Origin of the sequence: Clostridium paraputrificum AGR2156, from assembly GCF_000424025.1 — a bacterium.
GTDB lineage: Bacteria > Bacillota > Clostridia > Clostridiales > Clostridiaceae > Clostridium > Clostridium paraputrificum.
This window is the reverse complement of record NZ_AUJC01000001.1, coordinates 230,685-288,355: the sequence shown is the minus strand read 5'-3', so window position 1 is coordinate 288,355 and position 57,671 is coordinate 230,685. Positions and strand designations below refer to the sequence as shown.

The following is a 57,671-nucleotide window of genomic DNA, read 5'->3' as shown; positions in this document are numbered from 1 at the left end:
TTATAGATAGATTAAATGAAAAATCAGCTTCAGGAATTAAGTTTATGACAGCAACTCAAATTCCACCAACTGAGCCAAATGAGAAGAAGATGCCACAAGCTATGGCTATGATAGATGCTTGTAGATATACTATAAAGATAAACTATACAAGTGTTGAAGACCTTGAAGAGGAAGTTAAGGCTTTATTTGAAAAGAATGAATGGATTACTTTAAAGAAGAGTAAAAAGGCTGAAAAAGAAGTTAATATTAAAGAATTCATCTATGAATTTAAATTCTGGGTTAAGGATGAAGCTTTAGTTATAAATACTGTAGTTAAGTCAGGAAGTAGAGAACATTTATCAGCAGATTTATTAGCTAAATACATTAAAGAACATACCTCTAATGTAGATGAAGAGGCTTTTGTAGATATAAAGAGAGAAGAAATGTATTTTGAAAAGGGTAATAAGTTAGTACCACTATATAACTGTGTATAGGAAGTGTTAATTATATGAAAGAGATATTTATAGAAAGAAGAGAGAATATCCTAAGAATTGCCATTAGGCAAAATGGTAAATTACAAGAGTGTATTGTAGAAGAGGAAAATGGTGAACCAGTAATAGGTGAAATCTATAAGGGAAGAGTGAAAAATATAGTTTCTGCAACTAACTCCATATTTGTAGATTTAGGATTAAATAAGGAAGGGTATCTTTATTATAGTAATGAACTTAAAGCTAGAGGCATTAAGAAGGGTGAAGAAATCATAGTTGAAATTCTAAAGGAGCCTATTAATGATAAGGGTGCTAAAATAAGTGTAAAGTTTGGTATTCCATCAAAGTATTTAGTACTTGAAAGTGATGGATATGGAATAGAGTTCTCTAAAAGATTCAAGGATGAGGTTAAAAAAGAGCTTATCCTTGCTGAATTAGAGGAAATAGAAAATGGAAAGCTTATAGTTAGAACAGAAGCAGCTAATGTTAGTATTGAAGAACTTAAGCATGAAAGAAAAGTACTTCTTAATGAGTATGAAGATATACAAAGAAAAGCTAAGTATTCTTCTAATTTAGGTAAGCTTTATGGAGAAAATCTTTCTTTAATCAAGGTGCTAAGAGATAAAATTTCTGTGGATCCTGTTAAAGTTATCTTGGATAATAAAGAGGATTATGAATTTGCAAAGAATTATCTTAAAGATGATGAAAATGCAAAAATAGTATTGTATACAGATACTAGAGCCTTATTTGATGCATATGAGATTGAAAAAGAATTATTAAAGCTTAGGCATAATAAAGTTGTGCTTCCTTGTGGTGGATCAATTGTTATTGATAAAACTGAAGCTATGTATGTTATTGATGTTAACACTGGCAAAAATATTAAGGAAAGAAACTTTGAGAAGACTATATTAGAAACCAATGTGGAAGCAGCTAAAGAGATTGGTAGACAAATCTTACTTAGAAATTTAAGTGGAATAATAGTAATAGATTTTATAGATTTAAGAGATAAAGCTCATAAGTCTATAGTTATGAGAGAGCTTAAAGAAGCGCTTAAGGATGATGGTGGAAACGTAAAAATATTCCCATTTACTGAATTAAACCTGGTACAAATTGCTCGTAAGAGAATAGGTAAAAGCGTTTATGAGTATATGGAAGAATCATGTACTTTATGCAAAGGAAGTGGAAGATTATTAAAGCTATCATATCTTGAAGGATTAATTAGAAATGAGATTCTTAGATTTTACAGTGAAAATGGAATTAATGATTTCTTTATAGAGATTAATAAAACTTATGAGGATATGATAAAAGGAGATATGCTATCTTTCTTAAAAGAAATAGATGGGTTAGATAAAGGGATATATTTAAACTATATTGATGAAGTTGAAGGATACACTTTAGAACCATTAATATTTAAGAATCAGAAAGCTAACGTAAGTAAGTACCTTATTAAGAACTAACAGGATTAAGAAGAAGCTACCGTAAGGTGGTTTCTTTTTTATTTTTCGGGAAATTAAATTGTGTGTAACTTCAGGATTTGGATATTATTTGAAGTTGTTTTTTATAAAGAAAAAAATATGTGGTAAATATTGTAAAAGAATTTGTAATAGTTTACAATATATATGTAAATATAATTTATAATATGTGGGAGGTACTTTAATGAAGAAAAACTTTTTAAAAGTATTTGTGGCATCTGTAGCAGGTTTTACATTATTAGCTGGAAGTATGTTAGCTGTTCCAACTAAAGCTGCTACACAAGAAAAGGAATACAGGAATGTAGGGTATGTATTCCAGAGAAATTGTGACATTGATACATTGGATGTTACAAAGATTACTCACTTAAACTATTCCTTTGGTCTTATTTACAATAGGGAATATGAAGAACTTGGAGATGAAACTAACCCAGATGTAAAAGTTCCACATGAATTTGATGACAGTTTACTACACACAATTTATTTACCTGAAAAGGTAGCAAGTGACCTTTCAAGAATTGATGTCTTAAAAGGAAAAAATCCTGATTTAAAGGTTTTATTGTCTGTTGGTGGATGGGAATGTAGAGGTTTCTCAGATGCAGCAGCAACAGAGGAAGGAAGAAAGACTTTTGCTCAATCTTGTAAGAATGTTATTGATGAATATGGACTAGCTGGAATAGATCTAGATTGGGAATATCCTGTTAATGGTGGATGGGGAGTAATAAAATCTAGACCAGAAGATAAACAAAACTTTACTTTACTTTTAAAAGAAGTAAGAAATGCTATAGGTGATGATAAGCTATTAACAATAGCTGGTTCTGCAAATGTTAATTTTTCAAATGGTGGTTGGACAGAGTTCCAAGATGTAATTCCTTTGTTAGATTATATAAACATTATGACATATGACTTTAGATATGGTTCATGTTATTTTGATTCAGCTTTATATGCTTCAAAGACATGGAAAACTGAATTTGATTATGATGATTACAATACTGATATGGCAGTTAAATTATATTTAGAAAATGGATGTCCATCTGAAAAGATAAATATTGGATTATCCTTTAGTGCTGGCATACCACAATTGGTTAGTGATAAATTAGATGGCGAATTAAGTTTTATAAAAGATGCCCTTATAAGAGCTGGATTCCCAATGGATGAAACTGATCCAACACCAGTTCTATCAGCAGTTAAGAATTTAAAGGAATCAGATGGATTCTATAAACATTGGGATAATGATGCTAAAGCTATGTATGTAACATATAAGCATACAGATGGAAAAGAATATTTTGTTATGAGCTTTATTGAACCACAAGGGCTTTCTGCAAAAACTCAATATGTTAAAGATAATAATTTAGGTGGAACTATGTTCTGGGAATTTAGTGCTGACTATGATAATTCTTTAGTTGCACAAATAGCAAAGGAACTTAATATTAATGGCTTTGGAGAAGAAGTAGTACCTACAGAGCCAAAACCAGAAGTAAAACCTGAAACAAAGCCTGGTGAAGGTGAATTAGTTAAGACTGGAGATATGACTCCTATATTAAGTCTTATAGGTTTATCAGGAGCATCACTAGGTGTTGCAACTGTAATGTTTAGAAAAAGAAGAGCAAAATAAGATTATAGAAAGATCCCGTCATATAAATATGACGGGGATTTCTTTATATATTAAATTGCAATCCATAAAGCAGGTACATTGCTAGGTTCCCATCCATTTAGTGAAGTGTGAGGTTGAATACATTTATATTCTTTACCTGCATAAGTTACTATATCTCCAACCTTATAGGTTGTATAAGATTCCCAAGTAGGAGTCTCTACTTCATATTTTGGAACATTAACTGTTATTTCATTTGAGTTAATAGAGGAGTTTTCATAGTACAGCACTACATTATAGTTATAAGTTCCTTCAGGCTTGTTAGATATAGATTTAGTTATTATTTGAGTATTTTCATTTAAAGAAAGATTACCTGAAGCAATTTCAGTGTTATTTTCAAATAACTTATAAGAAGTAGCTAAGTTATTATCAGGAATTTCTATGGAAATTGTATAATTTCCATTTTTACATTCACTATTAGATATAGTGGCTGCTTTTAAAGCGGGTGGAGTTGGAGCTTTTACAGTAACTGTTACTTCGTTTGAATTTACAGAACTAGCAGAGTCTGATAATTCAATTTTATATTTATAAGTTCCATCAGCTTTATTTTTAACTTCATAATTTATAGAGGCTTCTTTGGATTGGCCAGCAACTAAAGTGCCAGATGATATTACCTTTGAATCTTCTAATATTTTATAGGATGTAGCAGTGTTGTAAGCAGGAACTTTAGCACTTAAAGTAAATCTACCATTTTGTACAGAACTAGCGGATAAAGTAGGCGCTTTAAGTGTATTTGTTTGTGGTGCTAAAGAATCAAAGTACTTTCGAAAATGATTTGACCATGAATAAGAAGCATATTTGTCCCAATTTATTGACCATGTCATAAGTCCCCTTAAGTTAGGATGAGCATTTTTTACAGTATAACTACCAACAGTACCACCATTCATCAATGTTGTAATTGCCTTTTCAACTTCACTATTTGAAACCCATCCATTACCTGCATAAGATGAAGTAGGTACCCCTATAACTACTTGATCCTCTCTTAAAGCAGGGAAGAAGTAATTAGGGTCTTTATTAACATTAAATCCTGTTAAAAGCATATCTGCTAATGAAACATAGAATTCAGCAGAGCCCATAGTTTGGGATTTATCATTTAAGTCGTTTATAGCACCTGAGTTATAGTATTGAACTTGAAGCCAGTCTAAAGAATCACGAAGTGCATAAATAACAGGTAGGTATGAACCAGCTCTAGAATCAACATAACTATTTAAACCACCATAGTAAGTATATCCTAATTGAACAAAGAAAGTTTCGGGAGCCATAGTAAGCATAAAGTTATCACCATATTTAGCTTTTAATTCTTTTAAAGCGCTAATTAGGTTTACAATAACTGGAGTAGTAGGATTTTTAAAGTCTTTGTCACCTGGGTCAAGATATAAAGAATGACCTTCAAAATCTATGTCTAATCCGTCTAATCCATAAGTGTCAATTATATTAGATACAGAACTTACAAATTTATCTCTTGCAGTAGCATCTTTTAATTGAACTTGGCCGTTTTGACCACCAATTGAAAGTAATACTTTCTTTCCTTTACTTTGTAGATATTTTACATCAGATTTAAATTCTTCTTCTGTAGCATTAAAAGGTTTAAATTGGATATCTCCAGAAGTTACAGATGTAGGTTCACCAAAGGATAAATTAATTACATCCCAGTTATCAGAAACATCTCTTAGTTTTATTGTACCTGAACCGTTTTCAAAGTTGTGCCAGTAACCAACTAATACATGTTTAGGAACAGAAGATGTTGAAGCAGAGGTAAGTGTAGCTGGAATTAGAGGTAAGAAAAGAGCAACTGAAAGAGTTATAGAAATAAGAAATTTCACATTTGAATTAAGAAATTTTTTAAACATAAAGCAACCCCTTATCTTTATATGATTATCAATAAAACATATTTAGTGATATCTAAAAATATTACTAAATATATATCTTTTATAAGTTCACAAAAAATCAATAATTGTAGAAGCATAAAAATCTAATTTATTTAGTACAAATATAGTGAATTGACTAGTGGGAATATTTAAAATAGCTAGCTAATACGAATAGCTGTCTTAGAATACATATTAAAAAAATATGAAAAATTAAAAAGGGAGAGGGTATATTATGACTAGAAAGTGTAAAAAACTAGTATCAATTTTTGCTGCTGTATTACTATTTGTATCAATTATTCCTATTAAGGCAGTTAGTGCAGCACAAAGCTTAGGAGAGAGGTTACTTGTGGGATATTGGCATAACTTTGATAATGGCACAGGAATTATTAACTTGAGGGATGTGTCAGATAAATGGGATGTTATAAACGTAGCTTTTGGAGAAACATATAGTGATAGAGCTGTAGTTGAATTTACACCTTGTTATGATGAAGAACAGTTTATTTCAGATGTTCAGTACATTAAGAGCAAAGGTAAAAAAGTTATTTTATCAATAGGTGGACAAAATGGTGTAGTATTACTACCAGATGCAACAGCTAAAGAAAAATTTGTTAAGTCAATATGTGGTTTAGTAGATAAATATGGCTTTGATGGTTTGGATATAGACTTAGAATCCGGTATATCATTACAAGCATCAGATACAGATTTCAAGAATCCTAAAACACCACAAATAGTTAATCTTATTTCAGGTGTAAGGGAAATATCTGATAAATATGGATCAAACTTTATTATAAGTATGGCTCCAGAAACAGCTTATGTTCAAGGTGGAATTACTGCTTATGGAAATATTTGGGGAGCTTATCTTCCAATAATATATGGATTAAGAGACAAATTAACTTATATACATGTACAACATTATAATGCTGGTGGTAATCAAGGATTAGATGGTGTCACATATACACAAGGAACAGCAGATTATGAAGTAGCAATGGCAGAAATGCTTTTATATGGATTTCCTATAGCAGGTAATAGTAATAATATGTTCCCAGCTTTAAGAGAAGACCAAGTTATGATTGGATTGCCAGCAACTCAGGCTGCTGCACCAAGTGGTGGATATATAAATCCAACAGAAATGAAGAAAGCATTAGATTATTTAATTAAAGGTGTATCATATGGTGGAAGTTATAAGTTAGCTAATGGTAAAGGATATCCAGGATTCAGAGGTTTAATGACATGGTCTATTAATTGGGATGCTAAAAATAATTTTGAGTTTTCTAATAATTATAGAGATTACTTTGATAAACTAACTCCAGTTCAAAATACATTAAAGGCTGCAACTCTTTCTGTTAGCAATATTAATAATGGAAGTTATACATTAACAGCTACAGTACCATCAAGAAATACTGCAACAAGTTATAAGATTCTAGAGGGGACAATGGAAATTTCTACAGGAACATTAACAGCAGGAAATTCTAAGGATACTATAATTACAAAGAGTTTAAGCAATAAAGAAAATGGACAATATGAATATACTATGGTTTTAAATGATGGCACTAATTCTGTAGCATCAAATAAGGTAGTAGTAAAGGTAGAACCTCAACCAGAACTTACATTAAAAGCTGCAACATTATCAGCTAGCGCTGTTAATAATGGAAATTATACTCTATCAGCTATAGTTCCTGAATATAATAAGGCAACAAGTTATAAAATTCTTGAAGGAAGTATAGAAGTAGCTTCAGGTACATTAAATGCTGGTAATAGTGAACAAGTAACTCTTACAAAAAAAATCACAAATAAAGAGATTGGTAGCTATAATTACACAGTTGTTCTTTATGAAGGAGCAAATTCTGTTATATCAAATAAAGTAACTGTTGTAGTAGAAAACTACACACCAGAGGTCCAAGCTTGGGCAGCTTATGTAGCATATAAAAATGGTGATATAGTAAGTTATAATGGAAGCAATTATGTTTGTAGACAGGCTCACACATCTTTACCAGGATGGGAGCCAACTAATGTAGCAGCATTATGGCAAAAACAATAGTTTGAATTTTAAACTCGTCATGTTTCATGGCGAGTTTTTTTGTTTTAAAAGAATGCAGGAACGTAAGAAGAAATAATTTTTTAAAGTGAAACTTTTTCTGAAATGCTTAGTCTAACCAAGTAAGAAGAAAAATGAGAGGGGCTTTAACGATGAAGAAATATAAGGTGAAAATAAAGGTTGGACATTTATGCATGATCTTAATTTCCATATTTATATTGTTTCCGTTTGTTCTATATTCGATAGCAAGTTGTTTAATTAATACAAGAAATGAGAGATATTATAACAAAAAGAGTTACTATGGGACAGCTATTATGGAATTGTATTCTAAAGTACCGAAAGTGACTTCAAATAATGGGAAGACATATTATGATATAGCAACTGGGTATTACAATATACTGGAAGATAATATTTATAAAGCAAGCTTTGGAATGTTTAATGGATTTATAGGTGATGAAAAAAGAGTGAATAAAGCTATAGAGAATTATAAGAGGGGGGTATCTAAAGGAGAAGAAGATGAATATTATTGTAAGAATTTAAGTATGCTTATAAACACATTAGTAATATTAAATAATACTAAAGAGGCGATGGAGTATATAAATTATGCTATAAATTCAGATAATATTGATGTTAGAAGAGTAGGATTAATTAATAAAGTAATAATTCTTGCAAAAAAATATAAAACAGATGAAGCTTTAGAACTGTGTAAAGAGAATTTTAATGACGATAATTTTCAAGTTTTATATTTGAATATTTTATATAATTATAAGAATGCTGAGATTTATAATGAGGAATATAGAAGAGTTTTTGGCGAAAATGATGATTTTAAAAATCATAGTCTAGATTATGATGAGAAGAATTTGGAACCGTTAAAATATATAGATTTTAAATGCTAGACTACATTTACAATAAGAGATGGGGGAGATAAAAAAATATCAGGAAGAATAATTAAGAATGGGAAAGGAGTTCCCTATCAAAGAATAGCTTTAGGGGTAGAAGATGTTTATAACTTAAATAGATATTATTCAAATCTTAGTGATGAAGCTATTCAAAGGGTATATACAGATGAAAATGGATATTATGAATTCATAGGTGTATCAAAAGGGGAACATGATGTTACTTTAACTATTCAGGGATATTTACTCCAAAATGCCCAACTTAATGAAATTAAAGAAGATATAAATAATGAAAGAGTTCATAATGTTACAACTACAAAAGTTGGGGATGAAGATGTTGTGGTTGACTATGAGATATTAGAATATATGGATATAAATAAAGAAGTTCTAGATATAAGTAAGGAATGGCTTACAATAAACTTACCAAAGGTAAAAAATGCAAAATATATAGATGTGTCTTGCGGAAATGGAGGCGTAGTCACTTATAAGAGTACTATAAATGGAGATTGGAAAGTAAGGCTTCCCTTAAGTAATGGTTGTTTCTTAATGAAAAATTTTGCATTAGGTGATGATGGTGGAGATTTTGGATTTGGGTATTTAGGAACCATAAAGAAAACAGATATTTATATATATCTAACTTATAAAGATGAAGCTGGAAGAGTGTTAGCTGAAACCTCATATGATGCTTTGAGGTATAAAAATCCTGAAAAGATATTAAATGAAGGAGACAAACTGTTAAAGAAAGGTAAATTAGAAGAGGGAATTAAATGGTATCAAGAAGAAATAGAAAAAGGAAATTGTAGTAGAGAATTTTTATATCCGATTATTAGGTACTATGGTGATTGGGCGTATATAAACTTAGACAAGGAAGAAAGTATAAAAAAGTATAATGAATACTATGATAAATTAAAAGATATAGGGATTGAGGATGTTGAAAAAAATTGGTTTGATAGTTGGAGAAGTAATTGGGATGATTAATGTTTCAAGGAAAGTATGATTAAGCAGTAGAATGGTACGATGAAAGGCTTAAAGAAGAGAGATAAGAGTGGGTTTATATGGTGGGGTAGTGATGCATATGAGTAGTTGTGATCAAATTAAAGGATTAACAGATAATATAAAACTTAATAAGGACAATGTGTTTGAAGATATAGTTGAAGAATACAGTAATTCGATTATAAGACTTTGCTATCTTCAAACAGGGGATCTGAATGAAAGTGAAGATTTGGCTCAAGAAGTATTTTTGAAGATATATAAAAATCTAGATAGATTTAAAGGGAATTCCTCTATTTATACTTGGATATATAAGATAACTATTAATACTTGTTTCTCTTACTTAAAGAAAAATGGAAAGATAGTTAAAGAAGAACTTAATAGAAACATTCCTAATGAAGAGCTTACTGAAGAAATAGTTTTAAATAAGTATTCTAGGGAAGAAATAAGAGGATGGTTATTTAATTCTCCTACAGACTATAGAGTTCCTTTATATATGTTTTATTTTGAAGATATGAAGATATCTCAGATTGCAGAGGTTCTTGAATGTAATGAGAATACTGTAAAAACTAGATTAAGACGTGGAAAGGAATTTATTAAAAAATGTGCTGGAGGTGAAGTGTTAAATGGATAGATTTGATGAAGAGTTTAAGAATTTTATGAAAGATGAATTTATAGAAATAAAGGCTACTCCTGAGTTTAAAAAAGAAGTTTTTAACAACATTCAAAATAAAAAGCCTAATATTATTTCAAGGGTTTGGAACTATGAGATAGAAATTGATATAAGGGCAGGAATTGCAGCTGCAATTTTAATAATACTACTTCCAAGCCTATACGTATTTAATAAGGTACATGAAATTAAAAAAAGTGAAAGTAAGGTATATACTGAAGAGAAGAGAATAGTAAAAGAGCAATAGAGTTGGATAATAGATATAAATGTTGATAAAAAAATTATACGTACTGTTATTATCTTAATTAACTTCATTATCCCAATTCACTTTGTTTTTTCAACTATTATAAACTTACTTTTTGCTTTACAATATTTTTAAATTATGATAGACTAGTACAGTAAACCGCACACGCACAGGTTTTTTATAAACAAAACATAATAGTTTTGTACCTATAGTGGCGAGACCGTTATGAGGAGGTGTTTTTAATGTACGCAGTAGTAAAGACAGGTGGAAAACAATACAGAGTTCAAGAAGGAGACGTTCTTTTCGTTGAAAAGCTAGACGTTGCTGTTGATTCAACAGTTGAATTAACTGAAGTACTTGCTGTTGGAGGAGAAACTTTAAAGGTTGGAGCTCCATTAGTAGAAGGTGCTAAGGTTGTTGCTAAAGTATTAGCTCAAGGTAAGGCTAAGAAGGTAACAGTTTTCAAGTATAAGAGAAAGAAAGACTACAGAAGAAAGAATGGTCATAGACAACCTTATACTAAGTTAGTAGTAGAAAAGATCGAAGCTTAATTCTTATGATAGAAATTAGGATTGAATCTAAAAACGAAAACATAATGTCCTTTAGAATTAATAATCATGCTCTAATTGGGAGAGAAGCTATTTTAGCTGGAGATGCTTACGATATGGTTTGTAACTCAGTTTCAGTTTTATCTCAAAGTGTGGTTATAGGTTTAGATGAAGTGTTAAAACTTAATGTAAACTATGAAATAAGGGATGGATATCTTGCCCTAGATCTTAATGGGTTCACCCAAGAAGAAATAGAGCAATCTCAAGTTCTTTTAAGAACCTTTGAGAAAAGCATTGAGAGTACAATCTTAAGCTTGGATGAAATGTTTGGTAGTAAGAAACGTAGAGAATATATTACTTTAATTAAAGAGGAGGTGTAATCCATGCTAAAAATGAACCTTCAATTATTTGCCCACAAAAAAGGGGTAGGTAGCTCAAAGAACGGAAGAGACTCAGAATCTAAGAGATTAGGTGTTAAGTCTGCTGACGGTGAATTCGTGCTTGCTGGAAATATACTAGTAAGACAAAGAGGAACTAAGATTCACCCAGGTCTAAACGTAGGTAAAGGTGGAGATGACACTTTATTTGCTAAGATCGATGGTGTTGTTAGATTCGAAAGAGTGGGAAGAGACAAGAAGAGAGCTTCTGTTTACCCAGTTGACGTTGAAGCAATAGCTGAATAATTTGTTAAATAAAGCACCCTGGTTCAGGGTGCTTTTTTTAAGTAATATGCACATAAAGATAATTTTGTAATATTTGTTTAATTTATTATATATATGTTCATGTTATAATAAGGTGATAAATAAGAAACAATAGATAAATAAAGAAGATTTTACATAAGGATAGGTGAGATTATGTTCATAGATAAAGCCAAGATATTTGTAAGGTCTGGTAAGGGTGGTAATGGTTCTGTTTCCTTCAGAAGAGAAAAGTATGTCCCATTAGGTGGACCAGATGGAGGAGATGGAGGAAAAGGTGGAAGTATTGTATTTAAAGTAGATACTGGAATCACTACTCTTCTTGATTTTAAATATAGAAAGAAGTTTATAGCAGAAGATGGAGAAGCGGGTTCAACATCAAAATGTTATGGTAAAAATGGAGAAGATCTTTATATAACTGTTCCAATGGGAACTATTATTAGAGAAGCTGAAACAAATAAGGTAATTGCTGACCTTTCACATAAGGATGATGTATTTGTTCTTTTAAGAGGTGGTAAGGGTGGAAAAGGAAACGCTAAGTTTGCTACGCCTACAAGACAGGCACCACACTTTGCTGAACCAGGAATGCCTGGAGAAGAAATGCAAATTGTATTAGAACTTAAACTTTTAGCTGACGTTGGGTTATTAGGTTTTCCTAATGTAGGTAAATCAACTTTCCTTTCAATGACTACAGCAGCTAAGCCGAAGATAGCAAACTATCACTTTACAACTTTAAAACCCAATTTAGGTGTTGTTGCAGCTGATGGAGTAGAACCATTTGTTATGGCAGATATTCCAGGTATTATAGAAGGTGCATCAGAAGGTGTTGGTTTAGGGTTAGAGTTCTTAAGACATATTGAAAGAACTAGATTATTAATACATGTGGTTGATATATCAGGAATAGAAGGTAGAGACCCATTTGAAGACTTTGTAAAGATTAATGAAGAACTTAAGAATTACTCAGTTAAGCTTTGGGATAGACCTCAAATTGTTGTAGCTAATAAGACTGACATGTTATATGACGAAGAAGTTTTTGAAAACTTCAAAAAGAAGGTACAAGAATTAGGCTTTGATAAGGTATTTAAAATGTCAGCAGCTACAAGAGATGGTGTTGATGATGTTATTAAGGAAGCAGCTAGAATGCTTAAGGAAATTCCAATAACTGAACTTGAAATAGCTGAAGATGAAAGATATATACCAGAAGAAAAGAAATTTACTTATGAAATTAGAGTTGAAGAAGGTGAAGAATACGATACTTATTATGTATTTGGAAGCTTCGTAGATAGATTATTAAGTGCAGTAAACGTACATGATGCAGACTCATTAAGATACTTCCATAAAGTATTAAAGAATAAGGGAGTACTTGATGAATTAAGAGAAATGGGTATTCAAGACGGAGATATGGTTAACTTAAATGACTTTGAATTTGAGTACTTAATGTAATTTAGGAGGAACATAAATGTTAACAGGAAAGCAAAGAGCTTATTTAAGAGGCTTAGCTAACGATATGCAACCTATATTTCAAATAGGTAAAAATGGAATTGAAGAAACTTTTTTAAAGCAAGTTGAAGAAGCTTTAGAAAAGAGAGAATTAATAAAAATAAAGGTTCTTGAAAACAGTGGACTTGAAACAAGAGAAGCTTCTGACTACATCTGTGAGAAGATTAAGGCAGAAGGAATTCAAGCAATTGGAAGTAAGATTGTTTTATATAAGAAATCTAAGAAAAATCCTAAAATTGAAATTCCAGTAGTAAAGAAGAAATAATATGTGTAGGGTGGGTATAATTGGAGGAACCTTTGATCCTATACATTTAGCCCATATCTATATAGCTGAGGAAGCAAAAAAGAAGTTAAACTTAGATAAAGTTATTTTTATGCCAGCGGGAATACAGCCTCTGAAAACCGATAAAAAGGTAACAGAGGCATCCTTAAGGCTAGAAATGGTACAAAAGGCTATAGAGGGTAAGATAGGTTTTGAGGTCTCTGACTATGAAATAAAAAAAGAAGGAAAAAGTTATACATATAAGACTTTAGAGCATTTCTATAAAGAGTATAAAGATTTATACTTTATAACAGGAGCAGACTGTCTTTTAGATATTGATAAGTGGAAAGAGATAGAGAAAATATTTTCACTATGCAAATTTGTTGTATTTACTAGACCAGGTTATAACAATAATGAGTTAGTAAATAAAAAGAGATTTGTAGAAGAGAAATATAATGGGGATATTATTCTTTTAGAAGTACCAGGAATTCATATTTCTTCTACAGAAATAAGAGAGAAAATAATTAATAATGAAAAGGTAGATGATATTTTACCTGCAGTTGTGTTAGATATAATAAAAGAAAAAGGTTTATATAGGGAGCATTAAAATGGTTTTTATGAATGAGGCTTATGATTATATTAAAGGTTGTCTTAATGAAAAAAGATTCATTCATACTTTAGGGGTGGTTTCTGTAGCTAAAAAGTTAGCAGTATTAAATGGGGTATCTGAAGAAAAGGCTGAGCTTGCAGCACTTTGTCATGATATAGCTAAATATACCCATAAAGATGAAATGGTAGAGCTTATGGAAGAAAACAACATAGTTCTTACAGAGGATGAAAAAGTTACTCTTGAATTGTGGCATAGTATAGTAGGGCCAATAGTAGCAAAAAAAGCTTTGGGTATAGAAGATGAAGATGTATTAAATGCTATACGATGGCATACTACTGGAAGAGAAAATATGTCAAAGTTAGAGAAAATAATTTATATAGCAGATATGATAGAACCTTCAAGGAATTTTCATGGAGTAGAGGAAATAAGAGAAGCAACATTGAAAGATTTAGATAATGGTGTCTTGTTAGGTCTTACGCATACAATAAAGTTTTTGCTATCTAAAGATTCTCCTATTGATATTAATACTGTAAAAGCAAGAAATTGCTTGATTATTAATAGGGGGTAGAGGGGGAGAAAAATGTCAAGAGATAGAAGGGAACCAGAGGCAATAAGAAGAAAGAAACAAAGAAGAAGAACTCCACAAGAAATAGAAGAACTGAGAAAAAGAAGAAAAAATGATGAAATGAGACAGCTTCAAGAATATGGAGAAGTTAAAATAAAAAAAAGAAGACCAATTGAAGATGATAAAGGACCAAGAAGCAAAAAGAAACGAAAGAAAACATCTAAAAAGAAGAAGGTTTTAATAGGAATTTTATCTGTATTTATTATTATACTAGCTATTGTGGTTATCTCTATAGGTAGTTTGTTGGGAAAAATAAAAGGTGGCAATATAGGTGAAGCTGTAACGCCTGCACCAGATGAAGCAGTTAATGTTCTTGTTCTTGGGCTTGATATAGGTGATCCAAATCAAACCAATAATTATGAGATTAAAAGAACTGATACTATAATGGTGGCACAGTATGATCCAAAGAAAAAGGATTTAGATTTGGTATCTATACCTAGAGATACGTTAATTACTGAAAATGGACGTAATTATAAGATAAATGCAGCATACCAAAAAGGTGAAACCAAGGTTAAAAGTTTGGTAGAAGATTTACTAGGCATACAAATAAATTATACTGTTAAGATAGACTATAATGCCTTTAGACAATTTATTGATGCTATAGGTGGAATTGAGATGGAGATAGAAAGAGACATGTATTATGATGATCCAAGTCAAGATCTTCATATAAGTTTTAAAGGTGGAACAGTAGAACATTTAGATGGTAAAAAAGCAGAAGAGTTTTTTAGATGGAGAAAGAATAATGACGGAACTGGATTAGCTACTGGTGATATAGGTAGAATAGAAAATCAACATAAATTTATACAAAAAGTAGTTGAAAAGTGTACAGGACCTTCAATAGTACTAAAAGTTCCAGATATAATTAATGCAATAGGATCAAATATTCAAACTAATATGCCAACAGGCAAGCTTTTATCTTATGCACTAGATGTTGTTAAAGTAGACCCATCTACAGTTAAGATGTGGACTGTAGAAGGAGATTTTAAGACTATAGGTGGACAGTCTTATGTAGTGTTCAATAAAAGCTATAATCAAGAGTTGTTAAAAGCCCTTCATAATACAGGTGACACAACTGTAGATAAAACTAAGTTAGGAGTACTTATATTAAATGGTACAAAGATTAATGGCTTAGCTGGTGAAGTAAAATCAAAGCTAGAGTTAACTGGATGGACTGTAGTTGATGTTGGAAATGGAAATCCTACAACTAAAAGTATAATAAATACTGATAATGAAGAACTTAAAAAAGCTCTTAATAAGGATTTGCCTACAATAACTAAGTCTGATAAGAAATTGGAAGATATAAAATACGAACAATATGATGCTGTTATCATACTTGGAGAGGATTATAAAAAACTAGGAGAGTAGAATGAGTACTTTAGAAAAAAAGGTTTCAAAAGAATATGAAGGGGCTACTATTAGAGAGTTTCTAAAGGAAGATTTGGGGTTGTCTAGTAGATTAATAAGAAGATCTGCTATAGAGAAAAGAATATTAGTTAATAAAAAAGAAGTAAGAATGAGATATATTGTTCACACTGGAGATTTAGTTCAAATAAATCTCCAAAGTGATGAAAGTCAAAATATAACTCCGGAAAAAATGGACTTAGATATAGTATATGAGGATGAGGATATTCTAGTTATTAATAAAAAGCCATATATGGTAGTTCATCCTACAAAAACTTATCAAAGTGGTACCTTAGCCAATGGTGTATTATTTTATTTTAAAGAAACTAATCAAAACTGTATTGTAAGATTAGTTAGTAGACTTGATATGAATACATCAGGATTAATAATAATTGCTAAGAATCAATTTGCTCATATGGCTTTATCTAAAGAAATGGAAGAAAATAATTTAGAAAAGAGATATCTTGCAATAGTTCACGGAAATCTTAAAGAAAAAGAAGGAACTATAGATGCACCTATATATAGACCTGATGGTGAAGAGTTTGGAACCATGAGAATAGTTGATGAAAGAGGGCAAAGAAGTATAACTCACTATAAGGTGATTGAAAGCTTTAAAGATGCTGACTTAGTAGAATGTTTACTTGAAACAGGTAGAACTCATCAAATAAGGGTTCATATGAAACATTTAGGGCATCCTATATATGGAGACACCCTTTACGGGTTTGAAGGAGATGAGGAGCTAATACCAAGGCAAGCTCTTCACGCTTATGGATTAGATTTTAAGTCTCCAAAGACTAAAGAAACATTATCTTTAAGAGCAAAATTACCAGATGATATGGAAAGCTTATTAAAAAAAGTGGGAAGGTAAATTACCTTCTCACTTTTTTCTATTTATAATTTTTTCCCATTTATTCATAAATTTTTTCTTTTTAGTTCTTCTTCTATGTACTGATATTAATAATATAATAAGAATTATCAAGGCTGTTCCTAAAGTTATTAACAATACTTTATTTTCATTTAAAAAATCTATTAAAGCTAATTTGTTAGTGTAATCTCTATCTATTCCACTAATTAAATCTATAGTTTTAAATGTCTTACCATCAATATTGACTTTTGCAGTAGTAATAACTCCTCCCTTTTTCAAGCTCATTTTAGTCAACTTGTTAGGAAGTGTATATTCGAGAGAAGAATTAAGCTTATCACTTGTACCGTTTTTAGTTGTATAATAAACATCTTCATTAGCTAAAACGGGAATAGAAGAATTGTTATCTAAGGCAACTTCAGTAATAACTTCTCCCTTTTTATAAACTTCATTTTTAGTGAAGTTATTATATCCATAATTAAATATTGTTTTTGCATCTGAATAAACTTTTTCTATACTTTCACCCTTTAAGAATGAAGCTATTAATCTATGTCCATCTTTTTCAGAAGCAATAATATTTGTAAATCTTGCATCAGATGTATATCCTCTTTTTGCAGATAGTGAATATTCATAAAAATACTTTGAATTTTTTAATAATATAGAATTATGATTATTTAACCATCTTTCATAGCCATCTAAGTTACTAGGTGGTAGTTGAAGCATTACTGTTCTAGTCATCTCAATAAACTTAGGATTTTTAATTGCCTCCCTCATAAAAAGGGCCAAGTCATTAGGTGTTGTATAATGATTTTCATCTGGTAAACCACTAGGATTTGTGAAGTGACTATTATTAGCTCCAATGGCTTTTGCAAAATCATTCATTTTTTTAGCAAAAGCTTCTTTAGAACCAGCATCAAACTCAGCTAATGCTTCTGCACAGTCATTACCAGATTCAAGTAAAAGTCCTAATAATAAATGTTCAAGAGTAATTTTCTCACCTTCTCTTAAACCTATGGAACTTCCATCAGCAAAGGGAGGATTTTTTCCAACAGTTACAACTGTGTCTAAATTGTCATATTCATTTAGTATAATTGTTGCAGTTATTATTTTTGTTGTCGATGCAGGATAGTATTTTTTATCACCATTTTTAGAAAATAGTATTTGTCCTGTATCAGCATCTAGCAAAGTTACACCTTCACTAGTTAAATATGGGCTACTTTCAGCGTAAACGATGTTACATGGTAAAAATAATAAACTGAATATAAGAATTATCATTAACATTGATAAAGATCTTTTTATATATGTAAATAAATTATTCATTTAGTACCTCTCAAAAAACAATAATATAATATATTCTAACAAAATTTTTAAATTAATTCTACAAAATTAATAAAAGTAGAATATATTAGGTTAAATATAGAGTTTTTGTTAATAATCATAAGAGAATATTAAAGGCATGAGGTGTTTTATGAAGAAAAAGTATACAGCTGTGGGGATTATAACTATCGTTGTTATGGTAAGTTTCTATGCTTTATTTACATATGTTAAATCTGGCAAAGATCAGTTGAAGAAGAATGAGACTGAAAGTATGTTTGTTGAAGAGGATGAAGGGGAGGCTATTGAACTGAAAAATAAGCAAATAGTAGTAGATGTAAAGGGAGGTGTTAAAAGGCCTAATATTTATAGATTAGATGAGGGGAGTATAGTAGAAGATGCAATTAAGATTGCTGGAGGTACTACAAGTGAGGCTGACTTGATTAAAATAAATAGAGCAGAAAAGTTGTCAGATAATCAAGAGGTTATAATCCCTATAAAGGGACAAGATGAAAGTGAGTCTTTTGTAAGTTCTGCTTCAAGCAGTAGCGGAAAAGTAAATATTAATACAGCTAATGAAACTGAATTAGATTCTTTACCAGGGATTGGACCTGCAAAAGCAGTAGAAATTATAAAATATAGAGAGGAAAATGGAAAATTTAAATCTATTGAGGAAATAAAAAACATAAAAGGCATAGGAGAAGCATCTTTTGAGAAATTAAAAGATAGTATAAAAGTATGATATTTGTTTTAAAATAGGTGTTTTAATGATATAATTAATCCGTATTAAGAGATCAAAAAATGTTTATATATAGGGGTTCATAGGAGGAGAAATAATGTCTAAAAAAATAATAGCTCTTATTTTAGGGACTATGATGACAGTATCATTAGTAGGGTGTAGTAATAGGGAGAGTAAAGAAGACAATACAAAAACATTTGCTATTGAAAATGATGAGAAATATTCAAATTTGGATGGAGAATGGTCTAAGGATATAACATTAAAAATTTTTGATGAGAAGTTTGATAAGCTTTTTGGTGAAGTAAGGGATAAGTGTAAAATGTACGGCTTAACTTTTAATGAAAAAGGTGAAGAAAGCGTAAAGCAAGAAAAGGGTAGAACTGTAAGTAAGAAGTACTTATATCTTGATAATGAAAAGCCAGAGAAAAATCGTCTTGAAAGCTTATATTTTGGAAGAAAGCTATTTGGGGATGATTTATCATCAGGTCAAATAACACTTAAGTTATCTTTAAATTTTGATGGAGAAGGTGCTTTAAGTGGTGAAAATAAATTTGATTTTGGAGATACATCTTTAGCATCTTATGCTGAGTTTATGACTGGAGAAAAAGATAGAGATTATTCTAAAATTAATGAAGAAATTATAAAGATATTAAAGAGTGATAGTGGTGAAGGGGTTTATCAAAACACTATAAATGGTTTATATGAAGAATATACTATAAATAAAGAATACTTAGTATATACTTTAGAAACTAAGGAACTGCAATTTGTAAAAGAAGGTTCAGAGGAAAATATAGATGCAGCAACTACTACTAATTAATGAATTTGAGGAGGAAAAGTTTTGTTAAAGAAGATTTTTGCAGGAGTTTTAGATGAAATGATAATCTTTGGTGTGTCAGCCTTAGGATTATTAGTAGTGGAAGGTGTTTTAAGAATATTTGGGTTCACAATGGTGACAACAGAGATTTTCTTAATAATTAACATGTTTGTAATTAATGCCTTATATTTCCCTTTATTAGAAGGTGGAAAGTATGGTACAACTATAGGAAAGAGAATACTTAAGTTAGATAATCATAATGAAGAAGTAAAAAATGATGATATTGTAGCTGATACTATAGAAGAAGTTGTTTCTGATGATGCTACAGAGGAAGTTGGAGAAGAAAACGAATAATAGGAGTTGAACATGAGAAAAGGCAGCGAAATACTAGTAAAAATAGATAAGACAGAATTTCCTTCTATAGGTATTGGAACTGAGGGAGATAGAAAGATTTATGTTAAGAATACATTCCCAGGTCAAGTGGTTAAGGGAAGAGTAAAGAAGAAAAAAGCTGATTATGCAGAAGTAAAAGCTTTAGAAGTTGTTGAAAGAGCTGAATATGAAATAGAGCCTAAATGTCCTCACTTTGGTATTTGTGGAGGGTGCTCATCACAAAACTTATCTTATGATAAACAATTAAGGTTATTAAGTGATGAGGTAAAAGAATTATTTATAAATGCAGATGTTCCTACAGGAAATTATGAAGGGGTTACTGGAAGTAAGGATCAGTGGGAATATAGAAATAAGATGGAATTCACTTTTGGAGATATGGAAAAGGGTGGAGAACTGACTCTTGGAATGCATATAAAGAATAAATCATTTGGAATTATAAATGTTCATGAATGTAAAATAGTTGATGAAGATTTTAGAACTATAATAAACCTTACAGTTAATTACTTTAGAAAGCAAGATTTACCTTACTATAGAGTAATGAAGAGAGAGGGATATTTAAGACATTTAGTTATAAGAAAAGCTAAGAATACAGGGGAGCTTATGGTTAACCTAGTAACTACAACTCAAATAGATTTTAATTTAGATGAGTATGTAGAAATACTAAAGAATGCTAAGTATGAAGGAAAATTAGTTTCTATTATCCATACAGAAAACAACTCCTTCTCAGATGCAGTTGTGCCTGAAAAGGTAAATGTTCTTTATGGTATAGATCATATTCAAGAAGAATTATTAGGGCTAAAGTTTAATATATCACCATTCTCATTCTTCCAAACTAATACTAAGGGTGCAGAAAGTCTTTATAGTATTGTTAGAGAATATATGGGAGATGCTGATAATAAAGTTGTTTTCGACCTTTACTGTGGAACTGGGACTATAGGTCAAATAGTTGCACCAAATGCTAAAAAGGTAGTTGGAATTGAACTTATAGAAGAGGCTGTTGAAGCTGCCAAGGAAAATGCTAAACTTAATGGATTAGATAATTGTGAGTTTATTGCTGGTGACGTTGCTGTAACAATTAAAAATGTTAAGGATAAACCAGATATAATTATATTGGATCCACCAAGAAGCGGGGTTCATCCAAAGGCATTAGAATATGTTATTAAGTTTAATGCTAAGGAAATAATATATGTATCTTGTAATCCTAAGACATTAGTTACTGATTTAAAGGTACTAATTGATGCTGGATATGAGGTTATAAAGACTAGAGTTAAGGATATGTTCCCTAACACCCCACATGGTGAAGTAATAACAAAACTTGTAAGAAAGCTTTAGCTGACTTAACAAGTTTTAAGGATATTACTTTTGCAGGGGATTACCAAGAATAGGAATGTAGTGAACTATGATTGGAACGAAGCTACTGCTGAGGTTGGTTGTTAAGTTTACGAAGGCAAAATATAATGATTGATATTGAGGGCTTAGAGTAATCTAGGCCTTTTTATTTTTAAGAAAAGGATTGCAAAGGTTAAATTGTTGTGATATTATAAAATTAATAAGAATAGACATTAGGATGGTAATTGTTTTAATGCAAGCTAGACCTATTTATAAGCAGTGTGGGAATACTATGCTCATTTTGCTTATAGATGGGTTTTTTTGTTTTGGAGGACAGTAATATGATAATACATAGAATACTTAATAATAATGTTATAATCACTCTTGATAAAGATGAAAAAGAGTGCGTTGTTTGTGGAAAGGGTATTGCTTTTAAAAAGAAAATTGGTGATGAAGTTGATAGTAAGGAAGTTAATAAAGTTTTCGTTTTGAAAGACCAAGGAATGAATGAAAAGTTTAAGCAGTTATTATTAAATATACCCCTAGACCATGTTAAACTTGCAGACGAAATAATACATTTAGCAGAAACAAAGTTAGGAAAAAGATTGAATGATAGCTTAATAATATCCTTAAGTGATCATATATATACTGCTATTTCTCGTTATTTAGAAGGAATTAGTATGAAGAGTGCTATGATTTGGGATATCAAACGTTTTTATGAAGATGAATTTGAGATTGGTATGAATGCACTAGATATGATTGAAGAGTTATTTAAGGTAAGATTACCTGATGATGAGGCTGGGTTTATTGCTTTGCATATTGTGAATGCAGAAATGGATGAAAGTAATATGGAGCAAATTATTGATATAACACGTATTATGCAAGAGATATCTAACATTGTTAAATATTATTTTAGAGTTGAATTTGATATTAATTCAGTCTATTATTATCGTTTTATTACACATCTTAAGTTTTTCGCTCAGAGACTAGTTTTAGGAAAAACAATTGATGACGAAAGTAATGATGGATTATTAGATGTTGTTAAAATAAAATATCATACTTCATATAAGTGTGTGGGGAAAATTAATGATTATATAAAAGGTAAGTATAATTATGAACTATCTCCTGAAGAGCAATTATATCTTACAATTCATATTGAACGTGTCATTTATAAAACTAAACTTTAATTAAGTTAATATGCCTTTATAGGTGTTTAAATATCAATAAACTAATAGGAATGGATGTGATAAATGGTTGTATTTTTATATTAAAACTTATTTTTTGTTTGGATGGTAACATTAAGTTGGCTAAACCTTCAGTTTTTGAATGTTAGGAAAAATGGAGGCGAAGAAAAAAATGGGAAAATACTCAAAGTTAGCAGATGATATTATTAAAAATGTCGGTGGAAAAGCAAATATTATAGATTTAAAGCATTGTATTACACGTTTACGTTTTAATCTAAAAGATGAAAGCATTGCAAATGATGATGTTTTAAAGAACATGGATGGCGTAATTACTGTTATGAAAGCCATGGGACAATATATGGTGGTTATTGGTGAACATGTACCTCATGTATATGCTGAAGTTTGTGAAAAGATTGGAATGCAAGCTTATGGCGGAAAAGAAGGAGCAGGGGTTGAAGAAAAAAAAGCAAGTTTATTTAATCGTATTCTAAGTGTAGTTATGGGTGGAATGGGACCTTGTTTAAACATGATTTGTGCTAGTGGTATTGTTAAGGGACTAACAACTTTATTAACTTTTTTAGGGGTTGTTATACCTGAAGATGGGGTTTACCTTTTATTGATGGCAATTGGAGATGCAATATTCTTCTTCCTACCATTAATGCTTGGTTACAATGTGGCTAAGAAATTAAAAATGGATCCTTATTTAGGTTTCCTTATTGGTGCTATTATGTGTTATCCAGCAATTAATGGTGTAGATATTAATTTGTTTGGACATGTATTTAATGCTACTTATACTGGAACATTTTTACCAGTTGTATTTATGATTGCTGCAGCAGCACCTTTAGAAAGATTTTTTAAAAAATATGTGCCAGAGCTTGTTCGTAATTTTATTGTACCAGTACTTGTATTAGTAATTGTTGTTCCTATAGGATTTGTTTTAATTGGACCTGTGGCAAATTTAATTGGTGTAGGAATTAATACTGGAATTAATTCATTACTTAAAGTTAGTCCAATAGTTGCAGGTACTCTTTTAGCTGGATTCTATCAAGTGTTCGTATTATTTGGTGTTCATGGAGTATTATTCATGTTCCCATTTATGGATTTAATGCAAGGTATACCTAGTCAATTAATGGCGTATACATTCTTCTCATGTTTTGCTCAAATTGGTGTTGTTTTAGCGATTTATTTAAGAACTAAAGATAAGAAGTTAAAATCAATTGCTCTTCCAGCATTTATTTCAGGAATATTTGGTGTTACTGAACCAGCTATTTATGGAGTAACATTACCACGTATTAAGATGTTTGTTATTTCTTGTATAGGTGCAGCTACTTCTGCTATTGTAGTTTACCTTACTAATATTATGATGTATACATATACAGGTATGGGAGTTATAGGGTTATTAGGATTATTAAATCCTAAAGGTCCACAAATATTACCACTTATCATAGCTGTAGCAGTTCCATTCATAATTTCTTTTGTATTAGCTTATTTAATGTTTAAAGATGATAAGATTGAAGAAAAATCAGATAATAAAGGTCAAAAATCAACACAAGAAGTTGTTTTTGCACCAGCTAAAGGTTCTATATCACCATTAAGGGAATCTGCTGATGAGGCATTTGCATGTGAAGTATTAGGAAAAGGTATTCTAATTAATCCTACTGAAGGGAAAATAGTTGCACCTTTTAATGGGACAGTTCGTACATTATTCCCTACAAAACATGCTATTGGAATTGTATCAGAAGATGGCTGTGAAGTGCTTATTCACATTGGATATAATACTGTTCAATTAGAAGGAAAGTATTTCAATAGCTTCATAGAGCAAGGTGACGTAGTTAAAAAGGGAGATTTATTAGTAACTTTTGATATAGAGCAGCTTAAAAAGGAAGGGTATAGTGTAGAAACACCTATTATCATTACTAATACTGATAATTATTTAGATATTATAGAAACAAATAATAATAGTGTAGAGGCTGGAGATGAGCTTCTTACAGTTGTACATTAGGAGGGATATAACATGAGTTTTCCAAAAGATTTTTATTGGGGTGGTGCTACTGCTGCCAATCAATGTGAAGGTGCATATAATGTAGATGGAAGAGGACTAGCAAAAACAGATGTTACAACTGCTGGAACAGCTACTACGCCACGTGGTATAACTTATCGTTTACCAAGTGGTGAAACAGGACTAGCACCTCAATTTACACCATATCCTAAAGATGCAAAAGGTGCAATTTTAGATGGGTATTATTATCCTAACCATAATGCAATTGATTTCTATCATCATTATAAAGAAGATATTGCTCTATTTGCAGAAATGGGATTTAAAATGTTTCGTATGTCTATTTCATGGTCAAGAATATTTCCAAATGGAATAGAAGAAGAGCCAAATAAAAAAGGTCTTGATTTTTATCGTGATGTATTTGAAGAACTTAAAAAATATAATATTGAACCTTTAGTTACAATTTCTCATTATGATACACCACTTTATTTAGAAGAAGAATTAGATGGATGGAAAAATCGTAAACTTATTTCATTATTTGATAGATATACTGAAGTATTATTTAATGAATATAAAGGATTAGTTAAATATTGGCTAACATTTAATGAAATAAATAGCCTTTTAATGTTTAAAGATTTTATTCATAACATGTCAAAGGATGATATAGCGAATAATTATAAAGCGTTACATAATCAGTTTGTTGCAAGTGCAAGAGCTGTACAACGTGCACATTCTATTGATCCAGAATACAAAGTAGGATGTATGATAGCTGGAGCATGTTCGTATCCATTAACATGTGCTCCAGAAGATGTATTAAAAAATCAAAAGAAGATGCAGGATAGTTTTTATTACTGTGGAGACGTTATGGTACGTGGAGAATATCCTGTATTTGCAAAGAGATTATGGAAAGAAGATAATGTTAATCTAGAATATACAGAAGAGGATATTAAAGATTTAAAAGAAGGAAAAGTTGACTTCTTTAGCTTCTCTTATTACTCAACAACTTGTACTTCAGCCGATAAAAATGTGGCTAAGGATGGATTAGGTAATTTTAGTCTTGGTTCAAAAAATCCATATATCCAATATTCTGAATGGGGATGGGGAATGGATCCTATAGGTTTACGTTATTATTTAAATGAAATCTATAATCGTTATGAAATTCCAGTTATGGTTGTTGAAAATGGGCTAGGAGCTATAGATGAACTAACAGAAGATAAAAAAGTACATGATCAATATCGTATTGAATACCTAAGAGAACATATTAAATCAATGGAAGGTGCCTTAGAAGATGGGGTTGATTTAATTGCATATACTCCTTGGGGATGTATTGATTTAATTAGTGCTTCTACTGGAGAAATGAAAAAGCGTTATGGTTTCATTTATGTAGACCTTGATAATGAAGGTAATGGAACAATGCAAAGATATAAAAAGGATTCATTTGAGTGGTATAAGAAGGTTATATCTTCTAATGGAGAAGAATTAGGCTTATAAAATAATTAAAGGAAAGGAAGTCTATTATGAGTGTTATTCATAATGGACTTCTTTATTTTTTGAGTTAATCTTTAAGATGAACTATTTTTTTATGTTCAAAAATAGAATGAAAAGTTATCCTTAGGGTTAGGAAATATATGTAAAATTCTCATTTTTAGAATAAGGTAAAAAGGGGCAAAATTGTAGTAATATATTAATAAAAACATATACAAAAATTAAAAAGGGAGGGAGAATATGGTTATCAATAATTTCAAAAGACTAAGAGGTAAGATAGCAGCGGTATTAGTCATAGTATTTTGCCTTAGTTTAGTATCTATTCCTGAGGTGTTAATAAATGCACAAGAGACTAAACAGGAAGCACAAATGAGAGTTGAAATACTATCTCCAAGAGTTAACGAAGATGGTACCATAACGTTTAGTGTTAAGTATGAGGGGGATACCCTTTATTTAGCAGGGGATATGACTAGTTGGGAATCAGGACAAGAATCTATGACTAAGGGCGATGATGGTGTATTTAGATATACTACAGAAGTACCTTTAGAACCAGGAAGATACCAATACAAATATAAGCCTAATAGTAACAATTGGGAAGGGGCTTTCACCCAAGAATATTCACCAGATGGAAACTCTATTTTAGTTATTAAAGCTTTAGGTGTTACAAAAAATGATGATAATACAGTAACTTTTAGAGTTAAGTATGATTCTGAAGAGCTTTGTATAGCTGGAACTATGAATGGCTGGAATCCTACTGCTACACCAATGGCTAAAGGAACAGATGGAGTTTTTGAAGTAACATTAGAGCTTGGTGTTGGTATTCATCAATATAAGTATGTTACAGGAGATACTTGGTTTAAGGATCCTAACAACCCTAATGAAACTGCAGAGGGAAACTCTATAGTAGAAATAAAAGGGAGCCTACAAAGTCCTGTAATAAATGGGGATGGTACAGTAACCTTTAGAGTAAATCATGTTAGTGAACAAGTTAAGCTTGCAGGAAGTATGACAAATTGGGCTTCTAATGCAATCACAATGCAAAAGAGTAAGGATGGAAGTTTCTATACTACTTTAGCATTAAAACCTGGACAAGTATATGAATACAAGTTTTTTGATGAAAATAATAACTGGTTCACTGATCCTTCAAATGAGAACACTTCAAATGGTAACTCAGTAGTAACAGTACCAACATATACAATAGAACAAGGCACAGATGGAAAATATAAAATAACGATAAATACTAAGTATGATGGAGACGAATTATATTTAATAGGTTCATTCCCACAAGTAGACTGGAATATAAGTAAAGAAGTCAAGATGACAAAAGTAGAGAATGGTATCTTCTCAACAACATTAGAAGTTCCAGAAGGTAAATATGTATATAAATTTAAACCTCATAGTGGCAATGATTGGTCAGATGCTTTCTTAGATTCGGGTAACCAAGTAATATCTGATGGTAACTCTGCAATTTATGTTGGAGAAGAAAGAAAAGTAGAAAATAAGTATGTAGAGTTTAAGTATGTAAAACCAGATAAAGATTTTGAAGATTGGAATATATGGATGTGGTCGGCAGGCTTTGATGGAATGCAAAAGAATTTCTCTTCTTTTGATGAAGATACTGCTACAGCAAGATTCTTAGTTCCAGAGGGCGCATCTACAATAAGTTTTATTATTAGAAAAGGGGAGTGGGTAGAAAAAGATCCATTTGGAAGTGATAGAAATATAACTTTAGATCCTAATTCTAATATTACAAAGGTAACAGTAGTAAGTGGAGAAAAAGATTATTTCCAAGTACCATCAATTGAGAATGCAGAAGTTAATATAAATGATAAGTCTATATTATTTAGATATAGGGATAGGAATTTATATTTTAATAATGTACAGGGTCAAATTGAAAGTGTTAAGGTAAAAGTTGAAGATGAAAATGGTAACTCTAACTTATATGATATGCCTTATGATTCTACCAATCAATATTTTGAGTATAGGCTTAACAATATTCAAGAAGGAAGATATGAATATACCTTTATAGTAGATGGAGAAGAGGCTAAATCAGGTGTTGTAGACTTAAAGTTATATTATATTAACGGAGTAGCTGAAGTGTCACCTAAAGAAGTTGATTATGATCAAAACACAGTAGTTAAGGTTACTTTAGATGAAGAGGTAAGCAAAGATAACATAAAAGAAATTTATATGGATTTATCAGAAGTTGGTGGATCTAATAAAGTTCCTATGGATTTAGCTTTATTAAATAATAATGTTATTAGTCAAACTATCGGGGTAAAAGATGCTGTAACATCAGGTGATAAAAGTATAATAATAGTAGTAGTTGATAAGAATGGGCAAGAACATGAAATTGAAACAAACCTAACTGTAAAATCAAAAACAGCTATAGGCGATGAAGATTTTGGATTTGATGAAGCAAGAATTTATTTTATTGTAACAGATAGATTCTTCAATGGTGATGAAAGTAATGATGATCCAAATGGAAACAACTATGATAAGAGTAATCCATTTACTTACCATGGGGGGGACTTAAAGGGATTAACTGCAAAGATTCCATACTTAAAGGATTTAGGTATAAATACTATTTGGATTACTCCAATTGTAGAAAATACAGATTTTAATCAACAATTTTCTTCAGATGGAAATCAATATTCTTACCATGGATACTGGGCAAAGAATTTTGAAAACTTAGATCCGCATTTAGGTACAATGGATGATTTAAAAACATTAATAGATACAGCTCATGATAGTGATATAAAGCTTATGGTTGATGTGGTTTTAAACCATGCAGGTTACGGAATGAATAAAGAAGAAGGAAATAGTGGTGCTAACAATTATCCTACTAATGAGGATAGAAGGTTATTTGGAAACATGTTTAGGGATGTTGTAGGAAATGACTTCGAAACTCAAGAAGTATCAGGTTTACCTGATTTTAGAACTGAAGATTCAGAAGTAAGAGAAACTCTTGTAGACTGGCAAAAATCTTGGATTGAAAAATCAAAGACTGATAAAGGTAATACTATTGATTACTTTAGAATTGATACAGTTAAACATGTAGAGGGAGCTACTTGGAAATCATTAAAAAACAGCGTAACAGAAATAGATCCTAACTTTAAGATGATAGGTGAATATTATGGAGCTGATGTAGATTCAACATTTAACAAGTTAGAAAATGGTGAAATGGATGCATTATTAGACTTCCAATATAAGAATAAAGCTAGGGATTTTGTGAATGGAAAGATAACAGAAACAAATGACTACTTAAATTCTAGAGCAGATAAGATTAGTAATACTTATCTTTTAGGGCAATTTTTAAGCAGCCATGATGAGGATGGATTCCTTACAACTGTAGACTATAATTTAGGAAAGCAAATGATAGGTGCAGCTATTCAGATAACTGATAAAGGTATTCCGGTAATTTATTATGGTGAAGAGTTAGGCATGACTGGTAAGAATGGAATGGAATTAGGTGATGCTAACAGATATGATATGGACTTTTCTAGATTAGAAGATCCTGAATATGCAAAAGTTTATAATCATTATAAGAAACTATTAAATATAAGAAAGGATAACTCGCTAGTATTTTCTAAAGGTGATAGAGTAACTATTGACGGCGGTGATGAAGATAAGTTTAGTGCATTTAGTAGAACTTATAAAGGTGAATCTGTAGTTACAGTTCTAAATATTGATGAGGTGGAACAAGAACGTTCTATATATGTTCCATATGAGGCAGGAACTGTACTTGTTGATCCTTATAACAATAAGGAATATACGGTTAATGAAAATGGAGTAGTAAATGTGGTGATACCGGCTATGATTGAGGGGGGAACAGTTATATTAACAACTAAAAAGACATCTAGTGATTCAGATAATGGAAATATAAATAATGGAGTTAACAAAGATGAAAGTGGAGATACTGTTAAGACTGGTGATTCTTTAAAGATGGAAGGAGTTATATTTCTAGCAGCCTTAATGGTTACTTCATTAGGAGCTATTACTATTATTAAAAACAAAAAGAAAGTAGCTAAATAATAAAAGGGGATGTATCAAAATTTATTTTGATACATCCTTTTTAAAATATTTTATTATCTTATCCCATGAACATGAATGTATGACAAGTAAATACTGAAGCAACTTGCATAAAGCATAGTAAGCTTCCTACTATAATTCCAGGAACATAAGGATTATTACAATATTTAAATATACGACGTAATAAAAGTATAGCTATTGGGAACACAGGTATTGCATTAATCATATATGTGAATGTAAATGTTGATCCAAATATATTTTGCTGTACCCCTGTCTTAGCAAATAAATAGTATCCAACAAATGTGATTACAAGTGCAGGGATCATATTCATAAATGCAAAGAATAAATCATTTAACCATGTAGGCTCTTTACCAATTTTTGAGTAGTATGCAGAATTTATTGCAATACTAACAGCGATACCAAACAATAAATAGAATGGTAGGTAAGTAAAGAATAAGTATAAGTGATCTAAAGGCAATTCACGCATTCCCCATAGATAATAACGTAAATCTATTTGGAATATATATTGTGCAATATACACAACAGCTAGTACACTTGATATTCCTATGATAGCTAATAATATTGACTTTATAACATCAATAAATGGAATTCTTACACCCCATTGCTTTAAAGTATCTCCTTCTTTTCTTCCATATAAGAAGTAAGAACCAAAAGAAGTAAATAACATAAAAAGTCCATTAGCTAATGCCCATAAAGCGTATATATTACTTGTTTGTTGTGGTAACTGATTTGTTACAAAGTATCCTAATCCTTTATTAAAGATTAAAGATATGCTTATGAAAGCAAATGCACAGTTAAGAATGGTTAATGACCAGAACCAAATTTTTCCTTTGTTATTTGGGGTAGGACGTAATTGTTTATTATCTTCAGCTTTTAAGCTAGAGAAGAATTTTGTTTTTGTTAATACTGCAATTGTAAATATACATATAGCTAAGGCACCAGCAAGTCCTAAAATAGATGCGATACTATAGAATTTCCAAATTTGCATACTACCAAGTTTATATTGTGGAGCTTCTAATGTTTCTTGGAAAAAGTCCACTACTGATGCTACAGCACCACTACCACCTTGTGGCTTTGGATGAATTTCGTTAGCTTTTGTAATACGACGAATTACTTGTTTACCATTTATATCAGTTGAGTATGTATGTCCAGGAAGTACTTCATCACCTTGGAATGCAGATGGTGCTTGTCCAAAACTAGCGAAGGATTTAGCTTCATTAGAACCTAAGAACTCTTGAGCTGATATTATTTTTCCAGTATCATCTTGGGTACTGAAATAAACATGGTCATAGAATGTATAGTAAAGACCTACACTACGGTTTCCATATACGTTTGCCCAGTTTCCTTCAAAATCTTTAAAAGTAGGGTTACTTGCAATAAGGTATACTGAAGAGATTAATTTATTAGGGCCCATATTATCTAAAGTAACACTAATATTTGTAGCATTCCCACCCATTGAATGACCCACTATACCTATTTGGTTTGAATCAACATAATCTAAATCGCTTGCATATCTTACAGCAGAGTAGATTCCATATCCTTCTGTGTTGATATCAGTGAAGAATGTTTCATAAGAGGTTATATCAGAACCACCATGGTTTAACATATCAGGTGTTATAACAACGAATCCACGACGAGATAATTCTAATGCATATTGAGCATAACATTCTTTTGTTGTTGATAAACCATGAGCAAATACAACAGCAGGAGCTTTATTTTCTGATGTTGCATTTTTGGGACTATAAACACGAATACTAACATTATTACCAGATCGTGTTTGTATTGTTGTAGTTTCAATTCTTACTTTTCCAAAGTTACTTAGAAGTAAGTTAGAACTAATTAAACAAAATAGAGTGAAAATTAATGAGAAAATTAGTCCGCGTTTAGCTATAAATTTCTTTTTCATATGTTTCTCCCTTCACATAAATGAAAATTTGATCTTAAGTTAATAAATAATTTAACTGTACGTGATTATTATAATAGGCAAACGATTTCATTTGTATCATTATTGTGTTCAGTTTATATGACAATGTTGTTGTGGTAACAAGAATATACTTTTCAAATATGATAAAACTTTTTATAATAACGTTATCAAAGGGGGGATATTATGAATCAGAAACTAGAAATCATTGATTACCCAAATATAAAAAATATGAATTTGTTTGTGGTGGAAGTTGATTATCGCGAGCCCCATCTTCACCCTGAAGTAGAGATGTTATTTGTTTTTAAAGGTAGCCCTATTTTTATTATTAATGATGAACAATTTCAATTTCATCCGGGGGATGTTATTTTACTTAATAGTAATGATAAGCATGAAATAATTTCACAGGAGGAAGCATCAATATTTTTATGTTTGCAAATATTACCTAAGTATTTTGAAGGATATTTTCCCCAAATTAGTCATGTGGTTTTTACTGATCATTGTAGATATGATATCAAGCATAATTTATTGATTTATACTTTTTTAAAGCTTGGAGAAGTTTATATAGAAAAGCCACAATATTATCAAATAAACTGTGCAAGTATGATTAATATTATGTATTTCTATTTATTAAATCAATATTCAAAATATGAATTAAATACTGATTATAATGGAGCAATTTGTCACAATAAATTACGTTTAAGTAGGATTACAAGGTATATAGAAGAACATTATAATGAAAAAATATCATTACAGGATATTGCAGATAGAGAAGGATTATCTGTATACTTTTTATCCCATTTTATTAGGGAACATTTAAAGCAGAATTTTCAGGATTATCTAACTTTTGTAAGATTTAATCATGCAAGAGACATGATTCTTACTACTAATATGAAGTTAATAGATATTTGCTATCATTGTGGGTTTTCAGATTATCGTTATATGAACCAAGCTTTTAAAAGATATTGTAATTCTACACCAAAAGAATTTAAAAATCGTTCATCTACTACAATGGTAAAAAAGCCATCATCAGGCGGAAATAATCAAATAATATATAGTGAAGAAGATGCACTATATATTATTAGAAGGGCTTTTCAAGATTTTAATTTATTTGAACCTAATATATAGTTAGTCATAGAGTAAAGAGAAGGAAATGTCAGATATATTAAATATACCTACATTTCCTTTTTATATTTTAGTATTTAGATATTCTTGTATTTGTTTCTAAATTCTAAAGGGGTAATATTTTCTTTTTTCTTAAAAACTGTATTAAAATAATTTTGGTTTGAATAACCAATAGATAATGCAATATCTGCAATATTCATATCTGTACTTACTAAAAGGTCTTTACCTTTTTCTATTCTTCGTTCGTTTAAGTATCCTATAACAGTTTTATTTTTAGTTTTCTTAAATACATTACACAAATAAGTTTTATTAAGAGTTAATTCTTTAGATATTACATCTAAATTAATATCCTGAGAATAGTGAGAATCAATATATTTAATAGCTTTTGTTACATTAAGATTATGTTTTTCTTCCTCTATCTCTATATTTACATAAAGCAGTTCTATTAAATGAGGGAGGCAATGAATTGGTTTGTATTGAATATTTTCTGTATTATTCTTATCTGTAGAATAGGGACCAATTACATAAAATCCATAAGAATAGTTGTTGGGTATTATAGGGCATATTGTAATAAAAATACTATGCTGTCTATTAACATTTATAATGTTTTTTTCCTTTCTAATTCTTTCTAGAATTTTGTGAATATCAGCATTAACAGGATTACCTAATGAAAATAGTAAATGTCCATTTTCATTGTAAGCTTCAATATTAAGATGAGTACAATTGTGGAAGTTATCTATATTCTCTTTTGCTTTATCTAATAAAGTTATCATTTATTTTCCTCCAAAAGTTTTGCCTAAATATTTTATAAAAAAACAAAATATTTTATAAGACAGTGAATGATAAACTTGATATTATTAATGAGAATCATTATCAAGAAATATCAATTGAATTATATCAATATACATAGAGTTTGTCAAAGTATCATTCAGAGGTGAACAGATGAAAAAGAAATATTTAGTTCTTATATTAATTATACTATCGGTGTTATCTATATTCGTAGGGGTAACTGATATTAAATTAGCAGATATATTTGCTTTAGAGAGCACAAAAATAGAAATATTATTAACAAGTAGAGTTCCAAGGCTAGTCAGTATAGTAGTTGCAGGTATTGGATTAAGTATAAGTGGTCTTATAATGCAACAGATAAGCAGAAATAAATTTGTTTCTCCTACAACTGCTGCAACTGTAGATTTTGCAAAGCTTGGTATATTAGCATCTATGCTGGTATTTACCTCTGCAACAACAATGCAAAAGATGATTATATCATTTGCCTTTTCTTTAGTGGGTACAATGATATTTATGAAAATGACAAAGGTAATAAAATTTAAAAATATAGTTTTTATACCTTTGCTGGGGATGATGCTAGGGAAAGTAGTAAATTCTATAACTACATTTTTTGCTTATAAGTATGATTTGATTCAAAATCTTTCTTCATGGATGGAAGGTGACTTATCTATGATAATGAAAGGAAATTATGAATTATTGTACTTAAGTATCCCTGTAGTTGTAATTGCCTTCCTTTATGCAAATAAGTTTACTGTGGCAGGAATGGGAGAAGATTTTGCAACTAATTTAGGGTTAAACTACAATTCAGTAGTTAATATTGGACTAATTATAGTAGCTGTAATTTCAGCAGTAACAATTATTACTGTAGGAAATATTCCTTTCCTTGGGTTAATAGTTCCAAACATAGTTAGTCTTTATCTAGGAGATAACCTGAAAAATTCCTTATACCATACAGCATTACTTGGACCTATATTCCTTTTAGCTTGTGATATATTTGGAAGAATAGTAATATTCCCATTTGAAATATCTATAGGAACAACAGTTGGAGTTATCGGAAGTGCAATATTCCTTTATATGATAGTAAGGAGGTCTGGAAATGAAGCATAAGAAATTACTTTTAGGATTAGGAATAGCAGCAACAATATTAGTAGCAATCTTTTTATTCATAGGATTAAATGCAAATAATTTTGATTATGCTTTATCAAGACGTATACCTAAAATTATAGCAATGATATTAGTTGGGATATCAATAGGGTTTTCATCTTTAGTATTCCAAACAATTACTAATAATAGAATTTTAACTCCTAGTATCTTAGGGCTAGATTCATTATATGTGCTTTTACAAACAACCCTAATATTTATTCTAGGTTCAGGTTCAGGAGTAGTAAATGGGAAGAATGCAAACTTTGTTATATCAATAATAGTAATGATTATATTCTCTTCCTTAATATACAAATTCTTATTTGGAAAAAATAGTAACAATATATTCACACTATTATTAATAGGGGTTATATGTGGAACATTATTTGAAAGCTTAACAACGTTTATGCAAGTATTAATTGATCCATTAGAGTTTCAAGTGGTACAGGATAAAATGATGGCAAGCTTTAATAATATAAATACTGAAATATTGCTATTATCAACTGTAGTAATAGCACTTTGTATAGTTTTCAGTATGGATTTTTTAAAGATATTAGATGTTATGTCTTTAGGAAGAGATGAAGCAATAAACCTAGGTGTTGATTATGATAAAGTTACTAAAAAGATGCTTGTAGTTATAGTAATACTTACATCAGTATCTACAGCATTAGTAGGTCCTATAACATTCTTAGGACTTCTAGTAGTAAATATAGCTAGACAACTTGTTAAGACATATAAGCATAGTGAACTTGGAATAGCTACAGGGTTTATTAGCGTAATAGCTTTAATAGGTGGACAACTTATAGTTGAAAGAATATTAAACTATGGAATGACAATAGGAGTAATAATCAACTTTATAGGAGGAATCTATTTCATTTATCTTGTAATGAAGGAGAGAGCAAAATGATAGAGGTAAGAGGAATTACAAAGAAATATGGAAAAAAGAATGTTGTAGATAATGTTTCTTTAAAAATAGAAGAAGGAAAAATAACTTCATTTATAGGTCCTAATGGGGCAGGTAAAAGTACCTTGCTTTCAATAATAAGCAGACTTATAAAAAGGGATGCAGGTGAAGTTTTAATAGATGGTAAAGAAATATTAGAATGGGATAATAAAGAGCTTGCTAAGAAAGTTTCTATATTAAAGCAATCTAATAATATAAATATAAAGCTTACTATTAGAGAATTAGTTAGCTTTGGAAGATTTCCTTATTGCCAAGGAAATTTAAAGGATGAAGATATTCAATTTGTGGACAAGGCAATTAAATATATGCAGCTTAAGGATATTGAAGATAAGTACTTAGATGAACTAAGTGGTGGTCAAAGACAAAGAGCATATATTGCCATGGTAATAGCTCAAAACAGTGATTATATCTTACTAGATGAGCCATTAAATAATTTAGATATGAAGCATTCAGTTGAGATTATGAAGATATTAAGAAGATTAACTGATGAGCTTGGAAAAACAGTTATTATAGTAATACACGATATTAACTTTGCATCCTGCTATTCAGACTATATTGTAGCTTTAAAGGATGGAAAAGTAGTTAAGGATGGTCCTACAGATGAAACAATTAAAAAGGAAGAACTTGAAAGTATTTATGAAATAAAATTTGATATTCAAAATATAGATAACAGAAAAATATGTGTATATTTTTAAATAAAAAGGAGAGATAAAAATGAGTAAAAAGACAATAATTTCAATGATAGTTATTATAGCAGTTATATTTGGTATTTATGGTGTTACTAAATTTGCAGGAAATGGTGTTTCAGCAGATGGAGAGAAGATTAAAATCACTCATAAATTAGGAGAAACAGAAGTAACAAAGAATCCTTCAAGAGTTATAGTTTTTGACTATGGTATAGCAGATGCTTTAAATACTTTAGATGTAGAGATAATAGGTTTACCAAAATCAAATTTACCAAGTCTTTTAAGCAAATATGAAGATGGTAAGTACGAAAATGTAGGAAGTTTAAAAGAACCTGATATGGAAAAAGTTTATGAATTAAAGCCAGATTTAATAATAATGTCAGGAAGATTAGAATCATACTATGAAGAATTAAATAAGATAGCTCCAACAATTTATTTAGGAGTTGATAATACTGATTATTTAGGTTCTTTCAAAAAGAATATGGAAACTTTAGGACAAATATTTGATAAAGAAAAAGAAGTTAAAACTCAGGTTGCTAAGGTTGAAGAAGCTATAGGTAAGGTTAATGAAAAAGCAGAAGGTGTAAATGCATTAATAGCTTTAGCTAATGATAATGCATTTAGCGTATATGGAGAAGGATCAAGATTTGGAATAATTCACAAGGAGTTTGGAATTGAAGCGGTTGATAAGACTATAGAATCATCAACACATGGACAAAAGGCTTCATTTGAATACATTTTAGATAAAAATCCAGATTATTTATTTGTAATAGATAGAGCAGCTGTAACAGGTGGAAATACTTCAGCGAAGGAAATGTTTGATAATGAAATTATAAAGAAAACTGATGCATATAAGAATGGGAATATAGTATATTTAGATGCTGATGTTTGGTACACAATAAGTGGTGGTATTGAATCAACACAAAAGATGGTTGATGAAGTGTTAGAGGCTTTAAAGTAAATGAATTATGAAAAAGGAGAAATTGATAAGCAATTTCTCCTTTTTTTGTTCTTAAATTCCATAAAAAGGATTAGAATATAAGTGGAATTTAAATACAAAGGGGGATGAAGCATGTTATCATATATATATTTATTTGATATTGCTCTAATTTTATTAAGTACAAAAGTGTTAGGAATAGTAACAAAGAAATTCCAAATGCCGCAGGTTGTAGGGGCTTTATTAGCTGGATTAGTATTAGGACCAGCTGTATTTAATGTAATTACAGAAACTGATTTTATAAAACAAATAGCAGAACTTGGAGTTATAGTAATTATGTTTACAGCTGGATTATCTACGGATATTAATGAACTAAAAAGTACTGGAAAAGCTTCTTTTATAATTGCCTTATGTGGAGTTATTCTACCTCTTATAGGGGGAACTGCAGTAGCCTATATTTTTAATAGGGGGGAATTCGCAAGTATTGTTGGAAATGAATTAATAGAGAATATATTTATAGGAATAATATTAACTGCTACATCAGTAAGTATAACTGTAGAAACTTTAAAGGAGCTTGGCAAGCTTAATAGCAGAACAGGAAATGCTATATTAGGAGCGGCTTTAATTGATGATATATTAGGCATAATTGCATTAACTATAGTTACAAGTTTTAATGATGCAAGTGTAAGCGTAATTTTAGTATTAATAAAGATAATATTATTTTTTGCTGTTGCTGGAGTATCAGGGTACATTTTTTATAAATGCTTTGATAAATTTGTAAATAGATATGATAGTGATATGAGAAGATTTGTTATAGCAGCCTTTGTATTTTGCTTATTGTTATCATTTGTAGCAGAAAGATTCTTTGGAGTCGCAGATATAACAGGAGCTTTTATAGCTGGACTTGTTTTGTCAAATAATAAAGAGACAAGTTATATAAATGCAAGGTTTGAGACTTTATCTTATATGTTACTTTCGCCAATATTCTTTGCAAGCATTGGGTTAAAGGTGTCATTAAGTAAAATGTCCTCGGGAATAATTCTATTTACTATTTGTATAGTTGGTATAGGAATAATAACAAAGATTATAGGATGTGGACTTGGAGCAAAGTTATGCAGGTTTAACAATAAAGAAGCATTACAAGTTGGTATTGGAATGGTAGCTAGAGGTGAGGTGGCTTTAGTTGTAGCTAATAAAGGAATATCTATGGGGATTATGAATCCTGTATTTTTAGCTCCAATAATTATTTTAGTGGTGGTTTGTGCTATAGCAACGCCTATAATATTAAAAATAGTTTATAAAGAAAAAAATATATAAATATGGTATTAATGAGAAGGAAACTTTGTTGTTACCGGCTTTTAAGTTAATGGATATTAATAATGAAGGGAGGAGGAGCAGTGAAAAGTAAAAGAAAAATATTTATAGTTGCTATTGTTTTTATTTTTATCATTATAATACTTCTATGTGGAAGTAAAACACAATTGAATTCAGAAAAGATATCAAATATTAGAATACAAGCGTTACCATCTCCACCTAAGTTTAAAGATATTGATAAGAAAGAAGATATAGAAAAGATAGTAACATTTCTTAATGATTTACCTAAAGAAGAGGTTAAGGATGATGGGAGAAATGGATGGCAATTCTTTATAGAAGTAAATGAGATTGGTAGTACTAATTATGTTTCTTTTGTAGGTGATAGATTGTATATTGATAAGAATTGCTACAAGATAGATGATAAAGCTTTAAATGAGTTTAGAGAACTTTATGACTCGTTCCAATATGAAGAAAAGAGTTATAAGGAATGGTAGAGAGGCAAGATAAAAATGATTCTGAAAATAAAAATTCCTGCACAAGCAGGAATTTTTATTATATTGCATTATATTTATCTTCGTCTAGCATCCCTTCTGACTTGGCAACAACTACTGCTGTAGCTGAATCACCAACAACATTTAAGGATGTAACTAACATTTCTACAGGTCTATTTATTGCTAAGATTAATGAGTATGCAAGCAATGCAGCATCATTATTGTATCCCATTCCAGTTAATACAGTAAATAGTATTATTGCACCAGCACCAGGGGCAGCAGGTGTACCTATTGAGGCTATAAGAGCAAGTAACCCTATAACAATTATGTTTCCAATAGTTACTTCATATCCAGCACTTGATGCTATAAATATAGCAGCTATAATTTGCATTATTGCAGTTCCGTTCATATTTATAGTCATTCCTAGTGGTAATGTAAATGAAGCTATTTCATCACTAACACCTAATTCCTCAACAGTTGTTTTTGTGTTAAGTGGTAAAGTTGCAGCTGATGAAGATGTAGAAAATCCAAATAAAGCAACTTTAGATATCTTCTTAACAAAAGTGATTGGATTTAGCTTAGCAGCCAGTGCTACAAAAATAGCATAGCCAAGTGTTAAGAATAGTAATAAGGCTAATACTGTTGTTATTACATAAGCTAAGGCTGGTTTCAAGTGATCAACACCATATATTGCGAAAGTTCTAGTTATTAGTACGAATATAGCAATAGGTCCAAATTTAGTTATAATAAAGCTTAAGAATACAGTAATTATATTATTTACATCTTCTAGTAACTTCTTTAATACTTGAATTTGATCACCTAAGTGGTTTATGCAAAGACCAGTAACCACAGCTAAGAAAACAACAGCTAAGATGCTACCATTTTGAGAGAAAGTTGCAGCTATGTTATTTGGTATAGCTTTTACTATAACTAATAACGGGTTAGAACCAGCGCTTCCAGCTTGAGAAGTTAAGTTATCTATACTTACATTAAATAATCCCATCTTATTTGCAGCAAATCCAAAGATTCCAGCTAATATAAGAGCAAATAATGATGTAACTAAGAATCCTAATATTGTTTTATAAGATATACGGCCAAGTTTTTTAGTGTCACTAACTTTACACATAGCTAAAGCTATTGAAGTAAATACCATTGGGACAATTACAAGTTGTAATGAGTTTACAAATAGTTGTCCTGCTATATAGAATAATCCTAGAGCATTTTGAGCTCCTTCAGCAGATATATCTTGGAATAATAAGTTGTTTATTGTAGTCCATAAATCAATATTTCCATTGCTTAATAAGCTCTCTCTTAATAATATAAATCCAGTACCAGCAATTAAACCTAGAATTAAAGATATTGCCATTTGAATAGCTAGTTTGTTTGAGTTTTGTTTTTTCATAGTATCCTCCATAATAATTCCGAATATATAGGATACCAGATATATAAAAACGCCCTAATACCAATTAAGATACTAAGGCGTATAAAATACATAAATAATGTAATACTTCCTTATTAGTCTCACAGGACTAGTTTAAAGGTATCCTACGTTTTAGAAGTATACAGTATAAGAATGTATTCGTCAATATTCTACAAAATATTATTATCTAACAGAAAGCATTCTTTACATCAATAAGAGCTGCATCTGTTTTTTTAGAAGCAAATACGAGTATTTCTATTGATTCTTGTAAGCATTTTATAGCATGTTTTTGATCTTTATTTAAATGGCATTCATGAAGTAAACAATCAAGGTCCTTATATAGACATTGAAGCTTGTCTGTATCATTTCCAATGCTATAAAGAGCTGATGACATAGCTGTTAAAATACTATTCAACTTTTTGTTAGAACATTCCTTACATTTACAGCAATCATTTGTTCCTTTTTTAAAGCTATCAAAATCATTGTACTTGTAAGAGTTTATACTATTTTGCTTTTTTAAATATTTATCCATGTTAAAGTTGTTATAAGGCAAATTATATTCATCTACAGGAGTATCATAAGTTTCATAAATTTCGCATGGTTTGTAAATATCACAAGGTTTTGGAGAATCACATGGTTCGCAGTGCTTAGAAGGTTCACATGGATCACAGAATTCATTTATATCATAGTTATCATATATAGTTTTTTCTTCTTCAAACTCTTTTATAAAGTTATTGTTTATATAGTTTTTCATAATACACCTCAATCTCTAAACTTTTGTAAAATTAAATCTCAATATTATAATATGTGTTGACATATAAAATGTGAGAAAAGTGAAAAAGCACATTTTAAGAAAAATATAGAAAATATACAATAATGTGCTATAATAATATTGTTAATGGGGTATAGCCAAGTGGTAAGGCATCAGATTCTGACTCTGAGTATGGTCGGTTCGAATCCGACTACCCTAGCCACATATAAAAGATTATCCAAGTTTATAAGGATAGTCTTTTTTATTTTTAAGAAAATATATCTTAAAAAGATTGAGAATGAGAGTTTAATATTATTTAGCTTAAATAATTATAAATAAAGTTAGTATTTATTTAATATAAATAAATACGTAGAAGAGTTAAGAAAATTGAGATGATAAAGTTAGTATAATATACTGTAAGTGAAAGCAAAAGAAAAGTCTCCATTAGCAATTGACTTATATAGAAATAGGTTGTTATAGCGAGGGATTAAGCTTTTTTTTAATATAAACTTTATTTTTGAGGAGTTTTAATCTTTTTTATAAGATTTACAATATTTGATAATATTTATGATTCATGATAAGATTTAATCACTATATTAAAAAAAGGAGAAATGAAATATGGAAAGTGATCCCGACCCTGCTAATATTGCTGGACAGCTCATATTGTTAGCAGTATTAACAGCAGTAAATGCTTTCTTTGCAGCAGCAGAGATGGCAATTGTATCAATTAATAAAACAAAAATGAAAATGTTAGCTAATGAAGGTAATAAAAAGGCTAACACAATATGCAAATTAGTAGAGGAACCAACAAAGTTCTTGTCTACAATTCAAGTTGCAATAACACTATCTGGATTTTTTGCTAGTGCATCTGCAGCAACAGGTATTTCAACAGTGGTAGGTAAGATGTTAACAGACATGAATATACCTTATGGTGAACAAATATCTTTTGTAGGTGTAACAATAATTTTATCTTATTTCACACTTGTATTTGGTGAACTTTTCCCTAAGAGATTAGCCATAAAAAAAGCAGACAAGCTTTCTATGGTAGTTGTAAATCCTATTCTTTTTATTTCTAAGGCAGTAGCACCTTTTGTTAAGATACTATCAGTATCAACAAATATTTTGGTAAAGCTGTTTGGATTGGATAGTGATGACTCAGAGGAAAGAGTAACAAAGGAAGAAATTAAGTCTCTTGTAGAAACAGGAGAGGAACATGGTGCAATTAATGAAAGCGAAAAAGAAATGATAGAAAGTGTGTTTGAATTTGATGACAAAATAGCTGAAAAGGTTATGACACCAAGAACAGAGGTATATTGTATAGATATAAATGAACCTCTTGAAGAATATTTGGACGAGCTTTTACAAAAGAGATTTGCTAGAATACCTGTCTATGAAGATGAAATTGATAATATCATTGGAGTATTATATATGAAAGACTTCATGATAGAAGCTAGAAATAAAGGCTTTGAAAATGTAAATATACAGGATATATTGCAAGAACCTTATTTTGTGCCAGAGTGTAAGCCAATTAGACATTTATTTAGAGACTTACAGGACATTAAACGTCATATAGCAATAATTGTAGATGAGTATGGTGGATTCTCAGGTATCATAACTGTTGAAGATTTAGTTGAAGAAATTGTTGGAGATATAAATGATGAGGATGATGAAGAGGAATTTGGAATAAGAAAAGTTGGAGAGAATTGTTATTTAGTAGATGGTACTACTCAATTAGATGAATTAAATGAAAATTTAAACATTGATGTAAAGTCTGATGAGTTGGATACTTTAAATGGATTCTTAATTAACTTAATTGGAAAAATTCCTTTAGAAGATGAAGAAAAAGAAATAAAGTATAACAATATTGTTTTTAAAATAGATGAAGTGTCTGATAAGAAAATTGAAAAGGTAAGAATATGTCTCTAGGTTATTCCTAGAGATTTTTTATTTAATATAGTTTATAATTACTACAGGAGGAGATTCATATGATGAACAAGAGAAAAATATTAGGCATAGTTGTAGTGCTTGTAATAGGAATGATTATTTTCACTATTTTAAGTAGTAAAAATAGCATAAGTACTGAAGAAAAATTGTCACAAATTGAATCTGAAAGAAAACCTGATAATTATATTCCTGCAAGTATAAAGATAAAAGCAAAAGATTTTACTGTTTATGCAGAAAATAAAGAAAAGATTAATATAGAAAAATATATTGGAAGTAAACCAATGGTGATAGTTTTTTGGGCATCATGGTGTATTGATTGTAGAGAAAATCTAATAAGAATTGAAGCTGCTAAAGAAAAGTATTATAAAGAAGATGTAGAATTCATTGTTGTTAATATTACTGATGGAGAGCGTGAGACAAAGGAAACAGCAGATACATACTTAAAGTTTAATAATATTTCACTAGATACTTATTATGATTATGATTTAAGTGCTTATAAAGCGTATAATTTAAATACATTACCAAGAATGATGTTTGTAGATAAGAATGGGATAATAGTCCAAGATAGAAAGGTATCTATAGATGAAAAAGGTTTAGATTTATCTATTAAAAACCTTATTAGTCCAGAAGAATAACTAAAGAGAAGGAAGGTTACAAATGAAAAAGAAATTAATTATTTTATTTAGTTTATTATTTTCACTATTTTTATTTATATCATGTAGTAAAGATACAGAAGAAAATAATAAAAGTGAAGTAGAACAAAGTGAATCATTAGAACAAGAAAATAATCTTGATGTAGCAAGTTATAGTGTTAAAACCATTAATAATAATGATATTTCCATGCTATATACAGGGATGACTTTAAGTCCAGTAATAACTGTTGGTGAAGTAAGTGATAGGCCTTTTAACATTGAGATTACTGATATAGATGAAGCTTATGACATTGGAAATGATGGAAATATAGAATTAATAAATTCTGAAACAGGAGATTTTATAAGTTTTACTAGGGATGATAAAGGAAACTATAAGATATCGGCCAAATTAGAAAAGGATATTGAATATGGTATATTATTAAATAAAAGATTAGTGGGTGCTGTAAGGGTTGTAGAAGATTTAAACAGTATAGATAAGGAAGCTTTATATAATGATATTTCTACAAGGTTAAGTTGTGGATTATCATAAGTTAATTAAAGGAATCTAAAATGTTAGGTTCCTTTTTCTTTCGGATTTCTTAAGAATTATAAATAGTCTTTTGTAATCTTTAAGTCCTATTATAAGAATATAGGATTAAAGATATCTAATAAAATTTCTAATATGATAAAATAGTTAGTAAGTTTTAAAGTTGGAGGAAAATATGAAAGGGTATAATGTTTTAGTGGTTGATGATGATAAAGCAATAGTTGAAGCTATAGAAATCTATCTTAGAGGAGAAGGATATAATATTTTCAAAGCTTATGATGGTGCTGAAGCTTTAGAAGTAATAAAGGAAGAAGAGATACACCTTATCATAATGGATATTATGATGCCAAAGATGGATGGAACAAGGGCTACTCTTAAAATAAGAGAAGAAAAAGAGATACCAATAATCATGCTTTCAGCAAAGTCAGAGGATACTGATAAAATATTAGGACTTAATATTGGAGCTGATGATTATGTAACAAAGCCTTTTAATCCCTTAGAATTAATTGCAAGGGTAAATTCTCAAATAAGAAGATATACAAGGTTTTCACCTTTAAAGGAAAACAATGATGTTATAAAAATTGGTGCTATAGAGCTTAATAAGAGGAGTAAGGTTGTTTTGAGAGATGGAGAGATAGCAAAGTTAACCCCATTAGAATTTAAAATTCTTTCATTGTTAATGGATAACCCAGGAAGAGTATTTTCTATTGAAGAAATTTATGAAAGGGTATGGAATGAAGTAGCCTTTAATGTAGACACAGTAACAGTGCATATTAGAAGAATAAGAGAAAAGATAGAAATTAATCCTAAAGAACCTAGATATTTAAAGGTGGTGTGGGGAATTGGATATAAATTTGAAAAAGATCACAGGGGATAAATTAAACTTTAAGATTCTATTACTATCAATATTAGTTGCGCTAACACCAGTGCTATATACATACCTTTTTAATAGCTTACAATTTAAAAGTATGTATGAAAGATTTGACGTATCAAATTACTATAATGAATTTTATAATGGATTGGTAGAGGTATCTGATATATATATAGATATTGATAGAAATATAAATGAAGATGGAATACAGAAATATTTAGAGATAAATAATACTAACACAACTGCAGAAGGTAAAAATAGGGAAGAACTAATTAATATAATAAATAGCAAGTATAATAACTTTTTTAACAAGTTTATAAAGAATTCCAATTTTGAATTCTTTGTAGATAGAGGGGATGGAACTTCATTTACTACAAGTACTTATACAAATATTAAAGATTTCATAGAAGATTCTAGGAATGGATATGATTATGTTGTGTTATTTGGAAAAAATTCAAGTAATCAACAAGGTACAGAAGTGTCTAAGTCAATGAAAACTTTAGCTGGATATAATGAGTTTAGAAGTAAGTATGATATTTGCATAAGGGTACCTAAAAATTTAGAAAAAGAGGATGTACTTTATTACGCCAAGGAGGATATAAAAAAATATAAGAAGACAGCAGTGATATGGGGCGTGGGATTAGCTCTAGATTGTATACTAACAATAGGATTGTTTATAAATATATTAAAGAATAAAAATAAAGCTTTTAATAATATATTTATTAAGTTATATGGAAGTTTTTTTACAGAGTTAAAACTAATTTTTATGATTTTACTTGGAGTATTTTTGTATTATATATGTTGGAAAACCCAGTGGTATTTCCTGGGAAGGATTATAGTACTAACCATAATTGGTGGATTATTATTATATTTAAACTTAGCATATATTTTAAAGCTTATATTTATAGACAAGGATAATGCATCAAAAGAACTTAAAAATAAATCTTTTTTATTAAAAATATATAAAGCAATATTAAGACTTTTTGGTTTTATACGTGAAAGCTTTGTTTATAAATATACAGCAATTACAATTATATCATTTATTTTTGTAATAGTAGTGTTTGTTGGAGTTGCATGCTTTATAACATTTCCTTTAAGCTATTGGATATATGAACCTTTTTATAGTGCCTTAGTAGTGGTATTTATACTTATGGCAATAGGTGTAATAGGCTATGTATTAGTAATAGGAAAGGAAGTAAATAAGCTTAAAAAAACTACTAGTAATATTGTAAAAGGAAATTACAAAAATGAGTTATTAGTGAGTGGACCCCATATATTAAGGGAAATATCTAAGGACTTATCTAATATACAAGAAGGATTAGAATCAGCTATAGATAATGCTGTAAAAAGTGAAAGAATGAAAGGAGAGCTTATAACCAATGTATCTCATGATTTGAAAACTCCTTTAACTTCTATAATTAATTATGTTGACTTATTAAGCAAAGATAATATTTCAGATGAAGAGAGAAAAAAATATATAGGGGTGCTTAAAGAGAAATCCCAAAGATTAAAGGTATTAATTGAAGATTTATTTGAAGCTTCTAAGGCAGCCTCAGGGGCTATTGAATTAGATATAGTAGAATTAGATCCAATAGCTCTTTTAAGGCAAACTATAGGAGAACTTGAGGATAAGATTGAGTCTTCAAACCTTCAAGTTATTAAGAATATACCAGAAGAAAAATTACTAATATTAGCTGATGGTAAGAAAACATTTAGAGTATTTCAAAACTTACTTTCTAATATTATTAAATATTCTATGAAGGGATCTAGAGTATATATAGATGTAGAGCAAGATGAAGATTATGTTAAAATAATATTTAAAAATATATCAGAAAGTCCATTAAATGTGGAAGCTGAAGAATTAATGGAAAGATTTAAGCGAGGGGATGTTTCAAGGACTACAGAGGGATCAGGACTTGGTCTTTCAATTGCTAAAAGCTTGGTAGAATTACAGGATGGAGAATTTAATATTGAGATTGATGGAGACTTATTTAAAGCCATAGTAAAGCTTAAAAATATAAGAGATAGTATTTAGTGAAATTAAGAAACCCTATTTTGTCTAGGGTTTCTTTTTAAACTTTCACTCCAATGTATCTTTTATTTAAGTCTATTTATATAAAAGGTTAAATCATTTTGATTTAGGCAAAAGCAAGGAAATTTCATTCCGTAGTTGCCCCATATAGTAATTGGAATTTCAGTAAAGTAGAATGTTATAAAAAAGTTTTCTCTAGTAGAAAGTCTAGTTAAAAAAGGGATTAATCTTATGTGTTCTACTTTGAAGTAATTACTATAGTTTTCAATAGTTAAGTTAGCTTTAAGCAGTTTTCTATCTTCTTCTGGAACAAGATTAACTAAGTTTTCTTTATCTTCTTCTGATAGTTTATCAAGATAAAAATCTATATAACAAAAAGAATTGTTTAATTTAAATATTTTTAGGATATAGTCAATCATTTCATCTTCACCTGAATATACATTTTTAGGTTCTAAAGTAAAGTTTGGAAAAGTATCTAGTCCATCTAATATATTTGGGAATTTTATTATTACATTCTTGTGAAATTCCTCTGAAGTTACAGATATTAGAATATCATTCATAGAATAATCTCCTTAAAATTAATTGTGAATTAGTAATATTATAAAAATACTACAAATTAGTGTCAATATTAAATAACTTTTATTTATAAAGTAAGTAATAAATTATTATAAAAATGCTTATTACTAAATAGAGAATACTTTTATATGGAGGAGATGTATATATGAGAGTAAAGGATAAGGTCATAATTGTTACAGGAGCATCACGAGGTATTGGGTATGCAGTGGCTGATAAGTTGTTATCAGAAGGTGCAAAACTTGTAGCTTGTGCATCAAATCAAAAGAATGCAGACAAGGCAGTAGTAGCATTAAAAGGTAGCCATCCTAATGCTATGATACTTGGACTTGGTGTAAATAATAATGAATCAAAAGAAATTGAGAAAGCAGTTAAAAAGGTACATGAGACATTTGGAAAGATTGATGTACTTATAAATAATGCAGGTATTACAACAGATGTATCTTTTTTTGATATGACAGAAGAGGATTTTGTAAATGTTATGAATATTAATGTTACTGGAATATTTAGATGGTGTAAGGCTGTAGCCCCAATAATGAAGGATAATGATGGAGGCAGTATAATAAATACATCATCTATGGTTGCAACCTTTGGACAAAGGAGTGGATGTTCATATGCAGCTTCTAAAGCTGCAGTAAATGGGTTAACCAAATCACTTGCAAAGGAACTTGGACAATATGGAATAAGAGTTAATGCAGTAGCCCCTGGAGTAACTAAAACAGACATGGTTGCATCTATACCTGATAAATTTATAGATTCATTAGCAGCAATGACTCCTCTTGGAAGAGTTGGAACTCCAGAAGAATTAGCAGGAGCATATGTTTATTTATCTTCTGATGAAAGTACTTTTACAAATGGAACAATAATTGGTGTTGATGGTGGCTTGGTAATGTAGATATAATATAAGCAAGACTTTATTTAAGTCTTGCTTATATTATATAGAGGTGTTTACTATGAATAATAGATATTTAATAGGAGATGTAGCTAAGTATTTATCATTATCTAGGGATACATTAAGGTATTATGATAAGTTAGGTATAGTTTCTCCTAAAAAAGATGAAGGTAATGGATATAGATATTACAACATGGATGACATAATTACATTATCTTATGTAATGATATTAAAAGATGTTGGAATTTCCTTAGATGATATAAAAGAAATGATTTATAACTATAGTTTAAAAGATATGAGATTAGGAATTTTAAATCAGGAGAAGGTAATAGATAAAAAAATAGAAGAACTTATGAATATAAAAACTAAAATAAGAAATTTTAATAATTGGTGTATAACAGCAGAAAATTATTTGAATAAGTTTGAAATTAGGGAATGTCCTAAGTTTTTATATACTATGGAACAAGTGGAAATTAAAGAATCAAAGTTAATGGACGCTATTGAAAAACTTAGAAGTAATAGTTATATAAAAGAAACTGTTTTTTCTATGTTAATTAATAAAGATGTACTTTTTAGTAGTGAAATAAAAGATGAGCACTTTTATTCGGGAGGAAGTGGTATTGTAGAAGAAGAGTATGTTAGTGATTTTAAAGTATTTCCAAGTAGGAAGTGTTTACATACAGTTATAGAAATTACATGTGATCAATGGGATAGTGAGCTTGTAAAAATAAAAGATTATATTCATAATGAAGGTTTAATAGTAGAAGATAATCTTCTTTGTAGAGCAATAGCATTTGAAAATAAAGATGGATTTCCAAAAGATTTTTATGAAATTTGGATTCCAGTAGCTTGACCTTGGAGTAACTCCAAGGTTTATTATTTTTTAATGAAGAAAGGAGATATCTTATATGAATGAATTAAATTTAGGAACAGAAAAAATAAAAAAGTTATTTTATAAGTATGCTATACCAAGTGTAATAAGTAGTATTATATTTTCAATTTATATTGTTATAGATGGTATTTTTGTAGGAAGAGTAGTAGGTCCACAAGGCTTAGCAATGGTTAATATAGCAATGCCAATATTTAGTATGGCTTTAGCTTTAGGTATAATGGTTTCAGTTGGAGGAAACACTGTAGTAAGTATTGAACTTGGAGAAGGTAGGAAAGAAGATGCTAGAGAAAGCTTTAGTTTAGGATTTTTTTCTCTTATTGTTATAAGTTCAGTTATAGGAATAATTATATTTTTATTTAGATATAGAGTTGCTACAGCTTTAGGTGCAACACCTTCATTAATGAAGGGGGTAATTGAATATTTAGTTATTCTTTGTTTATGTGTACCATTCTTTACTGGTGGAAGTTATTTAGCAGCAGGAATTAGAACAATGGGTATGCCAACGTTTTCCATGTTTTGTACTGTTTTAGGATCAGTTTTAAATATAATTTTAGACTATGTTTTTGTAGTGCTTTGGGGCTGGGGTGTTGCAGGTGCTGCCTTGGCGTCGGGAATAGCATTTTTTATTTCATTCCTTTTAGCTTTTATAAAAATTCAATCTAAGGATTCGATTTTAAAGTTAAAAAAATGCAAAATAAATTTAAGAAAGATTGGAAGGTTCTTTTATAATGGATCTTCAGAAGCTTTAACTGAAGTGGCAGTAGCATTTACTACTTTTATTTTTAATATAGTATTAATGAGAAAAATTGGAGAAATGGGAGTATCTGCTTTCTCAATAATTCAGTATATAGCTTCTCTTGTAGTAGCAGTTTATTTAGGAATAGCTAATGGTATAACACCTATTATAAGTTATAACTATGGAGCAAAAAAAGGAGAAAGAATAAATGAACTAATAAAATATGCATCAAAGGTTATGGTAATACTAGGTATAATATGTACAGGATTTTTATTTTTTTGGAGGAGAAACACTAATATCTTTCTTTGTAAGTAATGATAAAATATTATTAGAGACTACTTCACTTGCTTGTAAAATTTATTCTTTAGCATTTTTAGTAAGTGGCTTGAATATTTTGGCATCGTCCTATTTTACAGCTTTAGAGGACGCTAAAACATCAGCTATAATTTCCTTTTTAAGAGGTATAGCACTAATATTTATAGGGATTATAGTTTTACCTGCTATAATGGGTGATTCAGGAATATGGCTTACTGTAGCTTTTAGTGAGTTTTTAACATTATTAATTGCTCTAGTTTTATTAAAAAAATCAAAAAGTAAATTAATTCAATTATAAAAATTTGGATGTGGTATATCATGAAAATTCTAGTTATGGAAATAAAAATACGAGTATCTTGGGTTCAGAGCTTAAAGGAAAAGCGTATGATAGTTAATAGTATTACTCAAAGGTTAAAAAATAAATTTAACATTTCTGTAGGAGAGATGTTTCATCAAGATAATCATAAAATAATAGGAATTGCTCTATCAAAAGTATGTAGTACTAATGCTATAGTAGACACAACAAAAGAAAAAGTTATAAGTTTTATAGAAGAAAACTGTGATGGAGAAATAATAGAAATATTTGATGAGACAATAGAATATTAAGTTAAAAGGTGTATGAGCTAAAGTGCTTATACACCTTTTATCAGAATAGTAAAAAAATACAGGGTGCAATAGATTTTAACTCTGCTATAATAGAGAAGGATATTTTATGTAAGGAGTAAAAGATGAGGTTAAGAATAGGGGAATTAAAAGATTTAGATTTGATTTATAGCATAAAATGTAAAGCACTAAAACATTATAAAGATTTTGGAATAAGTTGGAATGAAAATTATCCAACAAGAGATACATTTAAGAGTGATATAGATAAAAGGGAATTATTTGTACTAGAAAAAAATAAAAATGAAATTTTAGGAATAGTTGTCATCAATAGAACAGAGGAAAAGGCATACGATGATTTGCCATGGACTTTTAATGATGATTATGTTGTGTTACATAGAGTATTAGTAAACCCTGCTTTTTCTGGAAAGGGATATGGCAAATATTTAATACAGAAGGTTTTAGAATATGCTAAAGAAGATGGAATTAAAGCAATAAGATTAGATACTAATACTAAAAATATACTTGGACAAAAGTTGTACAAGTCTCAGGGGTTTAACATAGTAGGAGAAATTTCTTTGCCAGATAAAGATGGAAGTTTTTATTGCTTAGAAAAAATATTGGAATAACTTTCAAAAATATATTGACAATATTAAAGGATTGGAATATATTATTAAACAAGAAGTAAATAATTAGAAAATAAAATATAATATCTTATCCAGAGTGGTGGAGGGACTGGCCCTGTGAAACCCAGCAACCGATTAAGTGGCTCATTTTCCATTTAGAATACGGTGCTAATTCCTGCAGCAATTTTTTATATTTTGCTGATAGATAAGAGAATAAATTAGGCTTAGTGAATTCATGCACTAGAGATTTATTCTCTAGTGCATTTATTTTTATATTAAAAAAGAGGGAGGGGACATTATTATGATAGAAATTAAAAATGTATGTAAAAGTTTTGGACAAGCAGAGGTATTAAAAGATATAGCAATAAGCATAAAGGAAGGGGAGATTTACGGAATTATAGGCCATAGTGGTGCTGGTAAATCAACGCTTTTAAGATGTATAAATGGATTAGAGTCCTATGATGAAGGAAGTATTAAAGTCATGGGAGAAGAAGTCTCAGGCTTAGGGGCTAAAAAGCTTAGAGAGTTTAGAAAAAATTTGGGGATGATATTCCAAAACTTTAACTTACTTAAAAGGAAAACTGTATATAAGAATGTTTCTCTTCCTCTTGAAGTTTGGGGCTACGATAAAGAGTATATAGATAAGAGAGTGAATGAATTATTAGATTTGGTGGGATTAGGAGACAAGGCAAAAAGTAAGCCTGCATCATTAAGTGGTGGGCAAAAACAAAGGGTTGCAATTGCAAGAGCATTAGCTTTAGAGCCAAAGATTCTTTTGTGTGACGAAGCTACATCTGCTTTAGATCCTAAAATAACTAAAGATATTTTAGCACTTCTATCTAAAATAAATAAGGAATTAGGAATAACAATAGTTATAGTAACTCACCAAATGGAAGTTGTTAAAGAAGTTTGTGAAAGAGTGGCATTGATAGATGGTGGAATAGTTAAGGCTGAGGGAAGAGCAGAAGACTTATTCTTAAAGCCAGGAGCATCATTAAAGAAATTCCTTGGTGAAGAGGATGAGACAACCTTACCTGATGAAGGAATAAATATAAGAATTTTCTTCCCATCAGATTGTTCAGAAAATGCACTTATAACAAGAATGGCTAGGGAAGCAAATGTAGATTTCTCAATAGTTTGGGGAAAACTTGAAAAGTTCAGGGAAAATGTACTTGGAAGTTTAGTTATAAATATTGAGGAAAAGGACAAAGAAACAATATTTAATTATTTAAAGAGCAAAAATATAGAATGGGAGGTAATATAGCATGGGTGAATTATTATTAGAAGCATTTGGACAAACATTAGTGATGGTTGTACCATCAACAATATTCTCTGTAATATTTGGTTTTATAATTGCAATAGTACTTGTAGTAACAGATAGCAATGGTCTAAGGTCTAACAAAGCAATATATAAATGCATAGATGCAATAGTAAATGTATTAAGAGGTTTTCCATTCGTAATATTAATGGTTGCTATAATACCTTTTACAAGAGCAATAATGGGAACATCTCTTGGAGAGAAAGCAGCTATAGTGCCATTAACAATTGCAGCAGCACCTTTTGTAGCAAGAATATTTGAATCTGCTTTAAAAGAAGTAGATCCAGGAGTTATAGAGGCTGCAAAATCCTTTGGTTCAAGTAATTCTCAAATTATATTCAAGGTAATGCTAAAAGAGGCTATACCATCAATTCTATCAGGTATAACACTTACAGTTATAAATCTTATAGGATATTCAGCAATGGCAGGTGCTCTAGGGGCAGGGGGCCTTGGTAACTTAGGAATAAGATATGGATTCCAAAGATTCCAAACGGATGTAATGATTGTTACAGTAATTGTGTTGATTGTAGTAGTACAAGCTCTTCAAAGCTTAGGAAACTATTTTTATAAAAAATTATCAAGATAAATAAAAGGGGGATTTTAATATGAAAAAGACAAAATTATTATCATTAGTATTAGCAGGAGCATTAACATTAGGTTTAGTTGGGTGCGGGGGCAGCACAGAAAAGAAGGAAGATGACAAGGTTATAAAAATAGGGGTTACATCTGTACCACATGAAGAGATAGTTAATGCAATTAAACCTTTAGTAGAAGAAAAAGGTTATACTTTAAAAATAACACCATTTGATGATTATAATACACCAAATACAGCTGTTTATGAAGGAGAATTAGATGCAAACTACTTCCAACATATTGCATTCTTAAATGAAACAAACGAAGCAAAGGGATATGATCTAGTAAATGTTGCAGAAATCCACATAGAGCCAATGACTTTATACTCTAAGACTGCAAAGAGTTTAGATGAAATAAAGGATGGAGACACAATAGCTATTCCCAATGATGCAACTAACGAAGCAAGAGCATTAAGAGTTCTTGAAGATGCGGGGCTAATAAAGGTAAAGGCAGGAGAATTAGTTACTCCAAAGGATATAACTGAAAATCCAAAGAACTTAAAGTTTAAAGAATTGGCTGCAGAACAACTACCACGACTTTTAGATGAAGTTACAGCTGCTGTTATTAATGGTAACTATGCATTACAAGCTAATTTAGATGCGACCAAAGAAGGATTATATACTGAGGATAAGAACAGAGAAGATATAAATACTAAGAGAAATGTTTTGGTTGTTAAGGAAGCTAATAAGGATTCTGAAAAGACTAAAGTATTAAAAGAGGCTTTAACTTCTGATGAATGTAAGAAATTTATAGAAGAAAAGTATAAGGGAGCTGTAATTCCTGTATTCTAATATAATGAATGATTTGAGAAGAGAAATCGCTTAGCGGTTTCTCTTTTTTGGTGAGAATAAAAAGATATAAGCGTTGCTAATATTCACTAAATAACTATTTTCTAAATAGAATAGTATTAGGACAAAGTATTATCAATTTTTAGGAGGAAGGTATTTGGGTAGATGGATAATTGATGCTGGGCATGGTGGAAAAGACAATGGAGCTATTGGACCTGGTGGAAGAAGAGAAAAGAATATATCTTTAGATGCTGCATTAGAGGCAAAAAGAGTATTAGAGCTAAATGGTGAAGAGGTATTTTTAATAAGATCAAATGACATATATATGGAATTAAAAGAAAGAGTTACTTATGCAAACGGTTGGGGAGGAGATTATTACATTAGTTTTCATATGAATTTTAGTGATTCAGATTCAATTGAGGGTACAGAGGTATTTATTAAAAAAGATAATTCTAAATCAAAAGAGTTTGGTGAGTATTTACTAGATAAGATGGTAAAGGGTTTTAAAAGTGAAAATAGAGGGCTATCAGAAATAGATTATGGTGTGTTAAATAGCATAAATATACCAGGAGCTGTATGCTTAGGAGATTATATTTCTAATAGGCAGGTAGAGAGAAATTTTAATGCAGAGTATTTTGGAAGAGTAGTAGCTAATGCCTGTGTTCAGCTTGTTGGAAAAATACCTAAAGAAGAAGGGAAAAAGAATAAAGGGATAAAGAAAGAAGTAACCAAAGATTATGGATGGAGAGTGTGCGTAGGTGTCTATGAAGACTTTGAGGAAGCTAAAAGGGTTGTACAAGATATTCAAGCTAGAGGAGTTTCTAATGTTTATATAATCCCTTATATAGGAAAAAGTAAATAGTTTATATAAAAAAATGAAAGGAATCCAGCTATTGCTGGATTCCAACATTTTTAAATTACTCTCCAAGATATGCACTCTTTATACTATCATCTTCTAATAATTCTTTAGCATCTCCACTTAAGACAATCTTACCTGTTTCAAGTACATAAGCTCTATCTGCAATGGAAAGAGCCATATTTGCATTTTGTTCTACTAGAAGAATAGTAGTACCTGACTTATTGATTTCAACTATTGTGTTAAATATATCTTTAACAACAAGAGGTGCAAGTCCCATAGAAGGTTCATCAAGAATTAACATTTCGGGTCTGTTCATTAATGCTCTTCCTATAGCAAGCATTTGTTGTTCTCCACCTGAAAGTGTACCAGCTTGTTGCTTTTCTCTTTCCTTAAGTCTTGGAAATTTAGAAAATACCATTTCCATATCTTTTTGAATTTCTTTATCTTTTCTTAAATAAGCACCAAGTTCAAGGTTTTCTAGAACAGTAAGATTTGCAAATATCTTTCTTCCTTCTGGTACATGAGATAGTCCTAAAGATACTATTTTATGAGCAGGAACCTTGTTAATAGGGGAAGCTTTGTAGGAGATAGTTCCACTTTTAATGGGTTCAAGTCCTGATATTGCTCTTAAAGTAGAAGTTTTACCTGCACCATTTGCGCCTATTAAAGTAACAATCTCACCTTTTTTTACATCTAAAGAAAGATCTTTTAATGCATGAATACCACCGTAGTATAAGTTTATATTGTCAATTTTAAGCATTTTAAGCCCCCTCTCCAAGATAAGCTTCAATTACCTTAGGATTATTTTTTATTTCACTTGGAGTTCCTTCAGCTATCTTTTTACCATAGTCAAGAACTACAACTTTGTCACAAATACCCATTACTAGCTTCATATCATGTTCAATTAATAGAACTGATATGTGGAATTCATTTTTTATCCAATTAATTAATTCCATAAGTTCTGCTGTTTCTTGAGGATTCATACCTGCAGCAGGCTCATCAAGAAGTATTAGCGAAGGCTTAGCAGCAAGGGCTCTTACAATTTCAAGCCTTCTTTGTTCACCATAAGAAAGATTTTTTGCAAATTCATCCTTTTTTTCAGCTAGATTAAATGCTTTTAATAATTCTAGCGATTTTTTTTCAATTTCAGCCTCCTCCTTTTTAAATTTAGGAGTTCTAAGAATAGAATCAAGTAGATTATATTTAATTCTAAAGTTAAAGCTGATTTTTACATTATCTATTACAGAAAGGCTTGAAAATAGTCTTATATTTTGAAAGGTTCTACAAATTTTCTTTTGAGTAATATCGTATGGCTTAAGACCTTCAATATTTTCTCCAAGGTATATAATAGTGCCATTAGTAGGAGCATAAACTCCAGTTAACATATTGAAAACGGTAGTTTTACCTGCACCATTAGGTCCAATTAATCCAACAACTTGTTTATCTTCGATTGAAAGGTTAAAGTCTGAAACAGCTTTAAGTCCTCCAAATTCTATAGATAGGTCTTTTACATCTAACATATTTTAAGCCTCCTTTCTAGCTTCAATATCTTTAATTTCCTTGGTATTTTTTAATTTAAATATTTTTAATGATAATTCTTTGTCACCAAGTAACCCTTGAGGTCTAAATATCATTAAGATTATAAGGGCTAGTGGGTAAATAATCATTCTATAATCCTGTAGTCCTCTTAATAGCTCGGGTAAGAATGTTAAAATACCTGTAGAAATAATAGAGCCTGATAAAGATCCCATACCTCCAAAAACAACAAATGT

Annotated in this window: 57 protein-coding genes, 1 tRNA gene and 1 riboswitch (2 of these 59 cut by a window edge); of the genes, 48 read left to right on the top strand and 10 right to left on the bottom strand. The window is 30.0% G+C overall.

Annotation, left to right across the window (positions count from 1 at the left end):
• The 3 genes from G594_RS0101355 to G594_RS18155 all read left to right on the top strand — a co-directional run.
• Positions 1-473, top strand: the 3' portion of a protein-coding gene (locus tag G594_RS0101355; protein ID WP_027096906.1) for a TIGR03936 family radical SAM-associated protein. It extends 232 nt beyond the left edge of the window; only the last 473 of its 705 coding nucleotides appear in the window; the start codon falls outside the window, past its left edge; its stop codon occupies positions 471-473.
• 14 nt (positions 474-487) lie between these two features.
• A complete protein-coding gene (locus tag G594_RS0101350; protein WP_027096905.1) occupies positions 488-1,924 on the top strand; it encodes a ribonuclease E/G in 1,437 nt (478 codons plus the stop codon).
• Between the two features lie 199 nt (positions 1,925-2,123).
• Positions 2,124-3,551 (top strand): glycoside hydrolase family 18 protein, encoded by a 1,428-nt coding sequence (locus G594_RS18155; protein ID WP_051195872.1) that lies wholly within the window; start codon positions 2,124-2,126, stop codon positions 3,549-3,551.
• A 50-nt stretch (positions 3,552-3,601) separates the two neighbouring features.
• Here the strand turns inward: G594_RS18155 and G594_RS20435 are convergent, their stop codons facing one another.
• Positions 3,602-5,437: a carbohydrate-binding protein gene (locus G594_RS20435; RefSeq protein WP_034865799.1), complete on the bottom strand. Its 1,836-nt coding sequence runs from the start codon at positions 5,435-5,437 to the stop codon at positions 3,602-3,604.
• 250 nt (positions 5,438-5,687) lie between these two features.
• On the opposite strand from G594_RS20435, the gene G594_RS20475 reads away from it, so the two are divergent.
• From G594_RS20475 to G594_RS0101270, 14 genes are all read left to right on the top strand, one after another.
• A complete protein-coding gene (locus tag G594_RS20475) occupies positions 5,688-7,493 on the top strand; it encodes a carbohydrate-binding protein (protein ID WP_081663490.1) in 1,806 nt (601 codons plus the stop codon).
• A gap of 149 nt (positions 7,494-7,642) precedes the next feature.
• Positions 7,643-8,386 (top strand): tetratricopeptide repeat protein, encoded by a 744-nt coding sequence (locus tag G594_RS0101330; protein WP_027096903.1) that lies wholly within the window; start codon positions 7,643-7,645, stop codon positions 8,384-8,386.
• A gap of 366 nt (positions 8,387-8,752) precedes the next feature.
• On the top strand, positions 8,753-9,364 hold the full coding sequence (locus G594_RS0101325) for a hypothetical protein (RefSeq protein ID WP_155849274.1): 612 nt from the start codon (positions 8,753-8,755) through the stop codon (positions 9,362-9,364).
• A 97-nt stretch (positions 9,365-9,461) separates the two neighbouring features.
• Complete coding sequence (locus G594_RS18145; RefSeq protein WP_070098151.1) at positions 9,462-10,010, top strand: RNA polymerase sigma factor; 549 nt, start codon at positions 9,462-9,464, stop codon at positions 10,008-10,010.
• The gene (locus G594_RS0101315; protein WP_027096901.1) at positions 10,003-10,293 is read left to right on the top strand and encodes a hypothetical protein; all 291 of its coding nucleotides are present in this window, start codon (positions 10,003-10,005) and stop codon (positions 10,291-10,293) included. Before G594_RS18145 ends, G594_RS0101315 begins: the two co-directional genes overlap by 8 nt.
• Positions 10,294-10,532: 239 nt before the next feature.
• Positions 10,533-10,841, top strand: coding sequence for a 50S ribosomal protein L21 (gene rplU / locus G594_RS0101310; protein ID WP_027096900.1), 309 nt, complete (start codon positions 10,533-10,535; stop codon positions 10,839-10,841).
• Positions 10,842-10,846: 5 nt separating this feature from the next.
• On the top strand, positions 10,847-11,218 hold the full coding sequence (locus G594_RS0101305) for a ribosomal-processing cysteine protease Prp (protein WP_027096899.1): 372 nt from the start codon (positions 10,847-10,849) through the stop codon (positions 11,216-11,218).
• A gap of 3 nt (positions 11,219-11,221) precedes the next feature.
• Positions 11,222-11,521 (top strand): 50S ribosomal protein L27, encoded by a 300-nt coding sequence (gene rpmA, locus G594_RS0101300; protein WP_027096898.1) that lies wholly within the window; start codon positions 11,222-11,224, stop codon positions 11,519-11,521.
• Positions 11,522-11,692: 171 nt separating this feature from the next.
• Complete coding sequence (gene obgE, locus G594_RS0101295; protein ID WP_027096897.1) at positions 11,693-12,979, top strand: GTPase ObgE; 1,287 nt, start codon at positions 11,693-11,695, stop codon at positions 12,977-12,979.
• A gap of 16 nt (positions 12,980-12,995) precedes the next feature.
• Positions 12,996-13,301: a ribosome assembly RNA-binding protein YhbY gene (gene yhbY, locus G594_RS0101290; protein ID WP_027096896.1), complete on the top strand. Its 306-nt coding sequence runs from the start codon at positions 12,996-12,998 to the stop codon at positions 13,299-13,301.
• A 1-nt stretch (position 13,302) separates the two neighbouring features.
• Positions 13,303-13,905, top strand: a complete 603-nt coding sequence (gene nadD, locus G594_RS0101285) for a nicotinate-nucleotide adenylyltransferase (protein ID WP_027096895.1) — start codon at positions 13,303-13,305, stop codon at positions 13,903-13,905.
• 1 nt (position 13,906) lies between these two features.
• Positions 13,907-14,476, top strand: a complete 570-nt coding sequence (gene yqeK, locus G594_RS0101280) for a bis(5'-nucleosyl)-tetraphosphatase (symmetrical) YqeK (RefSeq protein WP_027096894.1) — start codon at positions 13,907-13,909, stop codon at positions 14,474-14,476.
• A gap of 12 nt (positions 14,477-14,488) precedes the next feature.
• Positions 14,489-15,898, top strand: coding sequence for an LCP family protein (locus G594_RS0101275; RefSeq protein ID WP_242829686.1), 1,410 nt, complete (start codon positions 14,489-14,491; stop codon positions 15,896-15,898).
• A gap of 1 nt (position 15,899) precedes the next feature.
• A complete protein-coding gene (locus G594_RS0101270) occupies positions 15,900-16,802 on the top strand; it encodes an RluA family pseudouridine synthase (protein ID WP_027096892.1) in 903 nt (300 codons plus the stop codon).
• A gap of 9 nt (positions 16,803-16,811) precedes the next feature.
• Here G594_RS0101270 and G594_RS18140 read toward each other — a convergent pair whose 3' ends face one another.
• Positions 16,812-18,116 (bottom strand): D-alanyl-D-alanine carboxypeptidase family protein, encoded by a 1,305-nt coding sequence (locus G594_RS18140; protein ID WP_051195870.1) that lies wholly within the window; start codon positions 18,114-18,116, stop codon positions 16,812-16,814.
• A 148-nt stretch (positions 18,117-18,264) separates the two neighbouring features.
• On the opposite strand from G594_RS18140, the gene G594_RS0101260 reads away from it, so the two are divergent.
• The 8 genes from G594_RS0101260 to G594_RS19460 all read left to right on the top strand — a co-directional run bounded on the left by G594_RS0101260 (position 18,265) and on the right by G594_RS19460 (position 30,085).
• The gene (locus G594_RS0101260) at positions 18,265-18,852 is read left to right on the top strand and encodes a helix-hairpin-helix domain-containing protein (protein WP_027096891.1); all 588 of its coding nucleotides are present in this window, start codon (positions 18,265-18,267) and stop codon (positions 18,850-18,852) included.
• Positions 18,853-18,946: 94 nt separating this feature from the next.
• On the top strand, positions 18,947-19,666 hold the full coding sequence (locus G594_RS18135) for a hypothetical protein (RefSeq protein WP_051195869.1): 720 nt from the start codon (positions 18,947-18,949) through the stop codon (positions 19,664-19,666).
• Between the two features lie 21 nt (positions 19,667-19,687).
• Complete coding sequence (locus tag G594_RS18130) at positions 19,688-20,017, top strand: RDD family protein (RefSeq protein ID WP_051195868.1); 330 nt, start codon at positions 19,688-19,690, stop codon at positions 20,015-20,017.
• A gap of 12 nt (positions 20,018-20,029) precedes the next feature.
• On the top strand, positions 20,030-21,388 hold the full coding sequence (gene rlmD, locus G594_RS0101245; RefSeq protein WP_027096890.1) for a 23S rRNA (uracil(1939)-C(5))-methyltransferase RlmD: 1,359 nt from the start codon (positions 20,030-20,032) through the stop codon (positions 21,386-21,388).
• A 338-nt stretch (positions 21,389-21,726) separates the two neighbouring features.
• A complete protein-coding gene (gene licT / locus G594_RS0101240) occupies positions 21,727-22,572 on the top strand; it encodes a BglG family transcription antiterminator LicT (protein WP_027096889.1) in 846 nt (281 codons plus the stop codon).
• 169 nt (positions 22,573-22,741) lie between these two features.
• Positions 22,742-24,571, top strand: coding sequence for a beta-glucoside-specific PTS transporter subunit IIABC (locus G594_RS0101235; protein ID WP_027096888.1), 1,830 nt, complete (start codon positions 22,742-22,744; stop codon positions 24,569-24,571).
• A gap of 12 nt (positions 24,572-24,583) precedes the next feature.
• Complete coding sequence (locus G594_RS0101230; protein ID WP_027096887.1) at positions 24,584-26,056, top strand: glycoside hydrolase family 1 protein; 1,473 nt, start codon at positions 24,584-24,586, stop codon at positions 26,054-26,056.
• 234 nt (positions 26,057-26,290) lie between these two features.
• Complete coding sequence (locus tag G594_RS19460; RefSeq protein WP_051195867.1) at positions 26,291-30,085, top strand: alpha-amylase family glycosyl hydrolase; 3,795 nt, start codon at positions 26,291-26,293, stop codon at positions 30,083-30,085.
• Positions 30,086-30,143: 58 nt separating this feature from the next.
• Here the strand turns inward: G594_RS19460 and G594_RS0101220 are convergent, their stop codons facing one another.
• Complete coding sequence (locus G594_RS0101220; RefSeq protein ID WP_027096886.1) at positions 30,144-32,009, bottom strand: alpha/beta hydrolase; 1,866 nt, start codon at positions 32,007-32,009, stop codon at positions 30,144-30,146.
• 201 nt (positions 32,010-32,210) lie between these two features.
• Between G594_RS0101220 and G594_RS18120 the strand changes: the two genes are divergently transcribed.
• Positions 32,211-33,152, top strand: coding sequence for an AraC family transcriptional regulator (locus tag G594_RS18120; protein ID WP_051195866.1), 942 nt, complete (start codon positions 32,211-32,213; stop codon positions 33,150-33,152).
• A 74-nt stretch (positions 33,153-33,226) separates the two neighbouring features.
• Here the strand turns inward: G594_RS18120 and G594_RS19455 are convergent, their stop codons facing one another.
• Positions 33,227-33,922: a helix-turn-helix domain-containing protein gene (locus tag G594_RS19455; protein WP_051195865.1), complete on the bottom strand. Its 696-nt coding sequence runs from the start codon at positions 33,920-33,922 to the stop codon at positions 33,227-33,229.
• Positions 33,923-34,091: 169 nt separating this feature from the next.
• Between G594_RS19455 and G594_RS0101205 the strand changes: the two genes are divergently transcribed.
• The 6 genes from G594_RS0101205 (at position 34,092) to G594_RS0101180 (ending at position 39,473) form a co-directional block, all read left to right on the top strand.
• Positions 34,092-35,045 (top strand): ABC transporter permease, encoded by a 954-nt coding sequence (locus tag G594_RS0101205; protein ID WP_027096885.1) that lies wholly within the window; start codon positions 34,092-34,094, stop codon positions 35,043-35,045.
• Positions 35,035-35,985, top strand: coding sequence for an iron chelate uptake ABC transporter family permease subunit (locus G594_RS0101200; protein ID WP_027096884.1), 951 nt, complete (start codon positions 35,035-35,037; stop codon positions 35,983-35,985). The genes G594_RS0101205 and G594_RS0101200 overlap by 11 nt, the downstream gene beginning before the upstream one ends.
• Positions 35,982-36,737 carry an iron ABC transporter ATP-binding protein gene (locus G594_RS0101195; RefSeq protein ID WP_027096883.1) on the top strand — a complete coding sequence of 252 codons (756 nt, stop codon included), beginning with the start codon at positions 35,982-35,984 and terminating at the stop codon, positions 36,735-36,737. The genes G594_RS0101200 and G594_RS0101195 overlap by 4 nt, the downstream gene beginning before the upstream one ends.
• Positions 36,738-36,756: 19 nt before the next feature.
• Positions 36,757-37,689, top strand: a complete 933-nt coding sequence (locus tag G594_RS0101190) for a siderophore ABC transporter substrate-binding protein (RefSeq protein WP_027096882.1) — start codon at positions 36,757-36,759, stop codon at positions 37,687-37,689.
• A gap of 111 nt (positions 37,690-37,800) precedes the next feature.
• On the top strand, positions 37,801-38,982 hold the full coding sequence (locus tag G594_RS0101185) for a cation:proton antiporter (RefSeq protein WP_027096881.1): 1,182 nt from the start codon (positions 37,801-37,803) through the stop codon (positions 38,980-38,982).
• Positions 38,983-39,062: 80 nt separating this feature from the next.
• Complete coding sequence (locus tag G594_RS0101180; protein WP_141668637.1) at positions 39,063-39,473, top strand: hypothetical protein; 411 nt, start codon at positions 39,063-39,065, stop codon at positions 39,471-39,473.
• A gap of 58 nt (positions 39,474-39,531) precedes the next feature.
• Here G594_RS0101180 and G594_RS0101175 read toward each other — a convergent pair whose 3' ends face one another.
• Both G594_RS0101175 and G594_RS0101170 read right to left on the bottom strand, forming a co-directional pair.
• Positions 39,532-40,872 (bottom strand): dicarboxylate/amino acid:cation symporter, encoded by a 1,341-nt coding sequence (locus G594_RS0101175; RefSeq protein ID WP_027096879.1) that lies wholly within the window; start codon positions 40,870-40,872, stop codon positions 39,532-39,534.
• 205 nt (positions 40,873-41,077) lie between these two features.
• Positions 41,078-41,644 carry a hypothetical protein gene (locus tag G594_RS0101170; protein ID WP_027096878.1) on the bottom strand — a complete coding sequence of 189 codons (567 nt, stop codon included), beginning with the start codon at positions 41,642-41,644 and terminating at the stop codon, positions 41,078-41,080.
• A 145-nt stretch (positions 41,645-41,789) separates the two neighbouring features.
• Between G594_RS0101170 and G594_RS0101165 the strand changes: the two genes are divergently transcribed.
• The 6 genes from G594_RS0101165 (at position 41,790) to G594_RS0101140 (ending at position 47,670) form a co-directional block, all read left to right on the top strand.
• Positions 41,790-41,864: transfer RNA gene (locus G594_RS0101165), tRNA-Gln, on the top strand.
• A gap of 395 nt (positions 41,865-42,259) precedes the next feature.
• A complete protein-coding gene (locus tag G594_RS0101160; RefSeq protein WP_027096877.1) occupies positions 42,260-43,567 on the top strand; it encodes a hemolysin family protein in 1,308 nt (435 codons plus the stop codon).
• 59 nt (positions 43,568-43,626) lie between these two features.
• Positions 43,627-44,220 (top strand): TlpA disulfide reductase family protein, encoded by a 594-nt coding sequence (locus G594_RS18110; protein ID WP_051195864.1) that lies wholly within the window; start codon positions 43,627-43,629, stop codon positions 44,218-44,220.
• Positions 44,221-44,242: 22 nt separating this feature from the next.
• On the top strand, positions 44,243-44,767 hold the full coding sequence (locus G594_RS0101150) for a hypothetical protein (RefSeq protein ID WP_027096876.1): 525 nt from the start codon (positions 44,243-44,245) through the stop codon (positions 44,765-44,767).
• A 172-nt stretch (positions 44,768-44,939) separates the two neighbouring features.
• Positions 44,940-45,641, top strand: coding sequence for a response regulator transcription factor (locus G594_RS0101145; RefSeq protein WP_027096875.1), 702 nt, complete (start codon positions 44,940-44,942; stop codon positions 45,639-45,641).
• A complete protein-coding gene (locus G594_RS0101140; RefSeq protein WP_143331538.1) occupies positions 45,619-47,670 on the top strand; it encodes a sensor histidine kinase in 2,052 nt (683 codons plus the stop codon). Before G594_RS0101145 ends, G594_RS0101140 begins: the two co-directional genes overlap by 23 nt.
• Before the next feature lie 62 nt (positions 47,671-47,732).
• Here G594_RS0101140 and G594_RS0101135 read toward each other — a convergent pair whose 3' ends face one another.
• The gene (locus G594_RS0101135; protein WP_027096873.1) at positions 47,733-48,227 is read right to left on the bottom strand and encodes a hypothetical protein; all 495 of its coding nucleotides are present in this window, start codon (positions 48,225-48,227) and stop codon (positions 47,733-47,735) included.
• Positions 48,228-48,388: 161 nt separating this feature from the next.
• On the opposite strand from G594_RS0101135, the gene G594_RS0101130 reads away from it, so the two are divergent.
• The 10 genes from G594_RS0101130 to G594_RS0101085 all read left to right on the top strand — a co-directional run bounded on the left by G594_RS0101130 (position 48,389) and on the right by G594_RS0101085 (position 55,902).
• Complete coding sequence (locus tag G594_RS0101130) at positions 48,389-49,135, top strand: SDR family NAD(P)-dependent oxidoreductase (RefSeq protein ID WP_027096872.1); 747 nt, start codon at positions 48,389-48,391, stop codon at positions 49,133-49,135.
• Between the two features lie 58 nt (positions 49,136-49,193).
• Complete coding sequence (locus G594_RS0101125; protein WP_027096871.1) at positions 49,194-49,985, top strand: MerR family transcriptional regulator; 792 nt, start codon at positions 49,194-49,196, stop codon at positions 49,983-49,985.
• Between the two features lie 55 nt (positions 49,986-50,040).
• Positions 50,041-51,075, top strand: coding sequence for an MATE family efflux transporter (locus G594_RS18105; protein WP_027096870.1), 1,035 nt, complete (start codon positions 50,041-50,043; stop codon positions 51,073-51,075).
• Between the two features lie 79 nt (positions 51,076-51,154).
• The gene (locus G594_RS19450) at positions 51,155-51,373 is read left to right on the top strand and encodes a hypothetical protein (RefSeq protein ID WP_027096869.1); all 219 of its coding nucleotides are present in this window, start codon (positions 51,155-51,157) and stop codon (positions 51,371-51,373) included.
• 20 nt (positions 51,374-51,393) lie between these two features.
• Positions 51,394-51,681: a DUF503 domain-containing protein gene (locus tag G594_RS0101110; RefSeq protein ID WP_027096868.1), complete on the top strand. Its 288-nt coding sequence runs from the start codon at positions 51,394-51,396 to the stop codon at positions 51,679-51,681.
• Between the two features lie 122 nt (positions 51,682-51,803).
• On the top strand, positions 51,804-52,304 hold the full coding sequence (locus G594_RS0101105; protein ID WP_027096867.1) for a GNAT family N-acetyltransferase: 501 nt from the start codon (positions 51,804-51,806) through the stop codon (positions 52,302-52,304).
• A gap of 82 nt (positions 52,305-52,386) precedes the next feature.
• Positions 52,387-52,513: riboswitch (SAM riboswitch) on the top strand.
• An 89-nt stretch (positions 52,514-52,602) separates the two neighbouring features.
• Positions 52,603-53,565 carry a methionine ABC transporter ATP-binding protein gene (locus G594_RS0101100; RefSeq protein WP_027096866.1) on the top strand — a complete coding sequence of 321 codons (963 nt, stop codon included), beginning with the start codon at positions 52,603-52,605 and terminating at the stop codon, positions 53,563-53,565.
• A gap of 1 nt (position 53,566) precedes the next feature.
• On the top strand, positions 53,567-54,205 hold the full coding sequence (locus G594_RS0101095; protein WP_027096865.1) for a methionine ABC transporter permease: 639 nt from the start codon (positions 53,567-53,569) through the stop codon (positions 54,203-54,205).
• 19 nt (positions 54,206-54,224) lie between these two features.
• On the top strand, positions 54,225-55,043 hold the full coding sequence (locus G594_RS0101090; protein WP_027096864.1) for a MetQ/NlpA family ABC transporter substrate-binding protein: 819 nt from the start codon (positions 54,225-54,227) through the stop codon (positions 55,041-55,043).
• Positions 55,044-55,197: 154 nt separating this feature from the next.
• Complete coding sequence (locus G594_RS0101085) at positions 55,198-55,902, top strand: N-acetylmuramoyl-L-alanine amidase (RefSeq protein WP_027096863.1); 705 nt, start codon at positions 55,198-55,200, stop codon at positions 55,900-55,902.
• A gap of 55 nt (positions 55,903-55,957) precedes the next feature.
• On the opposite strand, the gene G594_RS0101080 is transcribed toward G594_RS0101085, so the two are convergent.
• The 3 genes in view from G594_RS0101080 to G594_RS0101070 are tightly spaced (at most 3 nt apart) and all read right to left on the bottom strand, a layout consistent with a single transcriptional unit that may run on beyond the window.
• The gene (locus tag G594_RS0101080) at positions 55,958-56,659 is read right to left on the bottom strand and encodes an ABC transporter ATP-binding protein (protein WP_027096862.1); all 702 of its coding nucleotides are present in this window, start codon (positions 56,657-56,659) and stop codon (positions 55,958-55,960) included.
• Between the two features lies 1 nt (position 56,660).
• The gene (locus G594_RS0101075) at positions 56,661-57,419 is read right to left on the bottom strand and encodes an ABC transporter ATP-binding protein (RefSeq protein ID WP_027096861.1); all 759 of its coding nucleotides are present in this window, start codon (positions 57,417-57,419) and stop codon (positions 56,661-56,663) included.
• A gap of 3 nt (positions 57,420-57,422) precedes the next feature.
• Positions 57,423-57,671, bottom strand: partial view of a branched-chain amino acid ABC transporter permease gene (locus tag G594_RS0101070; RefSeq protein WP_027096860.1) — the final stretch only. Its footprint extends 723 nt past the window's final position; the window shows 249 of its 972 coding nt (coding positions 724-972); the start codon falls outside the window, past its right edge; it ends in the stop codon at positions 57,423-57,425.

Coding starts and splice junctions, on each gene's coding strand:
- obgE (WP_027096897.1), top strand. CDS start 11,693: ATGTTCATAGATAAAGCCAAGATATTTGTAAGGTCTGGTAAGGGTGGT.
- G594_RS18135 (WP_051195869.1), top strand. CDS start 18,947: ATGTCTAAAAAAATAATAGCTCTTATTTTAGGGACTATGATGACAGTA.
- G594_RS0101315 (WP_027096901.1), top strand. CDS start 10,003: ATGGATAGATTTGATGAAGAGTTTAAGAATTTTATGAAAGATGAATTT.
- G594_RS0101075 (WP_027096861.1), bottom strand. CDS start 57,419: ATGTTAGATGTAAAAGACCTATCTATAGAATTTGGAGGACTTAAAGCT.
- G594_RS0101235 (WP_027096888.1), top strand. CDS start 22,742: ATGGGAAAATACTCAAAGTTAGCAGATGATATTATTAAAAATGTCGGT.
- licT (WP_027096889.1), top strand. CDS start 21,727: ATGATAATACATAGAATACTTAATAATAATGTTATAATCACTCTTGAT.
- G594_RS0101185 (WP_027096881.1), top strand. CDS start 37,801: ATGTTATCATATATATATTTATTTGATATTGCTCTAATTTTATTAAGT.
- G594_RS0101230 (WP_027096887.1), top strand. CDS start 24,584: ATGAGTTTTCCAAAAGATTTTTATTGGGGTGGTGCTACTGCTGCCAAT.
- G594_RS0101275 (WP_242829686.1), top strand. CDS start 14,489: ATGTCAAGAGATAGAAGGGAACCAGAGGCAATAAGAAGAAAGAAACAA.
- G594_RS0101130 (WP_027096872.1), top strand. CDS start 48,389: ATGAGAGTAAAGGATAAGGTCATAATTGTTACAGGAGCATCACGAGGT.
- G594_RS0101135 (WP_027096873.1), bottom strand. CDS start 48,227: ATGAATGATATTCTAATATCTGTAACTTCAGAGGAATTTCACAAGAAT.
- G594_RS0101110 (WP_027096868.1), top strand. CDS start 51,394: ATGAAAATTCTAGTTATGGAAATAAAAATACGAGTATCTTGGGTTCAG.
- G594_RS0101175 (WP_027096879.1), bottom strand. CDS start 40,872: ATGAAAAAACAAAACTCAAACAAACTAGCTATTCAAATGGCAATATCT.
- yhbY (WP_027096896.1), top strand. CDS start 12,996: ATGTTAACAGGAAAGCAAAGAGCTTATTTAAGAGGCTTAGCTAACGAT.
- G594_RS19455 (WP_051195865.1), bottom strand. CDS start 33,922: ATGATAACTTTATTAGATAAAGCAAAAGAGAATATAGATAACTTCCAC.
- G594_RS0101160 (WP_027096877.1), top strand. CDS start 42,260: ATGGAAAGTGATCCCGACCCTGCTAATATTGCTGGACAGCTCATATTG.
- G594_RS18105 (WP_027096870.1), top strand. CDS start 50,041: ATGAATGAATTAAATTTAGGAACAGAAAAAATAAAAAAGTTATTTTAT.
- G594_RS0101200 (WP_027096884.1), top strand. CDS start 35,035: ATGAAGCATAAGAAATTACTTTTAGGATTAGGAATAGCAGCAACAATA.
- G594_RS0101270 (WP_027096892.1), top strand. CDS start 15,900: ATGAGTACTTTAGAAAAAAAGGTTTCAAAAGAATATGAAGGGGCTACT.
- G594_RS18110 (WP_051195864.1), top strand. CDS start 43,627: ATGATGAACAAGAGAAAAATATTAGGCATAGTTGTAGTGCTTGTAATA.
- G594_RS0101080 (WP_027096862.1), bottom strand. CDS start 56,659: ATGCTTAAAATTGACAATATAAACTTATACTACGGTGGTATTCATGCA.
- G594_RS0101190 (WP_027096882.1), top strand. CDS start 36,757: ATGAGTAAAAAGACAATAATTTCAATGATAGTTATTATAGCAGTTATA.
- G594_RS0101350 (WP_027096905.1), top strand. CDS start 488: ATGAAAGAGATATTTATAGAAAGAAGAGAGAATATCCTAAGAATTGCC.
- yqeK (WP_027096894.1), top strand. CDS start 13,907: ATGGTTTTTATGAATGAGGCTTATGATTATATTAAAGGTTGTCTTAAT.
- G594_RS0101100 (WP_027096866.1), top strand. CDS start 52,603: ATGATAGAAATTAAAAATGTATGTAAAAGTTTTGGACAAGCAGAGGTA.
- G594_RS18140 (WP_051195870.1), bottom strand. CDS start 18,116: ATGAATAATTTATTTACATATATAAAAAGATCTTTATCAATGTTAATG.
- G594_RS0101205 (WP_027096885.1), top strand. CDS start 34,092: ATGAAAAAGAAATATTTAGTTCTTATATTAATTATACTATCGGTGTTA.
- rlmD (WP_027096890.1), top strand. CDS start 20,030: ATGAGAAAAGGCAGCGAAATACTAGTAAAAATAGATAAGACAGAATTT.
- G594_RS18145 (WP_070098151.1), top strand. CDS start 9,462: ATGAGTAGTTGTGATCAAATTAAAGGATTAACAGATAATATAAAACTT.
- G594_RS0101095 (WP_027096865.1), top strand. CDS start 53,567: ATGGGTGAATTATTATTAGAAGCATTTGGACAAACATTAGTGATGGTT.
- G594_RS18155 (WP_051195872.1), top strand. CDS start 2,124: ATGAAGAAAAACTTTTTAAAAGTATTTGTGGCATCTGTAGCAGGTTTT.
- G594_RS0101305 (WP_027096899.1), top strand. CDS start 10,847: ATGATAGAAATTAGGATTGAATCTAAAAACGAAAACATAATGTCCTTT.
- G594_RS0101150 (WP_027096876.1), top strand. CDS start 44,243: ATGAAAAAGAAATTAATTATTTTATTTAGTTTATTATTTTCACTATTT.
- G594_RS0101260 (WP_027096891.1), top strand. CDS start 18,265: ATGAAGAAAAAGTATACAGCTGTGGGGATTATAACTATCGTTGTTATG.
- G594_RS20475 (WP_081663490.1), top strand. CDS start 5,688: ATGACTAGAAAGTGTAAAAAACTAGTATCAATTTTTGCTGCTGTATTA.
- G594_RS0101170 (WP_027096878.1), bottom strand. CDS start 41,644: ATGAAAAACTATATAAACAATAACTTTATAAAAGAGTTTGAAGAAGAA.
- G594_RS0101090 (WP_027096864.1), top strand. CDS start 54,225: ATGAAAAAGACAAAATTATTATCATTAGTATTAGCAGGAGCATTAACA.
- G594_RS20435 (WP_034865799.1), bottom strand. CDS start 5,437: ATGTTTAAAAAATTTCTTAATTCAAATGTGAAATTTCTTATTTCTATA.
- G594_RS0101105 (WP_027096867.1), top strand. CDS start 51,804: ATGAGGTTAAGAATAGGGGAATTAAAAGATTTAGATTTGATTTATAGC.
- rplU (WP_027096900.1), top strand. CDS start 10,533: ATGTACGCAGTAGTAAAGACAGGTGGAAAACAATACAGAGTTCAAGAA.
- G594_RS18120 (WP_051195866.1), top strand. CDS start 32,211: ATGAATCAGAAACTAGAAATCATTGATTACCCAAATATAAAAAATATG.
- nadD (WP_027096895.1), top strand. CDS start 13,303: ATGTGTAGGGTGGGTATAATTGGAGGAACCTTTGATCCTATACATTTA.
- G594_RS0101220 (WP_027096886.1), bottom strand. CDS start 32,009: ATGAAAAAGAAATTTATAGCTAAACGCGGACTAATTTTCTCATTAATT.
- G594_RS0101330 (WP_027096903.1), top strand. CDS start 7,643: ATGAAGAAATATAAGGTGAAAATAAAGGTTGGACATTTATGCATGATC.
- G594_RS0101145 (WP_027096875.1), top strand. CDS start 44,940: ATGAAAGGGTATAATGTTTTAGTGGTTGATGATGATAAAGCAATAGTT.
- rpmA (WP_027096898.1), top strand. CDS start 11,222: ATGCTAAAAATGAACCTTCAATTATTTGCCCACAAAAAAGGGGTAGGT.
- G594_RS0101125 (WP_027096871.1), top strand. CDS start 49,194: ATGAATAATAGATATTTAATAGGAGATGTAGCTAAGTATTTATCATTA.
- G594_RS0101325 (WP_155849274.1), top strand. CDS start 8,753: ATGGATATAAATAAAGAAGTTCTAGATATAAGTAAGGAATGGCTTACA.
- G594_RS19460 (WP_051195867.1), top strand. CDS start 26,291: ATGGTTATCAATAATTTCAAAAGACTAAGAGGTAAGATAGCAGCGGTA.
- G594_RS0101195 (WP_027096883.1), top strand. CDS start 35,982: ATGATAGAGGTAAGAGGAATTACAAAGAAATATGGAAAAAAGAATGTT.